The following is a 55986-nucleotide window of genomic DNA, read 5'->3' as shown; positions in this document are numbered from 1 at the left end:
GCGCCGATCATTCGTCGCCCTCATCGTCAAAATCTTCGTCGTCCCAGTCGATGTCATCCCAGTCGAACGCAGGCGCGTCGGCAGCAAACAGTTCGGGGAAGGAGGCTTCGGCCTTTTTCAGGTCGACGCGCAGTTCCTGATCGTAGTCGGTGGGGTCAAGTTTGCCGACCGGCAGGACCTCGCGGCCCAAGAGCCAGGACAGGCGTCCCGCGTCCAGATTGCCGCGCACGAAGGGCTCATCGCCGAAGAGGTTGATCAGCGCCGACAGGAAGCCCGCATCAGCGCGCTTGTCGGCGGGCTTGCGGTCGCGGAAGCGCTCGCGCCGGACAAGCGGGGTGGCCCCTTTCTTGTTCGCGCGGCGGATGGTGAACTGGAAATCGGTGCCGGGAAGGCGGCCCGGAAAGCCGCGATGCTTCAGCATGATGCACCTTTAACAGCAAGGTGCGGTTGGCGCGGGCCAAATGGCAGCCCGCGCGCGGCGTTCTGATCAGTTGGCGCCGAATTTGCCCTGATAGACCGGCTCGGTCGTGACCGGAGCGGGCGCGGGGTTGAATTCGGGCTCTTTTTTGGCGCAGGCAGCGGCCAGACCAACGAGAACGAGGGCGATTGCAAGCTTTTTCGACATGTTGTCATGCTCCATGATTGCGGGAGAACCTCCCGACTGCTCGGTTGAACGCGGGCCGCATATTGCGGTCGCGGCATGATGTTACTGCCGAGCAGGTGCTGCGGACAGAGACGCCAGAACGCGCCACGCCGGGGGCGGGCGGGCTGTGGCAGGCTTGCATCACTGATAAGATTGTGACCGTTCACCACGGAAGCCATTCGCAGCTATCCTTATCCGTCGGGATCTTGAAAGCCTCGAAAAGTTGAAGCACTTCAGGATCATAGGTTCCAAATTCAGACTTGCGATCGGCAAGGCTGATGATGATCTGACTGGGGCGTGGCCCCGATCCGGCGACGCGTGGCAGCGCCCATGACTGGCAGAGCCACACGACATCGTCATGGACCGGATCGCGCAGCAGCAGATCCGGGGCGGCGGGCAGGGTCGGATCGTCGGCGTTATCGTCGTCCTCGCCGCCATCCGGGGCACCGTCGGCCATGGCCTCGGGGTCCGGCTGATCGGTGCCTTCCTCTGCCACGTCCGGGGCCGCTTCGGGGGCGGTTTCGGGTGCCTCGACATAGTCCCCGCTGCCCTCGACCGGCGCATCGCCCGAAACCTCACCGGTCTCGGTATCGATGTCGATGGCGCCGCGCTCGGCCTCATCCTCGAAGTCGCTGGCCGGTCCCGAGGTGGCCGGAACGCGCTTGGCCAGGTCGGGCATGACGAAACGGAACCGATAGGTCAGCCCCATTCCGGCATTCGTGTCATGTCGCGTTTCTTCCCAATAGGCCGTTCCGCCCGAGGGCAGTTCGATCGCGACACCCGGGTCCTCGGCATGGGCCATCGTTCCGGCCAGAAGGGCCGGAAGAAGGCAGGTCATGCGGGAACCAGGGCGCAGCATCGAAACTCCGGTCGTCCGGTCAAAGCGGGATGTTGTCGTGCTTTTTCCAGGGGTTGCTCAGCTTCTTGCCGCGCAGGCTGGCAAAGGCACGTGCCACCCGACGCCGGGTCGAGCGCGGCTGGATCACCTCATCGATGAAGCCTTTTTCGGCGGCGACGAAGGGGTTCGCAAAGCGGTCCTCGTAATCCTTGGTGCGCGCCGCGATCTTTTCGGCATCGCCCAACTCGCTGCGATAGAGGATCTCGACCGCGCCCTTGGCACCCATCACCGCGATCTCGGCCGAGGGCCATGCATAGTTGAAATCGCCGCGCAAGTGCTTCGAGGCCATGACGTCATAGGCGCCGCCATAGGCCTTGCGGGTGATGACCGTGACCTTCGGCACAGTGGCCTCGCCATAGGCGAAGAGCAGCTTCGCACCGTGCTTGATGACGCCGCCATATTCCTGGCTGGTGCCCGGCAGGAAGCCCGGGACGTCGACCAGCGTCAGGATCGGAATTTCGAAGGCGTCGCAGAAGCGCACGAAGCGCGCGGCCTTGCGCGAGCTGTCGATGTCCAGGCAGCCCGCCAGCACCATCGGCTGGTTGGCGACGATGCCGACCGTCTGGCCTTCGATGCGGATGAAGCCGATGACGATATTGCCGGCGTAATCCTTCTGGATCTCGTAGAAATCCCCCTCATCCGCGATTTTCGCGATCAGCTCTTTCATGTCATAGGGCTGGTTCGGGTTGTCGGGGATCAGCGTGTCGAGGCTGGCCTCTACGCGGTTCGGATCGTCGAAGAAGGGCCGGGTCGGCGCTTTCTCGCGGTTGTTGAGCGGCAGGAAATCGAACAGGCGGCGGATCTCGGTCAGCGCCTCGACGTCGTTTTCGAACGCGCCATCGGCGACCGAGGATTTCTTCGTATGGGTCGAGGCCCCGCCCAGCTGCTCTGCCGTGACGACCTCATTGGTGACGGTCTTCACCACGTCCGGACCGGTCACAAACATGTAGGAGGTGTCCTTCACCATGAAGATGAAGTCGGTCATGGCGGGTGAATAGACCGCGCCGCCCGCACAGGGGCCCATGATGACCGAGATCTGTGGCACCACGCCCGAGGCCATGATGTTGCGCTGGAAGACCTCGGCATAGCCCGCAAGGCTGGCGACGCCTTCCTGGATGCGCGCCCCGCCCGAGTCGTTCAGCCCGATCACCGGCGCGCCGTTCTGCATCGCCATATCCATGATCTTGCAGATCTTCTGAGCATGGGTCTCCGACAGCGAGCCGCCGAAGACGGTGAAGTCCTGCGAAAAGACATAGACCATGCGGCCGTTGATCGTGCCCCAGCCGGTGACGACGCCATCGCCATAGGGGCGGTCCTGCTCCATCCCGAAATCGGTCGAGCGGTGGCTGACGAACATGTCGAATTCTTCGAACGAGCCTTCGTCCAGCAGCAGCTCCACCCGCTCGCGCGCGGTCAGTTTGCCTCGGGCATGCTGAGCGTCGATCCTGCGCTGTCCGCCGCCCAGTCGCGCGTCGCGACGACGAGATTCGAGTTCAGCCAGAATGTCTTTCATGGACCTGTCTCCCTATGGGTTTGCAGCAACCTATCGGCACCTGCGTCAACCTGAAAGCGCAAAGCGGAAAATTTGCAAAATATGCATCGTGTGATTGCTGCAAATTGCAAAATAGCTAAGGCGGCGGTGCTGCGGCGTCCTCGCGCGCGCGTGCTTTGCATTTGTGGCATTCTTGTGTATCAGGGCGCAGGATTTTCCGGGATATGCCGACCATGACGACAGCCTCTGACGGGCCGAAAAAGCTGTTCATCAAGACCTATGGGTGCCAGATGAACGTCTATGACAGCCAGCGCATGGCCGAGGCCATGGGCGCGGAAGGCTATGTCCTGACCGAGGATCAGTCGCAGGCCGATATGGTGCTGCTGAACACCTGCCACATCCGCGAGAAAGCCGCCGAGAAGCTTTATTCCGACCTTGGCCGCCTGAAGCCGCTGAAGGCCGAGCGCCCCGATCTGAAGATCGGTGTCGCGGGCTGCGTGGCGCAGGCCGAGGGGGATGAGATCATCCGCCGCATGCCCATCGTCGATCTGGTCGTCGGCCCGCAGGCCTATCACCGCCTGCCCGCGATGGTCAAAAAGGGCGGCGGCGTCGATACCGAATTCCCGGTCGAGGACAAGTTCGAGCATCTGCCGAAAGCCCCCGCGACCCGGCGCGCGCCCGCCGCGTTCCTGACGGTGCAGGAAGGCTGCGACAAGTTCTGCGCCTTCTGCGTTGTTCCATATACCCGCGGCGCTGAAGTCTCGCGCCCCGTCAGCCGGATATTGACCGAGGCCCGCGATCTGGTGGCGCGCGGCGTGCGCGAGATCACTCTGCTGGGCCAGAACGTCAACGGCTGGCATGGTGAAGGGCCGGGTGGCGGAGAATGGGGCTTTGGCCGCCTGATCCGTGCCATTGCCGAGATCGACGGGCTGGACCGCATCCGCTACACGACCAGCCACCCCAATGACATGGCCGATGATCTGATCGAGGCGCATGGAAGCGAACAGAAGCTGATGCCCTATCTGCACCTGCCGGTGCAGTCCGGCAGCGACCGCATCCTGAAGGCGATGAACCGCAAGCACACGGCGGAAGAATATCTGCGCCTGATCGACCGCATCCGCGCGGCCCGGCCCGATATCATGCTGACCTCGGATTTCATCGTGGGCTTCCCCGGCGAGACCGACGAGGATCATCGCGCCACGCTGAAACTGGTCGAGGAGGTCGGGTTCGGGACCGCCTTCAGCTTCAAATACTCGCCCCGTCCCGGCACGCCCGCCTATGATCGTCCCGAGGTCGAGAGCGTGCTGGCCGATGCGCGGCTGCAGGAGTTGCAGGCGCTGCTGAGCCGCCAGCAGAAGGCGGCGCAAGAGGGCATGGTCGGTCGGGAGCTGAGCGTGCTTTTCGAGAAGCCGGGCCGGAACGACGGGCAGATGGTCGGCAAGTCCGATTACCTGCATGCGGTCTTTGTCGAGGCGCCCGAGGCGAAGGTTGGCGATCTGGTGCGCGTGCGCATCACCCATTCGGCGGCGAATTCGCTGGCGGGAGAGTTGCTGGCGGCCTGAACCCAGAGAGGCGTCGGGCCGTTTGCGCCGGGGCGTTTTGGGGTATTTGGGCAACAGAGAAGAATGAGGCCGTCGGTGAGTGGGCGGCAGATTTGGGAAGGGCGGGTCCGAGTGGCCCGCCCCTTTTTCTGGCTTAGTGGTAGGCTGCGGCGAAGACCGGCTGGTAGATCGTCTTCAGCCGTTCGATGGCCTCCTGGGGCGAGATCGCCTCGGATTCGCCGGTGCGGCGGCTGGTCAGTTCGACCTTGTTTTCAGCGAGGCCACGCGGGCCTACGGTGATCCGCCAGGGCAGGCCGATCAGGTCCATGGTGGCGAATTTGGCGCCCGCGCGTTCGTCGCGGTCATCATAGAGCGGGTCGAGCCCTGCGGCCTTCAGTTCGCGGTAGAGCGCCTCGCAGGCCGAATCGGTCGAGCCGTCGCCCTGCTTGAGGTTGACGATGCCGACATGGAAGGGGGTGACGCCCTCGGGCCAGATGATGCCCTTGTCGTCATGGCTGGCCTCGATGATCGCGCCCAGAAGCCGCGAGACGCCGATGCCGTGGCTGCCCATGTGGACGGGCACGCGCTCTCCGGTCTCGGTCACCACGGTGGCACCCATGGCTTCGGAGTATTTCGTGCCGAAATAGAAAATCTGGCCCACCTCGATGCCGCGCGCGGTGCGGCGACGCTCTTCGGGGACCTGCGCGAAGAGGGCCTCGTCATGGGTCTCATCCGTGCGGGCGTAGCGCGAGGTGAATTCCTCGAGGATCGCCTGGCCCTGCGCCACATCGTCATAGTCGATCTGGCGGTCGCCGAACTTCAGATCGGTGATCTGGCTGTCATAGAAGACCTCGGATTCGCCAGTGTCGGCGAGGACCAGGAACTCATGCGTATAGTCGCCGCCGATGGGGCCGCCGTCGGCGCGCATCGGGATCGCCTGCAGGCCCATGCGCTCATAGGTGCGCAGGTAGCTGACGAGGTGGCGGTTATAGGCGTGCAGCGCATCTTCCTTGGTGAGGTCGAAGTTATAGCCGTCCTTCATCAGAAATTCGCGGCCCCGCATCACGCCGAAGCGCGGGCGCATCTCGTCGCGGAATTTCCACTGGATGTGATAGAGCGTCAGCGGCAGCGATTTGTAGCTGGAGACATAGCTGCGGAAGATATCCGTGACCATCTCTTCATTGGTGGGACCATAGAGCATGTCGCGCTTGTGGCGGTCCTGCAGGCGCAGCATTTCGTCGCCGTAAGCGTCATAGCGGCCCGACTCGCGCCACAGATCCGCCGATTGCAGCGTCGGCATCAGCAGCGGGATGTGACCGGCGCGCTGCTGTTCCTCATGCACGATCTGCTGGATGCGGTTCAGGACCTTGTAGCCCAGCGGCAGCCAGGAATAGATCCCCGCCGATTGTTGCTTGATCATCCCCGCGCGCAGCATCAGGCGGTGGCTGACGATCTGGGCCTCTTTCGGGTCTTCTTTCAGGACGGGCAGGAAATAGCGCGACAGACGCATGGGCGGATTCCTCGGACAAGTGTTGGCCCGAGTTAGCGCAGCCGCCCGTCCCGGGCAACCATTCACGCGTGCGTTGCTTGCATGCCGGTGCCTGACAAGCCACATAGGCGACGGAAATCGTGAAATCGGGGGCGGGCGATGCAGCAGCCAGTGCGCAAACAGATCTGGTATTGGGGCATTGCGGCCTTCCTTCTGCTGTTCAGCATGTGGGTGCTGGGCAATGCCATCCTGCCTTTCCTGATGGGGGCAGGGGTCGCCTATCTGATGGACCCCTTGGCCGACCGGCTGGAGCGGCAGGGATTCTCGCGCATCTGGGCGGTGGTGCTGCTGACCGTGGGTGCGGTGCTCCTGTTCGTCGCGGTCATGGTGCTGCTTTTGCCCGAGCTGATGCGGCAGACCGGCCAGCTGATCAATGCCGCGCCGCAGATGATAAACCAGCTGCATCAATTCGTTACCACGCATTACCCGAACCTTCTGCCCGAGGGCAGCACGATCGGCCAGAGCCTGTCCGAGATGGCCAGCAAGCTCAGCGAAAGCAGCGGCAAGCTGCTGACGACGGTGCTGGGCTCGGTTCTGGGGGTGTTTGGAACGATCGCGCTGCTGGTGATCGTGCCGGTCGTGGCCTTCTATCTGCTCCTTGACTGGGACCATATGGTCGAGCGCATCGACGAGATGCTGCCCCGCCAGCACGCCGACACGATCCGCCGCCTTGCGCGCGAGATCGATCAGGCGCTGGCGGGTTTCGTGCGTGGCCAGATCGTCGTCATCCTGATCCTTGGCACCTTCTATTCGATCTCATTGGGGTTGATCGGTCTGCCCTTCGGCTTTGCCATCGGGGCGCTCGCGGCCTCGCTGTCCTTCATCCCTTATGTCGGCGTGCTGGTGGGCGGCGCGACGGCCATCGGGGTCGCGCTTTTTTCGTTCTGGGGGCAGCCGGTCTGGATCGGCGCGGTCATCGCGGTCTTTGCCATCGGTCAGGCGGTCGAGGGGAACTATCTGCAGCCCAAGATCGTCGGCGGCCATGTCGGGCTGCATCCCGTCTGGCTGATGCTGGCCCTGAGCGTCTTCGGCACGCTGTTCGGCTTTCCGGGCCTGCTGATCGCGGTGCCGCTGGCGGCGGCGCTTGGCGTTCTCGTGCGCTTTGCGGCGGCGCGCTACAAGGAAAGCGCGCTTTACACCGGCTGCGAGCTGCCGCCCGAACCCGCCCAGCCCACGCTGATCGAGATCGTGCCCTCGGGCACCGTCGCCAAGGAATGGCGGCAGGCGCAATATTCGCATGACAGCACGGTCGCGCAGCTGCGCCGGGATGAGCATCTGGCCCAGCTTCTGAGCAAGGATCAGCAGGCACCGGAGGGCCATCAGGGCCCACCGTCGCCCGCCCAGCTTTACCGCGACGCGGCGAAGACCTCTGATCCCGGCAAGGACGGCTGAGGCGTGGCGCGGCAGCTGACGCTTGATCTGACGACGCCTCCGGCGCTGTCGCGGTCGGATTTCCTGACCACCTCGGCCAACCGGGATGCGCTGGCGCTTCTGGATGACATCTCGCTTTGGCCGCAGCGGCGGCTTTTGCTGCTGGGCGGCCCCGGCGCGGGCAAGTCGCATCTGGCGCAGTTCTGGTCGGCCGAGCAGGGCGCAATCCGCGTGCGCGCTGACGATCTGATGCCCGATGAGGCCGAGGCGCTGATCACCCCCGACGGCGCGCTGGTGGTCGAGGACGCGCATGAGATTGCCGGGAACTCGAATGCGGAAAAGGCGCTGTTCCATCTGTGGAACCTGGCCGCTGCGGAACGCGCACTGCTGTTGATCACCGCGCGCACGCCGCCCCGGACCTGGGGGCTGGTGCTGCCGGACCTGCTGTCGCGGGTCGAGATGATGACGCCTGCTGTGCTTGGTCCGCCCGATGACGCGTTGCTGCCCGCGGTGCTGGTGAAGCTTTTCGCCGATCGCCAGCTTCAGGTCATGCCGGGCGTCATTGAATGGCTGGCCCTGCGCATGGACCGTGACCTTGATCTGGCGCGCCATCTGGTCGCCGCCATCGATCGCGAGTCGCTGGCCGACCGTCGACCGATCACGCGAAAACTGGTGTCAGAGCTTCTGGACAAGCTGGCGCCAAGCGACGCATGATTGCGGAAATTTCCGTGACTGAACGACATGACCCAAGCCGATTTCCTGCGCTCTCCCATTCCTGCCCCGCGTGAGTTGCCCGAGGCGACGCCCGACAGCCCCGCCCGCTTTCACAACCGCGAACTCAGCTGGCTGAGCTTCAACTGGCGGGTGCTGGATGAGGCGCGCAACAGCCGTGTGCCGCTGCTGGAGCGGCTGCGGTTTCTGTCGATCTCGGCCACGAACCTTGATGAATTCTATACCGTTCGCGTGGCCGGTCTGCGAGAGTTGGTGCGGGAAGGGAACTCGACGCTGTCGGACGACGGGCTGACGCCTGACGAACAGCTTCGGTTGGTCAATGCCGATGCGCGGCGCCTGATGGGCGCGCAGCAATCGGTCTGGAACATCCTGCGCCGCGAGCTGGAGGTGAATGACATCACCATTCTGTCCCGCTCTCGCGTGACGCGGGCGGAACAGGAATTCCTGCATCAGTATTTCACCGAGCAGGTTTTTCCGGTGCTCTCGCCCTTGGCCATCGACCCGGCGCACCCGTTCCCCTTCATCCCGAACCTTGGCTTTTCGCTGGCGCTGGAGCTGGCACGCGAACGCGACGGCCGCCAGATGCAGGCGCTGCTGCCGATCCCGCAGCAGATCAACCGCTTCATCGCGCTGCCGGGCGGCAAGCGGTTCTTCCGGCTGGAAGACCTGCTGCTGATGCATCTGCCGAGCCTCTTCCCCGGCTATCGCGATGCCGGGCATTGCGCCTTCCGCGTGCTGCGCGACAGCGATCTGGAGGTCGAGGAGGAAGCCGAGGATCTGGTGCGCGAGTTCGAGACCGCGCTGAAGCGCCGCCGTCGGGGCAGCGTCATCCGGCTGAAGATCACCACGGGCGCGCCGGACCGGCTGCGCAACATCATCATGGATGAGCTTGAGGTGCATCCCGATGAGGTCGTCGTGGTCGAGGGCCTTCTGGGCATGGCCGATCTGGGCGAGCTGGTGCTGGACAGCCGCCGCGACCTGCAATGGCCGAGCTTCACCCCCCGGGTGCCCGAGCGTGTGCAGGACCATGACGGCGACATGTTCGCGGCGATCCGGCAAAAGGACATGCTGCTGCACCACCCCTATGAGACCTTCGATATGGTGGTGCGCTTTCTGGCGCAGGCGGCGCGCGATCCGAACGTGCTGGCGATCAAGCAGACGCTCTACCGCACCTCGCGCGACAGCCCCATCGTCGACGCGCTCTGCGAGGCGGCCGAAAGCGGCAAGTCGGTCACCGCGCTTGTCGAGTTGAAGGCCCGCTTTGACGAGGCTGCGAACATCCGCCAGTCGCGGCGGCTGGAACGCTCGGGCGCGCATGTCGTCTATGGGTTCATGCAGTACAAGACCCATGCCAAGATCAGCACGGTCGTGCGGCGCGAGGGCGACCAGCTGGTCACCTATACCCATTTCGGGACCGGCAACTATCACCCGATCACCGCGCGCGTCTATACGGACCTGTCGCTTTTCACCTGCGACCCGGCATCGGGGCGCGATGCGTCGAAGGTCTTCAACTATCTCTCGGGCTATGTGCAGCCCGAGGGGCTGGAGAATCTGGCGATCTCGCCCATCAACCTCAAGGAACGGCTGCTGGAACTGATCGCGCGTGAGACCGAGTTTGCGCGTCTGGGCCGCCGGGCCGAGATCTGGGCCAAGATGAACAGCCTGATCGAGCGTGATGTGATCGACGCGCTTTACACGGCCAGTCAGGCGGGCGTGAAGATTGATCTGGTGATCCGGGGCATCTGCGGCCTGCGGCCCGGCATCAAGGGCCTGTCGGAAAACATCCGGGTCAAGTCCATCGTCGGGCGGTTTCTGGAACATTCGCGCATCGTCTGCTTCGGCAATGGCTTCGGCCTGCCATCGAAGAAGGCGCGGGTGTTCATCAGCTCGGCTGACTGGATGGGCCGCAACCTCGTACGCCGAGTCGAAACGCTGGTCGAATGCATGAACGAGACGGTGAAGGCGCAGATCACCAGCCAGATAATGGCCGCCAATATGGCCGATGAGGCGCAAAGCTGGCTTTTGCAGCCCGAAGGACGGTATTTGCGCTATCTTCCTGCGGGGCGCGACGATCTGTTCTCGTGTCACAAGTTTTTCATGGAAAATCCGTCACTTTCAGGACGTGGTAGCGCAGGTGCGCGCGACGTTCTGGCGCTGACGCATTCGCAGGATCGTGAGACGACGGATTGACCTCGCGCGCTGATTGAACCATCCAGCGCCTGCCGCGTTTTGCGGTAACGGAACTGAGAGGTGCCCGATGAACGGCGTTTTGACCAAGAACGGCGAAACAGTTGAACCGTTCGCCAGATCGCTGTTTGAAAGCGATTCTGCACGGGCGCTGAGCCGGGTCGGCGTCATCGACGTGGGGTCGAACTCGATCCGGATGGTGGTCTTTGACGGGGCCGCGCGCTCTCCGGCGTATTTCTATAACGAAAAGGTCATGGCGGGTCTGGGGCAGGGGCTGGCCGTCACCGGCAGGCTGAACCCCGAAGGCGTCCAGCGCGCGCATTCGGCGCTGCGGCGTTTCGCGATGCTGGCGCGCAGCATGGGGATCAAGCCGCCGGTCTGCGTGGCGACGGCCGCCGTGCGCGAGGCCGAGGATGGCCCGGCCTTCCGCCGCGCCATCGAGAAAGAAACCGGGCTGAAGCTGCTGGTCATCGACGGCATCGAAGAGGCGCGGCTGTCGGCGCAGGGCGTGCTTCTGGGCTGGCCGGAAGCGAATGGCCTCGTCTGCGACATCGGGGGCAACTCGATGGAGCTGGCCGAGGTGTCGAATGGCCGCGTCGGGCGGCGCATCTCGACCCAGCTGGGGCCGTTCCGCCTGCAGCAGGTTGGCGGCGGTCAATCGGGGCTGCGCGACCACATCCGCGCCGTGATGGAGCAGGCGGCGCAGGAGCTGGGCACCGGGCATCCGCAGATCTATCTGGTTGGCGGCTCGTGGCGGGCCATCGCGCGGCTGGATATGGAGCGGCGCGACTATCCGATGACGGTGCTGCATGAATACCGCATGCACACTCAGGATGTGCTGCAGACGGTCAAATGGATCGCAGAAAACAAGCTGAGCGATCTGCGCGCCCGCACCGGCATCTCGACCAGCCGGATCGAGCTGGTGCCGCTGGCCAGTCAGGTCCTGCGCCAGCTTGTGCTGAGCTTCCAGCCGAAATCCATCGCGGTCTCTTCCTACGGGATCCGCGAGGGGCTGCTTTACGAACAGATGCCCGAAAGCCTGCGCCGCCGCGATCCGCTGATCGAGGCCGCGCGCTTCACCGAACGCCAGATGGCGCGCATGCCGGGTTTCGGCAAGAAGCTTTATCACTTCCTGTCGCCGCTTTTCTCGAAGGTCGCGCCCGAGCAGGATCGCCTGATCCGCGCCGCCTGCCTTTTGCATGACACGACCTGGCGCGCGCATCCCGACTATCGCGCCGAGGCCTGTTTCGACAATGTGACCCGCGCCAATATGGCGGCGCTCTCGCATCCCGAGCGGGTGTTTCTGGGGCTGGCGCTGCTGCATCGCTATAAGAACAGCCGTGCCAATTCGCCAATGGAGCCGCTGTTCGGCCTGCTGAACGAACGCCAGACGCAGGATGCCGAGGTGCTGGGCAAGGCCATGCGCTTTGGCGCCATGTTCTCGATCCGCGACCCGTCCGAGGCGGGCTCGCTGAAGTTCTATCCCAAGAAGAAGGTGCTGGAGCTGACCCTGACGCCCACGGGTGAGACGCTGATGGGCGAGGTGGCTGAAGCGCGGTTCCGTTCGCTGGCCGCCGCCCTTGGGGCCGAGCCGGTGGTGATCTCGTCAACCAGCAGGGCGCAATCCTGATGCTGCGGTGGGGCGCTGTCCTTGCCCTGCTGGCGGGCCCGGCGCTGGCCGAGACCTGCGAAGTCGTTCCGATGGCCGCTGCTGTGGCGCAGATCTATGACCGTCTGGCCGACAGCCCCGACCGTGAGGAACTGCTGGATCTGCGGATCTCCGATCTCAGCGGCGATGGTGTTCCCGATCTTCTTTACGTGACCCGCTATGTGACCGAAGGCGGCGCGGGGGATGCAGCATCGGTCTTTTACGGCTGTGGTCAGCCACAGGGCGTTTGCGCCCGCGCGCTGGACGTGAACCTTGATGCGGCGGCAGGCCCGATCAAGATTAGCGCCGCGCCGACGGCGAGCTGCTATCCGGACCTCACGATCCGCTATGATCGCAATGAACGGCAGGAGGATGCAGAGGGCATCACAGACCGCGCCGTCCCCACCAGCGCGCGATTCGGCTATGCGCCCGAGCAGTTCGGCTATGTCGAGCTGGAAACGAGCGACGCGACCATCACTCCGGACGACTGATCGCCGGGCGATGCTGTCGCCAAAGTTGTATTTGTCTGATTGGCCTTGCATTCCTAAGTCGTGGAAACATAATTGTTTTGCCGGTCAGTTGTGGAGTCGTGACGAGTGCAGATGTCAGCTTCCGTTTGCGCGTCCCAGACTGCGCCTTGGCTGACTGTCGCCGAAGGCGCGCCGACCGGGCGCGCGCTGACCGACTTCCTGCAGCGGCTGTGTTTTCAGCCTGCGCCTACGCTCTGGCCCGATCAATCCGAGGACGGCTGCTTCGCCCTTCTGGAGGCCGCGCGCTACCCCGATCTGCCGGAAGTGCTTGAGGCCTCGGGGCTTGAGCATGCCTGCCTCTTCAAGCGTCAGGCCTATGAGGAGCTGCGCGACGTCGCGCCCTTTCTGGTCCGGCTTGAGCCCGAGCATCTCTTTACCCGCAGGCTGCTGACGCCCGCCAGCGAGGATGCGCCGCATTGGCAACGCTGGGGCAGGGGCGTGGCGCTGATCCGCTCGGATCAGGGGCTGGAGGAGCTGCTGCGGCATTTCCGCAAATACACGCGCATCTTCGATCCGTCGCAGAAGCGCTGGACCTATTTCCGCTTCTATGCGCCCGAAACCCTGCGCAGCCTGATCGCCCATATGCAGCCGCCCGCGTTCGAGACCTTCTCGCGCCCGTTTCGTTTCCTTCTGACTGAGGGACGCGGGGCCGAGCCGGTGCTGCTGGGCGCCGACCGCGCCCGGCTTTGCGCCTTCATCGACCAGTGTCGCCCGCCATGCTGACGACCTGGGATCTGTTTTCGCAAGAGGCCGTCAGCGCCGCCCGGCAAGAGGCGGTTCACGCGCATGCACATCGCGGGATGGATTTCCTGCGGCAGGTCTATGCGCCCGTGGTCAGCGGCCTTGACGCCTCGGACCTGCAAGAGGCGGTCGAGCTGGCCTATCGGCACGCCGCCCATGCCGGCGCGACCAGCACCCGACTGCAGGTCCAGTATCTGGTGCCCGTCGCCAGTTGGGGCAGCTATTTCGACAGCGACCCGCAATATCATCAGGTGCTGGCGGGGGCGGGCTGGCCTTCGCATTACCCGGCCTCGCAGCAGCAGATGGCGGCGGTGCTGAACGCGATTGCGGCGGGCATTGACGAATTCGAAACCCATGTCGCCGATGATTACCGCGATGTGGCGCGCATCCTCTGGGCGTTCGAGGATGTGGGCAACCACGACTGGACGCAGTCCGATACCGTCGTCCTGCGACGTGCGGTTGGGCATGTCTGGCCGGTCCGGTCGCGCTGGCTGGGGGCGCGGGGCGTCGACTATTGCTGCCAGGCGATGATTTCGCAGATGCAGCACTATGACCTGTCGCGCGCCGAGATTGCGCTGCTGACCTGCATGTCGTTCCAGCTGGGTCATGGGCTGTGCCGCGACCCTTTGTATCCCTGGATCAGGTCCAGTCTTGAACAGCCCCCGTCCGAGACGCGACGCCATGCCCTGACCCAGGGGCTGAAAGACAGTTACCGGCGCCGGATCGCCGCTGTGAGTACCGAGGGCTTTGTATGAGTGCCGATGATCTGGGCTTCCGCGACTATTCACCCTCGGAACCAGCGGGGGCGCTGCCGCAGGCCTCGACGCTGGGCAGCGCGCAGGCGGCCATGGCCGCAGCCGCCCAGCAGGGCAGCAACAACGCGCCGGGCGACTATTGCGCGACCTGCCCCGAGCGCAGCCTGCGCTTCCGTCTGGGCTGGACCTTTGCCCCGACGCAGGTGCCGCGCGGCACCTATCAGCTGCGCCCGGGGATGACCGCGCCCGCTGCGATCCCGGCCAGCGGCAGCATCGTCCTTGACCGCGCCAGCGGCGTGCAGGTTCCGGCGCAGGTCACCCGGGCCGAGCTGATCGTGACCCTGACCGACGGGCCAACCTACTCCTTCGATGTCCTCTTCGACCTGCCGCCCATTCACGAGCCGACCGGGCTGAAGCGCCGCCTGACGAACCTTGGCCTTTATGCCGGGACGGATGACAAGCTGGGCGGGCGGGCGCTTTGGGCGCTGCGGGCCTTCAAGCGGATCCATATGAACCGCTTTGCCCGCAACGCCACCGCGCCCGAAGATGACATGCTGCGCGACGGCCAGCCCTATACTGTCTCGGCCGCGACGATGGCGGCGGTGCAGGCGGCGCATGGCGCGCATCCCGGCGACAATACCGCCGCCCTGAGCGTGCCCGCGAACCTTCTGCAGCGCGAGGCCGCGACCGCCCCCGATGCGGGCATGTTCGGCAGCGCGGTCCTGCGTCGCGGCTCATTCGAGACGGCAGGCGCTGCAGATGACCGAGACCCGCGTCACGGTCAGCAGGGCGCGACCTGGGCAGGCGATGCCAACCCCACTTTCAACGCGTCGCGTCAGGGTTATGAGCTTTGCCTTGGCACCTATGATGAGGCTGTAGGGCAGGCCCCGGTCGAGAACCGGGTGAACCTGCCGCAGCCCGTCCATATGCTGCAATTCGCGCTGCATGAGGCCGGGTTCTGGGCGGTCGCCGGGGGGCGTGCGAACGGGCAGACGATCACCGCCTTCGGGCCGACAGGCGTCGTTGCGACCAATACGGCGGGCGGCACCTTCGGCACGATGGACGGCGTGTTCGGGCGCAGCCCGCAATGGGCGCTGCGCGAGTTTCAGTGCCACGCCAAGCTGCCCCATGCGGCGGTCGAGGATGTCACATTCGGCGCAGGCCTCTACATTCAACGCCTGATCCGGCTGCCCTCTGCCGAGTTGACCGGCCTTGGCCGCTATCCCGACGAAAGCCCGACCAGCGGCGCGCTGAACGATCAGACCGCGCGGGCACTGCAGATCTGGCTCGACAATCGCTATCGCTGCCCGGTCTTGCTTTACGCCGTGAACCCCGATCAGCCGCTGGATATCGCGCGGATCACGCAGGAAAACATCTGGCGCTACAATGATTGCACGACTGCCACCGCGCGGGTCTATGCACTCGATTTCAGCCGCAACTATACGCTCCCGCCCGAGAAGGCGGTCACCGGCCAGATGGACGGGCAAGAGATCCCGATGCCCATTATCGTCGGGCGCTGGACCGGCTATTCCCAGCCGGGCCGCACGAAGACGGTGACCTATGGCGGCCCGCTCACCGGCGGGGCGCAGCTTTGGAACCTCGAGACGACCGAGGTCACGCCCCAGACGATCTATGGCACAGGCGGCTTTACCGGCACGGGCCTGTCGGCGGCGCAGCTTTCCACCTTCAAGGTGCTGCGGGCGGCGGCGCATTTCGAATGCCTTGGCCATTTCGATTCTCTGAATGCCTATGACCGGGTGACGCTGTCCTTCGGGCTTTGTCACTGGACGCTGGCGGTGCTGGACCACGATTCGAACAACCCGATCCCGGTCGAGGAAGGGCGCGAGATGGGCGCGCTCTTCTCTTACATGGCCAGCACGGATGCCGCGATGTGGCAGCGGATGGCGGGCCGTTTCGGCTGGTCGGCGGTCAGCGCCTGGCCGATCACCGCCTCGGGCGGGGCCTATACCTCGCAGGTCAATCTGGCCTCGGAAACCGGGGGGACGCTTCTGGCCGGGGCGAATTATCGCAACGACCGGGCTCAGGGCGTCGAGGACAACCGCTATGGCCACACCTGGCCGGTCTATTACCGGATGCTGATGGCCAACCGCACCAGCCCCGAATTCCAACGCGCCTCGGGCCGCTTCGCGCGGCAGAGGATCCAGAACATCCTGGATCGCAGCGTGGGCACCGGCAGGATCGGAGACTATCTGACCAGCGAGAAAGGCGTTGCGATGGCCTATCGCGCGCATATCTATACGACCTCGACGCTGGGGCGGCTGGTCACGCGGCTGGAGGCGATTGGCCGTGCCCATCCGGCGCACAATCAGGCGCGTGAAAATCTGGCCATGGACGCGGTCGAGGCCGCTGCCTCGGGCCCTGCGCGCGAGCATGCCGCCACCATTCGCGGCTGGACGAACCTGCCGCAGCGGGCGGGCATCATGCAGGGCGTGACCTATCGGCTGAATCTGGACGATGCGACGATCTCGGGCGCCATCAACAGTTTCACGTTCGACCCGCCATAAGCCGGGTTCCTGCGTGACCTTTCAGGCGTCCCGCGCTAAGGCGTGGCGACGACGTCATTTGACCAGCACGAGGGCCATCATGCCGCAAGACCACGCCTCCCGCGTCACGATTGCCCCTGGCGATCCGACCGATCCGACCCTGTCGCTGCTGTTTGAGCGTCACACCGCCGACATGCATGCCGACACGCCGCCCGAATCGATCCATATGATGCCCGCCAGCGCCCTGCGCGCGCCCGGGATCGCGTTCTTCGTGATGCACTTGGACGACGAGCCTGTCGGCATGGGGGCGATCAAGCAGATCGCGCCGGATCACGGAGAGATCAAATCGATGCATGTCCTGCATGAGACGCGGGGCAGGGGCCTGTCGCGCCGCATGCTGGAGGCACTGGTCGAGCACGCCCGGGCCGCCGGGCTCTCGCGCCTGAGCCTCGAAACCGGGATCCAGCCCACCTTCATCGCGGCGCGCGGCCTTTACGCCCGGGCCGGTTTCTCGGAATGCGCACCCTTCGGCGACTATCACGATGACCCCAACAGCGTCTTCATGACGATCGATCTGACCTTGGCGGATTGAACAGTTGCCAATCGCGCGGCGCTGGTTCAAGACTGCGCGCATGCGGCCCCGTAGCTCAACTGGATAGAGCACGGACCTTCTAAGTCTGGGGTTGGGGGTTCAAGTCCTCCCGGGGTCGCCAAAATCAATAGCTTACGCCTGAAATGCGCCTGTTGAGAGCGCCTGAATCACTCCTTTGGAGCTTGAATGTCCGATTTTGCGCTGGTCGCGGCTGGCATGGTTGCTTTCCCGAACGCGCTAAAACTGCATGTCCGGTCGATGAGGCGTTGGTCCCGTAGCACGATCGCTTCAGACGGGAGCGGAGCGCCCATCTTCGGACCCATAAGATCGTAAATTTACTGTTTTCAAACCATTGCCAGTGCGCATCGCGCGCGACATTCTGGGGTATCAGGGTGGCCAGTTCCAGCAAGACTTGACTTGCAGAAGCCCGTGCGACCTGACGTCTGTAAGAATGAGCCAAGCCTTGAAACTTCGTATTCTTCCCACTGCTCAGAGCGCCGCCAGAGCGACCGCAGACCATATCTCGGACAAGATCAGGACGAGCTCCATCCGCGTTCTTGGTCTGGCGACTGGGCGCTCGCCCATTGCGGTCTATCGCAGCATTGCAGATCAGGTGGCTGGGCAGGAGCTTGACCTTCGCGCAATCGAAAGCTTCAACCTTGACGAATATGTCGGTCTGAATGCGGCGGATCCGTCCTCGTTCCACGCCTATATGCAGCGGCACCTGTTTTCGCACGTCAGTTTCAGGCGCAGCCATCTTCTCGACGGTGATGCCCCAGACCCTCTCGCCGAATGCCGTCGCTATGAACGTGACATCATCGCGGCTGGAGGCATCGATCTGCAGCTTCTTGGGATTGGGCGAAACGGGCATATTGGTTTCAATGAGCCTGGATCGGCCCATGACTGCCGCACCCGCCCCGTCACGCTGAGTGACTCGACCCGGGCGGCGAACCAATCGGACTTTCCTGCAGGACAAGCCGTTCCCGAGCAGGCGCTGACGATGGGAATAGGCACTATCCTTGAGGCCAGAGCCATTGTTCTCTTGGCGACAGGGGCCGCGAAATCTGCTGCCCTGCGTGACGCTTTGGAGGGACCTGTAACCACCGATTGTCCCGCATCGGCCTTGCAAGCCCATCCCGATCTGACGGTTTTCGCCGATGTCGACGCGGCCAGTCAATTGGATCCCGCTTTAGCGGACAGGCAGGGCCAATGGGACTAGGACCAAGAGACCACATGACCCCGCCGTTCTTCGCCTGATAACCTTTCGGCGCGGCCCAAAGGCCGCCATCGTTGAATGTTGGCCATTTCGGCCTGAGGGAATTTACATGGCTATCTTGAAATTTGGCACCTACAAGGCTCCTACCGTTGAGCCGATCACCACCGATCTTGATTGGTGGACGCCGGTTGAAGGCAACCCGACCATGAAAACCTGGCTCGAGCATCAGACCGACGACGGCAAGTTTCTGACCGGCTTCTGGGAGGCCACGCCCGGCAGCTATCGCGTGACCTACAGCGGCGACGAATATATCTATATGTTCGAGGGAAAGGCGACGCTGACCCAGGACGGTGAAGAGCCGAAAACCTTCAAGGCGGGCGACACCTTCTACATTGAAGCCGGGTTCGAGGGTATCTGGAAAACGGAAGAAACCGTCCGTAAGATGTTCGCCATTCGGGTGAAATAATTCTATGAGATCACGGCCGGAGCTGTCCCGGCCGTGACTTTCTAGTGGTCAGAGAGGTCATCATTTGCGAAGGCCTGAGATCTGCTCCACCAAGGAACGCCCACCGCCGGATAGCAGCAGAACTGGTGTGCCGTTTTCAAGCTCGGCTCCGGTTACAGTTGTATAGGCAGGAACATTGTCAGTTCCGATGACTTTACCCTGCCGCATTGATTCGATTCTGAACTGGTACAGTCCCGAAGGCAGATCGGTTCCGTCCGCACGCTTGCCGACCCAGTCGATTTCCCCGGTTCCTGGACCGATGTTCTCACGTCCAATTTCGCGCCCATTCTGGTCCAGCGTGATCAGCGCAACCTGATCGGCGTCCGCTTTTGGGGCGATGTTGAGGGTCAGAGCCGATCCGTCGAACGAAACCGGAGCAGTTGTTCGTACCTTTTGGCCGATCCAGGATGAGAGCCCGACCAGACCGGATCCCGTCGCACCCTCGACCATTGCCGTCAAAAGATCATTCGTTTTGACCTGCTGCTCAACATTCGAGAAGGTTGCGAGTTGAACAGCGAAATCGGTGCTTTCCATGGGGCTCATCGGATCCTGATTCTTGATCTGAGCGGTCAGCATTGTGAGAAAGGTCTGAAAATCCCCGCCAGCGAAGCTTTGCTTTTCAGTGGTCGTTGGTTTCGGGTTCGATGTGTAGGTGGTGCGATGAGCGATGTCGTATGACATGTTCTGTCCTTGCTATAGCCGGATGTTGATTGATGTTCCCAATGGGTTTGGCCGTGAAAGAGTACTGGTGACGGGCAGGGCTGGAGACGGATTCTCATCGGCCCCAATCTGAGCCGCCTCGCCATCTTTTTGGTCGCGCTTGTGCCGTTCATCGCTATGGGCGGAAAAGGAAAATGAAACTTCCGCGCCCCCAAATCCATCGCCTTGCAACTTCTGCTCCAGCAGATCGGAATTTCGGCGCATCAGATCTATTGTCTCTGCGCGATCTGCAATGAAATGAACCTGCAACCGTTCGCTTCCTGAAATATTTATCCTGATTGTGCCAAGCTCTTCTGGGGATAGTACGATCACTACCTCACCCAGTTCATTTCGAACGATTCGATTGATCGCCAAGTCAACGGCGCGGGACAAAGAGATCGGGGTTCTATGCGGTCGAGCCGTACTCATCTCCGGCGCAACGGAAGCCTCCCCATCCAAGTGGTTATCGCTCTCTGGTGTCACAATCCTCATTTCATTGTGCGGTGTGGTGGGCGGTTGCAGCTTGGAGATTGTCTGAACTAACTTGTCAGTTCCTTTGGTGTGGTCTGCGGTAGCCTCAATTTGACTTTGTATCGACCTATCAAAAATAGGAGCGGTGTGCGTAGAAGTTTCAGTTTCCGAACCTCCGGTGTCACTTCGGTCCGTGTCCATAGATCTCGCTGCCATTTTACTGCCCGCGACAACCCGAGAGTTGGAAGTCAGTGGTGGGTTAAAGTCAGATGATCCAGATGTTTTTTCAACTGAAAATGACGATGATGATTTAATATCAGGAGGTTGATCCTGATGTTCCGATATAGACATTCTATAAATTTTATCCGACTCGTTGCACTCTGGTGGCGGGGGGGGGCGTGCCGTCTCTAATGTTCTGGATTTGTAAATGATTTCGAATTTTTACATCGCTAGCGCGTAGCAGATTGATTCGGTCTGCGGGAGAAGAAATCGGGTCGCGCGCATTGCCGATCTCGGCTATTTCTGGGTTCTCATGTATTTCAACGGGAGGCGCAAGTTGGGGTCCGAGATCGAGGCTTGACTCAGTATGGTGATCTATTTTTTGAAAAAATAAAGATGCAGATGGTTTGCGTTCACGTGCAGTGACGGTTTCCGAAGCGAAGATATTGTCCGGTGGGTTGAGTTTTTTGCCGTCTTCGATAAGTGAATAAGTTGCAACTGACGGAAGGTGTGCGTTGATTTGGACGAAAAGAGAGTTCTCTCCATAGGATATTTCGCGTTCTTTCTCTGACGCAAGTGCTTGTGTCGGAATTGGGCTTTGCTCTGATGTTGGGTGGGGCGTGTGGGCGAGTGGCTCGCTTGTATTTTCAACGGCACTCGGAAAGACTAAAGGTGTTTTGGTGAAAACACTTTGTTCTGCGTTTGATTTGTCTGGCTGGATGTCCGAAGTGCACTCTGCCTCTTGTTTATTTCCGGCATCCATTTCCGCGCGGGTTGAATTTATTTTGAGGTAAATTTGAGTGGTGATGCTTTCAGGCTGAACTTCAGACTGCACTAAGGGACTAATGTCTTGTTGATCAGCCTCATCGAAGCTTTGGCGGATATCTTCTTCGTTGGCGGGCATATCAGGCCTAAGTGCGGAAGATTCTGTGAAATACTCGATCTCAAATATATGGCTGATCTGTTGACCCTCTAGTTCGCGCGATGGTGCGACGAGGAAGCCATCAGTGCAGGGTAAAGCGTTGGCGATGTTCATGACGACCCTCCTGTGGGCCTCTGTTAGCATCTTGAGGTTACTAAATATTTACGAGGTGATGATAGATCGTGCAGTCAAGCATGCATTTTTGGAGGTTCATTTGTACTCTCACAAGATAGCTCACATTGGTTCCGGCCGAGGCCCCGCTGAGGGAAGGCAAGAGGTGCTCGGGGGGCTGGAGCAGGCGTTTCTAAATGAAATGCTGAAGTATGCTGGTCCACAACCCCGGGCCGCTCAGATATCTGGCGGGATCGGAGAGGATGCATTCCATAGTCTTTACGTTGAACAGCTGTCGCAAGCTCTCTCGCAGAGAATTTCCCTAAAAATTTAGCATATTTGGGTGGGTATGGAAATTTTTGATACTCTAGTCGAGGTGAGGCATGCGCTACTTCGAGCTGAGGTTGAAAAAGCCTCTGATCTCATGGCTTTTGCTGAGTCGTTGATGGCCAAAGAAGGAGTGCCTTCCGAGGAGCGAGAGCCGATAGGAACGAAGTTAAAGGAAATATGCGATCTGTCGTCCTCTGCCATGGAGGGACTCTTGGAGGCTCAAGCAGTGATCCGTGAGATGAGAAAAATTCTTGGATACATGCAGTCGTACTCTGATGATGGACATCAGGAGCTATCGGATATCACTATCAGTGCTCGCCGTGCATTTTGAATAAAAGTATTCAATTCTATTTCTTGAGTTTGGTGTTCAGTTTTGATTTTGTTAATTTCAACCGGATAAGCCGGTAATGCGCAGAAGCTGGGGGTGAACCCATTTGGTCAGAAGGCCTAGTCTAGTATTCGGCAAAATGCCAAAAATAGGAAAGCAATATGTCTAGCATTCTGACTAACAATGGCGCGATGGTCGCGCTGCAGACGCTCAAGGGTGTGAACGCGAGCCTTGCCAAAACCCAGGATGAGATCTCGACGGGTAAGTCGGTTGCGACCGCAAAGGATAACGCAGCCGTCTGGGCAATTTCGAAGGTGATGGAGGCCGAGGTAAGTGGCTTCAAGGCGATTTCCAGTGGAATTTCACTGGCTTCTGCTGCGGTGGCGACCGCGCGGGAGGGCGCAGAGGCCATCACCTCGCTGTTGACCCAGATGCGCGATAAGATCGTGACAGCACAAGGCGCGACTGCTGACAGGGGCAAACTTCAGGCCGATGTCGACGGACTGCGCAAGCAGATCGAAACTGTGGTAAAGGGCGCACAGCTCAATGGGCTCAACTTGCTCGATGGGTCGACGGCTTCATTTGATGTGCTTTCTTCGCTTGATCGCACTGCAAGCGGGGTTACGGCGTCTACGATTTCAGTCGCAGGACAAAACCTCTCGACCGGCGGATATGCCGCGAAAGCCGCCTTCACCGGTACGACCGGGGCTTCGGCTGCAGCAGATACAGTTGCTTTCGCGCTTGATGGTGCCGGTGGTACCGGCGAAGTGATCATTGATGGCGCTGCAGGCTTCGCGGAAGGTGATCGGCTTTCGATTTCGATCGGGGGAAAGACGGCCAGCTATACGTTCACCGCATCTGATATTGCTTCTACTACGCCAGCTGATCTGGCGGCTGTCGGTTTGAAAAATGCCATTGAAGGCCTTGGAATCGCGGGTCTGACTGTCGATTACGACAGCGCGACGCCTGGTCAGTTGACCTTCACTAACAACGGGACGGCCGATCTTTCAGCTACCTCTCAATTCAAGAATGCTGGAGCTGGTGACCTTGGGTTGTTGGCGAACCTGGACGTTTCGACGGTCGGAGGTGCAGCATCAGCCCTGACGCAGATCGAAGGAATGATGCATACGACGATCAGTGCTGCTGCAGACTTTGGTTCCGCAGGGGGCCGTCTTGAAACTCAGTCAAACTTTCTGTCCAAACTGACGGACTCGCTGAAATCCGGTATTGGTACAATGGTCGACGCCAATATGGAAGAAGCGTCGGCGCGCCTGCAGGCGCTGCAAACCCAGCAGCAGCTGGCGATCCAGTCGCTCTCCATTGCGAACCAGGCGCCTCAATCTATCCTGTCGCTCTTCCGCGGATAACCATTGAGCCGGGGGCGTCTTGGGATGCTCCCGGCTTATCGCTATCAATTTTTGCATGAGTAGGACAGCTCTTGAATCAGACCGCCTTCAGAACGAAGCGAGCAGATTTCGGTTCAGCGGACATCCGCACCGATCGTGACATTGAGTACGCCGTGTTCACCAAAGCAACATTTTCACTTCGCCGGGCCGAGATGACTTCAAAATCCTCGGATCGGGTCGAGGGGCTGACGTTGAACAACGCGTTATGGACGACGATTACCGCCGATCTTGCTCATGAAGGGAATAAACTTCCACAGGAGTTGCGAGCTACACTTTTGTCTCTGGGGCTGTATTCTATTCGATATAGTCAAAAGAGCATGCAAAATAGCGATTCTTTGCAGCCGCTGATCGATATCAACCAGCGAATGATGAAGGGTTTGCGCGGGGACGTGTCGCCGTGAGTGGACTCATTTTGAAACTTGGGCCAAATGAACGGGTGCTGATAAACGGCGCGGTTATTCAGAACGGCCTTAGGCGTGCAAGCATTTCCATAAAAACGCAGAACGCCAATATACTGCGTCTCAAAGATGCGATACATCCCGACTCGGCGACCACGCCCGTGGGGCGTCTCTGCTACCTTGCTCAGTTGGTTTTGACTGGGGATGCCCAAGAGCGAGATGCTCAAAGTTCGTTGCTCGAAGGTATTGAAGGCCTGGTTTCGATATTTTTCGAATGTGATACGCGAAACACGCTTGAGCAGGCTAGGGAAGCCGTCGTCGAGAGAAATTTTTATCTTGCGTTGAAGAAATTTCGTCTTCTCCTGCCAGATGAGGCTCGACTTCTCGCAGGTTTGACCTGATGGGTTACTCGGTACAGATTGGCGGTGGAGGATATGCCGGCTGGAAAATGCTCGAGCGCACTGCGGCGGTGCAGCAGCAGCTTGTTGCGAAAGACCCGGAAGTGGTGCGGGCAAGGAGTTACTTCGTTTCGGAGGCTTCGAGGATATCCAGCGCCGATGAACTTGTGTCAGACTTTCGCCTTCTGAGAGTTGCGCTTGGTGCGTTTGGATTGGAAGGTGATATTAACAACAAGTTCTTTCTCCGTAAGATTATTGAGGCCGATCCGGACGACAGTGGTAGCCTGGTCAACCGGCTGGCTGACAAGCGATATCTTCAACTTAATCGTGCGCTGAGCTTTTCCGGAGATACTGCGCTCGATCTGGAGAAGGCATCGAATATCACTGACATGTACGAAAGGTTGGAGTTCGAGAGGCGGGTTGGTGAAAAAGATCAGAATTTCAGGATAGCACTTTATGCAAGCCGTGAGCTTGCAGATCTGGCGAAGCGAGACAGCACCGAGAATACAAAATGGTATGAGATTCTAGGATCGAAGCCTTTGCGCACTTTGTTTGAGGGCGCTTTCGGGTTTAGTGCCAACTATGCCAAGCTGCCTCTGGATCGGCAAGTTATTGAGTTTAAAAGAGGGTTTGCTCGAACTGTTGGGGGCGATAGCCTGGCGGCGCTGACCGATCCGAAGAATATTGAATCTCTTGTGCAGAGGTTTTTGCTGAGGAGCAACTCTGCTTCGATTCAAATTTCTGGTTTTTCTGCTGCGCTAGCGCTTTTGCGGAAATGAGGATTAATCCTTTCATTTCTGTAGTGGAATGATGTTTTTTTTTACAGATGAAGGTTCTGTGATCACTCTCTGATAGTGATTCCGATTTCTTGCATGCAGTTGAGTCTTTGGCCAATAGGTTTGATTTCATCAGGTCCCGGATGCGAGGTCGACGCTCACGAAACACTCATTTTTACTGCGCGCGTGCTACCCCGACATCGCGCCGCAAAAAAGGCGACGCAAACGCGCCGCCTTTCCGATTTCATTTTCATCTGCCCTCACAACAGAAAATCACCCGCAGAATAAGCCGCTGCCAGTGTCGCGCCATCCGTGATGCGCACCGACATTTCGGCTGCGGCGTCGCCGTCGACGTTGATGCGCAACCAGGTGTCGGCACCGGCGTTCTCCAGCCAAAGCGTGCCTGCGCCACCAGCCGTCGTACCGTGGAAGGTGAACGCCTGGTTGCCTGCGACCAAGGTGTTCGCGTCAATGGCCTGCAGGTCGATCCGGTCCTCGATGAAGGCGGGAGCGTGGTTACCCGCGCCGTCGAAGCCCAGGATCTGATCGGGCAGGGCAGTGGGCGAGTCGAGAAGGTTCGTGAAGCGGAACACATCTTCGCCCGCACCGCCGTTCAGCACGTCCGCGCCACTGCCGCCGATCAGCACGTCGTTGCCCGTCCCGCCAAACAGCCTGTCCGCACCGGCCATGCCCATCAACAGGTCGTTGCCACTCTGGCCTTCAAGCACGTTCGCGACGGCCGTGCCGGAGAGGGTGTCGTTGCCCGAGCCCGTGCGAAGGTTCTCGAACCCGGTGAAGAACTCGCCTGCGAAGTTAGTGCCACCGGTGGCCAGGTTGATGCTGTAGGCCCCGGAATAGCTTGAGGTCACCAGCAGATCGACATCCGCCCCGCCGTTCAGAGTCTCGGCCACGCCCAGCCCGGCATAGATCGTGTCGTTCCCCGTGCCGCCAGAGTAGACGCCCGCACCGCTGGAGAACATGACGTCATTGCCGATGTAGCCGTTGATGGTGTCGGTACCGGAGTCCGCGTAAAGCACGTCGTCGCCTGCGGCACCGCCGATGAAGTCATTGCCCGCGCCGCCGTGGACCGTGTCATTGCCCATGGCGGTGACAATATAGTCGTTGCCGTCGTTGCCGTTGATGACGTCGTTCCCGCTGCTCGAGAAGATCCTGTTGTCGCCCGACGTGCCCTGGACGGTGTTGTTCCCGTTCCCAAGGATGATGTTCTCGAACTGGATCATGACCTTGTTGGCGACGTTGGTCTGGCCGGTCGTCATATCGACCGTCAGATCGCCCGTATATGCACGCGTGTCGACCCAGTCGTTGCCGTCACCACCGCTGAGGCTTTCATTCCCGGTCGAACCTGCGACCACCGAGTCGTCACCGGTTCCGCCCTCGCAGCGACCGCTGCCGCCCGAGACCAGCGTGTCATTGCCAGCACCCCCTTGCGAGTGGTGAAAATAGCCGTCGCCATTGTACATCAGGTCGTCGCCGTCATCGCCCCAGGCATAGATGTCGCCCGCGCCGCTGTAGATCGTGTCGCTGCCCGTGCCTCCATGCAGCGAGTCGACGCCATTGGTCCCGTAGATGATGTCATTGCCTGCGCCCCCGTCGATGTAGTTACCGACCGAGGAGCCAGTCAGCGTGTCATCACCGCTGCCCGAGATGAGGTTCTCGAAATTGACGAAGGACTCTCCGCTGTAGTTGGTCGCCCCGGTCGACAGGTTGACAGCGTAGTCACCCGACCAGAGCGCTGTGTTCAGCGTGTCATTGCCCGCGCCGCCATCCAGCGTTTCCCCGCCGCCGACGCCTGCGTACATATAGTCGTCCTCGAAATCGCCCGAGTAGAAACCATAGCCGGATGAGACGATCGTATCGCGCCCGTAACCGCCATAGGCGGTGTCGGTGCCCGTGCCCCCGGCGATGTAGTCATTGCCGTCGCCGCCGGACATGTAGTCGTTGCCGCTGTCCCCATAAAGCGTGTCCGCGCCGCTTGAGGCGTAGAGGGTGTCATCTCCGTCATAGCCGTGCAGATAGTCGTTGCCTGCGCCGCTGCTAAGATAGTTTGCGGCCGCACTGCCCAGCAGCGTGTCATTCCCGTCGCCGGTGATCAGCCCCTCGAACTCGACGAAGGATTCCCCCGCGAAATTCGTGACGCCCGTCGCAAGGTTGATGCTGTAATCGAAGTTATAGGTGGTGGTGTAGAGATAGTCGAAATCTCCGGTGCCGCCGTTCAGGGTCTCAAGAACGCCCAGACCTGCGAAGATATAGTCGCTGCCGGAATCGCCGGAGTAGTATCCTGCACCGCTTGAATAGATGATGTCGGTGCCGCCGCCGCCATAGACGGTATCCGTCCCGCTGTTGGCCGAGATCGTGTCATTCCCGTCGCCGCCGCTCATGAAGTCGTTGCCGGCACCACCCGTCAGGGCATCGTTGCCGTCCGACGCATAGAGGGAGTCATTTCCATCGAGCCCCTGCAGGTTATCGTTTCCTGCGCCCGAGCTCATGTAGTTGCCAGCCACCGTGCCCAGCAGGGTATCATTCCCCCCGGCGGTGATCACATGCTCGAAGTTGATGAAATATTCACCGGCGAAATTCGTGGCGCCTGTCGCCAGGTTCACGCTGTAGTCGCCCGAGAAGGTGGTGGTGTAGAGGTAGTCGTTGTCGGCGCCGCCATCCAGCGTTTCATAGACGCCAAGCCCGGCGTAGATGATGTCGACACCGGAATCGCCATAATAGCGGCCGGAACCGCTTGAATAGATATAGTCGCTGTCGGTGCCGCCATAGACCGTGTCCGTGCCACTGTCGGCATAGATCGTGTCGCTTCCGGAGCCGCCGACCAGATAGTCATTGCCCGAGCCACCGGACAGGAAGTCGTTTCCGTCATCGCCCCAGGCGGTGTCGTTTCCGTCCATCCCGTAAAGGCGATCGTTTCCTTCATGGCCATCGATCCAATCGTTGCCTGCATAGGCATAGATGGTGTCCGTGCCAGCTGTCCCGTGTTGGGTGTCATTCCCGTTCGTCAAATAAAATACCGGCATTTCCTCCTCCCGAGGTTGATGCTTGATCGTTCACACGGCGGGCCACTTTTCCGCCGCGGTCATCCTGCGCCTTGGGGCGTGAATGGGCCGTGAAATGGGCGATCTGCGGGGCTGAAGTCGGGGCGGGTGGACTGACGGCCAGGGGCTGCGTCGCAGTGCCCGGAACCCCCGTCACATCCTTGCCGGGACGCGAAACGACGCGGTTCACTTAGTCCAGCCAATACCGCAACTTCCGATGCGGTATCCGCAACACAGGTGCCGCTTCAGCATCGCCATCATATCGGCAGGGCATCTTCTCGCGGTGCGATCTGCGTAAACGCAGACAAGTCAAACCGCGTGAATTTTACCGGTGACGTCGCGCGAAACGTGAATTCACGTCTCTGTGATGCTTTCAAATTCCGGGCATTGACGTTACCCCTCATATGTCCAGAGCGAGGAGCGGCCAGATGGCGATAATCGACGGAACGTCCGGAAACGACACCCTGCAGGGAACGCCCGAGGATGACTACATCAGCGGCATGGGGGGCGATGATGTCATGTACGGTCAGGGCGGAAACGACTCGTTCAATGACGCGCCCGGCGGGTTTCTGGATACGGGACGTTCGACCATCTGGGCTGGCGCGGGTGACGACCACATTGATGCTGATGGCGGGAATGACGTCTACGACGGTGGCGCTGGCAACGACACCCTGCGCTTCGCGGACAGTCTGGGACGTCCAAGCCGAACCGTTGTGGACCTGCGGATCACCGATGCCCAGAACACAGGCTGGGGCATGGACAAGATCACCGGGATTGAAAACCTGATCGCTGACATCGACAACCTCAATGTCTGGCTGGGTGGAAACGCCGCTGCGAACAGGCTGACCAGCCACGGGAACGGGTCGGACAGCCTTTATGGGTTCGGCGGCGATGACAGGCTGCAAGGCAGTTACGGCAATGATCACCTCTATGGCGGCGCAGGCAGCGACCGATTGGAAGCTGAGGGCTCGGGCAATCGCCTCTACGGCGAAGCCGGCAATGATTTCATCGTCGTCAATGGTGCTTCAGGCGGTAACCTGATCGACGGCGGCACAGGCACGGATAAGTTGTATTACGACGGTTTCAGCGGCCTGTTTGACCTCAATCAGGCCATGCCGGGCGGAGATACCGTCAGAGGGATCGAGCTCTTTGAGTTCAGAAATGGCACTGTGACCCTTCGTGGCACAGCGGGCGCAGATTGGTTCGAAACGTCCCGTTCTCATGCGATGATCGAGGCTGGTGCCGGCAATGATTCCATTCGTGGCACCATTGAAACCACTGGTCGTATCGACGCGGGATCGGGGGATGATTTCCTTTTTCTGCTAAGTAGTAGCATGAGCGCCTATGGGGGCGAGGGGAACGATACGCTCGATATCTCGTCAATGCCAACCACGGGACAAATCGCCGATGGCGGTGCTGGAGACGACTATCTGGAACTCGACGGGGTCGGAGGCTCTGGCGTGACCGGCCTGCGCATTCTGGGGGGCACGGGCAATGACACGATCGATTCGGCTTTGGGTCGTTCGAGCGTTTCCGTTTCCGGGGGGGAGGGCAACGACTTCATCGCTGTCTCCGATTCGCGGGATTGGGTGCAAGTCTACGGTGACGCCGGAGATGACATCATCGAAGTCCATGTCGCCGCTTCCAGCCGGTCCAGCGCGGCCCTGATCGACGGTGGAGCGGGCAATGACAGGATCTCGGCTGGCTTTGGAAATGCCGGAGCAACCTCGGGCCTCGGCATCGACATGCGTGGCGGGCAGGGGAATGATCTTCTCAGCAGTTCGAATTATCGCGATACGCTGAACGGCGGCGACGGCAATGATACGCTGACCGGCTGGGGCGGGGGCGACGTTCTGAACGGCGGGGCAGGCTTTGACTTTGCGAGCTATGGCGGCTTGGATGGCGCGGCTGTCACGGTGAACATGTCGAACCCTGCGCTTTCAACCGGAACAGCCTTGGGCGATCAGTTCATCGACATCGAAGGACTCATTGGCTCGGACGGCAGCGACGTGCTTACCGCGAACTCCCAGAACAATGTCCTGCTTGGTATGCGCGGCGCTGATCAGCTGTTCGGCGGTGCCGGCAATGACACGCTGGATGGCGGCTGGGGATGGGATACGCTGGATGGCGGCGCAGGTTTCGATGCCGTCACCTATATGTCCTCGACAATCGGGCTGACGGTGAATTTGGGGAACACCAATTCCTCGACAGGCGATGCGAATGGCGACCAATACATCGGTATCGAGACGATCCTCGCCACGCGCTTCGCGGATAGGCTTTATGGCGATACGTCGGACAACCGGCTGAACGGCATGGGAGGCAATGACGTCATTGCGGGCGGGGCCGGTCAGGACGTGCTGATCGGCGAGGCCGGGAACGACCAGCTGGACGGCGGGCTGGGCAACGACCAGCTGCAGGGCGGGGCAGGCAATGACACGCTGACCGGCGGTGTCGGGGCTGACATCCTGAACGGTGGCGAGGGGCAAGACTTTGCCAGCTATACGGCCGCAGCCACCGGGTTGACGATCCATATGACCATGCCTGCGCAATCGACCTTCATGGCCAATGGCGACCGTTTCGTGGATGTCGAGGGCATTCTGGGCACGAATTTCGGCGACAAGGTCTATGGCGATGTGGCGAACAACCAGCTTTACGGCATGGGCGGGAATGACCTGCTGTCGGGCGCTGCGGGAGCCGACTGGCTGATTGGCGGCATTGGCAATGACACGCTTCAGGGCGGTCTCGGTGGCGACCACTTCGTGTTCGGGCGGGGCTTTGCCCGCGATCTCGTGGTCGATTTCCAGGACAATCTGGACACGATCCGCCTGCAGGGCTTTGCCGGGGTTACTAATTTCGCGCAGGCCCGCAGCCATGCCACGCAACAGGGGCAGGACGTGGTCTTCGACTTCGGAGGCGGTGACGTGCTGACGGTGCGCAACACCACCATCGGAGCGCTGGCGGACGATCTGGCCTTTGCCTGAGGGGCTGCTCCCTGCATCTCGCTTTGCCCGGCAACAGCCGGGCAGAACGAAGCAGACTAGGCGTTGGCAGGCATCATTGCATCATGCAGAAGCTGTACCATTCGTGGCAACCGTTCGCGTTGCAGCCTGACAGGCCCAGCGTCAGCAGGAGAAGAATCAGAAATGGTTTCATTCCCATAGAGTGGCAAGTTAATCGAAGTGCTGTCTACGGGGAGTTCACGAAAAGGGTTCGTAGCCAAGTGCACAAGAGGCAAACGGATCGCCGCCAAGCGCTTGCGTTCAATGGCATGTGGATGGATTGGTGGCGGAGACGAAGGGATTCGAACCCTCGAGACAGTTTCCCGTCTGCACCCTTAGCAGGGGTGTGCCTTCGACCACTCGGCCACATCTCCGCCGAGCGGTATATGGGGAGGCGGAAGCAGAGACAAGCGCTTTCTGAGGCTTGTGGGACCGACGATCGCCTGGTGTCCAAGGCCTTGCCTCATCCTAGCAACTGCCTGCGGAAAATGAGCAAGCGGCAGGTCAGGCCCGCCGCTTGCTGGTGGATGGACGTCGGTGACGCTAGCGATAATAGCAGCGGCGGACGTTGGGATTGTCGCGCAGGTTATCGTCCAGTTCATCCTCGGACTCGCTGCGCCACTGAGTGGATCGTGTGCGGCGATAATGCGCTGGTCGGGGATGGGCCGCAGCGTGGCGCTGCACCTCGATTTCGGTTGTGGTCTCACTAGACATGACCCAAACCTCCGTACGCGAGCTGGAAGTAGCGGCTTGAGGCCACGATATGGGGCACCTCGCGCTCATGCGGGCGAGGCGTGCAATTCGCATCATGCGCAGGATCGCTTGCCAGCCATGACACCGCCTGTTTCAGGCTGGTGCGTTCAAGCTGGGCCGTTTCCTTGACGTCGACTTTCATGGATTTGCTGGTCATCTTCACTCCTCCATTTCGGGGGCACAAGGATGTGCGAACGTCTTCACTATAGCCGGATTTACTAAGAAAATCGCCTCTAAAATAACGACCAAAACGATAGATATTTACTTCCGGCTGGGCGACCGATCGTGATGTTTTTTCGCGGGAATTGTGATCAGCAGCTGTGGAGATGATGTAACGATGCGAAAAAAATTCAACCCTAGAGACAAATTGACCTTTCAATCGAAGAGCGCTAGCGCGGGGTGATTCGCGCGCTTGAGCAAGCTCAGCGACCCGGGGCGCAGGCCAGCCCGGCATCACCGTCCTCGATCTCATTCTACGCGGTCCAGCGCAGATGGATCGACTCGCAATGGCGGCATTCGTGAAACAACAGATCCATCGCCCGCATGAAGGCCGTTCGGCAGGCCGAGGGCCGCTGCCGATAGACGCGCGAGCACAAAGGCTCCGATCGGTTGCCACACAAGATCCGGTTGATCCGGACCGACGCCACCCACCATCCGTTCATGACCTGCCTCCGAATGTTTCGCGCGATGTTTCGCGGCTCAGGTCTAGGCGGCGAATGTGACGCGACCGCGAAATCTGGGGCAGGGGCAATTCGGCACCGCAACCTGTGGCAAATAGGTCGATATCCTGCCGAAAATGCGGGATTCTTGCCGATCGGCGGTCTGCGTGCTAAACATCTATCGCTTCGTTGATTCCATCTGCTATCTGTTTCCATCATGTGGCTTCAGTCTGCGTTTAGAACTGGCCAGCCGAGCCGTCGCATGTTGCGGACGGTATATGATAGGAGAATACACGATGGCCAATGGCACCGTGAAATGGTTCAATTCCGAAAAAGGCTTCGGCTTCATCGCCCCTGAGGCCGGTGGTCAGGACGTTTTCGTCCACATCTCGGCAGTCGAGCGTGCAGGCATCAACCGCCTGAACGACGGTCAGGCCGTGACCTACGACCTGGAAAAAGGTCGTGACGGCCGTTCGTCGGCGACGAACCTGCAGCTCGCCTGAGCTTGATACGGACGGGTGCATCCCATCGGGATGCCCCTGACGTCCGAACCGAAAATCGTCAGATTTTCCAGCAGCGCGGTGGCCGAAAGGTTACCGCGCTGCCAGTTTATTGGCCGTCAGCCGTGGCATGCTGGGCAGCGTGCTCAGATTGTCGGGGCGGCCCATGACGGCCAGCGCGCCTTTCGCCATCTGCTCCGAGATGCGGCCCTTCTGTCCCAATGAGACGATGTTCTGCAGATCGGACAGGATATCCTCGATCGAGGCGGTCTTGCCCTGGTTCAGACGGTCGAGGACGATTCGTCCGATGGTCATGGCAACCATGTCCGGGTTTTGGGTGTAAGGCATACAGGGGTTCGCTTCTCTTGAATGGCAATCGCCTGTGGCCGTGGCTGGCGATTCATCTTGACTGGAATGGAGCCCGTACGGTTTATCTCAGCCGGGGCGAGTCATTGTCGGAATTTCTACTTTTGGTAGAAATTTTTCCTACACAAGATACGGACAAGTCTATTGGATGGCGATGCAGAAAGCGCGCGCAAGCGATTGATTTTGATTTCAGGCGGCAGGCTTGACGTCTTGTCGGCCGACTCGCAGCGCCTGTTGTTGGATGCGGGGCAGACCCGCTCCTACCAGACCGGAGAGTTCACCCATCACATCGGCGACCCGCTTGGCGGCGTCCACGGCGTCCTGACGGGCAGCTTCGGCGTTCATGGCCAGAACCTGACCGAGGGCATCGTCATGGGCCATATCTTCCGCAGCGGAGACTGGTTCGGTGAAGGGCCGATCGTGCGTCAGCGGCGGCGCATGCTGACCTTCCGCGCCATGGAGCATTCGACGACCCTCTATATTCCCTTGCCCGCGCTTGAGCGGCTGATGCAGGGCCCGGGCAATCTGATGGCCTTTCTGATGGATCTGGTTGCCCATAACTCTGAGCTGGCGACGCATGCCATTTCGGATCTGCTGATCCGGCGCGCCGACAAGCGTATTGCCGCCGTGCTTTTGCGGGTGACCGGACATCATGACGACAGCCGCGTGGCCACTCCCGTCGAATGCGCCGTGACCCAGCTTGATCTGGCCGAGATGGCCAATGCCTCGCGCCATACGATCAACACGGTACTGAAGAGGTTCGAGCAATCGGGATGGATCCGCGTGGGCTATGGTCATATCGCGGTCCTTGATGCGGCCGCGCTGCGTCGCTTCCTGATCGCGGAGAACTGAACCTTCGGTTGGCCGGGGCAGGGCGGCCAAGATTGACATTCGACCCCGATGATCTGATGACGGGACCAACCTGCAGGCGCCTTGAGGAAAGCTGGCTATATGGGACTTGTCATTGATCTTGGGGCCATTCAGGCAAACTGGAAGGCGCTGTCGGCTTTGGCGCCCACGGCGCGGGCCGGGGCGGTCGTCAAGGCCGACGCCTACGGGCTGGGCGCCGAGAAAGTTGCGCCCGCGCTTTACGAGGCAGGCGCGCGCGATTTCTTCGTGGCTTTGGCCAGTGAGGGGCGGTGCATCCGCCCGCTTCTGCCCGAGGATGCCACCATTTTCGTGCTGTCCGGCGCGATGGAGGGCGAGGACCTGACCGGCCTTGTCCCCCTGCTGAACAGCCCCGCCCAATTCTTCCGCTATCGCACGCTCAGCCCGCGCGCGCCCTTTGGCATCCAGCTTGACAGCGGCATGAACCGTCTGGGGATCGAGCCCGGTGAGTGGAACGCGATCCGCGCCGAGGCGCTGGCCGCAGGCCCGCTTCTGGTGATGTCGCATCTGGCTTGCGCCGATGAGCCGCAGCACCCGGCGAATGCCCAGCAGCTGGCCGCCTTCCGCGCGATGACGGACGGGATCGGCGTGTCACGCTCGCTTGCGGCGACGGGGGGCATCCTGCTGGGGCCCGACTATCATTTCGACCTGGTGCGCCCGGGTGTCGGCCAGTATGGCGGCGCGCCCTTTGCCGACGGCAAGCCGGTGGTGACGCTGTCGCTGCCCGTGATCCAGACGCGCGAGGTCAAGCCCGGCGAGTCGGTGGGCTACAGCTTCACCTGGACGGCCAAGCGGCCCTCGCGCGTGGCGACGGTCGCGGCGGGCTATGCTGACGGGCTGGCGCGCGCGCTGATGGGCAAGGCGGATCTGCAGCTTTGGGCGGGCGATGTGCCTTGCCCGGTGATCGGACGCATCTCGATGGATCTGATCACCGTCGATGTCACTGACCTGCCCATGGTCCCGGCCGAGCTTGAGGTGCTGAACGCGCGTCAGGGCGTCGACGCGCTGGCCGAGCATGGCGGCACCATCGGATATGAGATCCTGACCTCGCTGGGTCACCGGTACACCCGGACCTACCTGTGAACCCAGTACGGCTGACCGGACGGCTGGCGCTGGCAGCGACTGGCGGCACGGGGCGCATCGCGATCTTCGCGGGGCGCGGGCTGGCGGGGATCCTGCCACTGCAGGCGGGCCTTTTGTTTCGTCAGATCATCCAGATCGGCTGGCTGTCCTTGCCGGTCGTCGGGCTGACCGCGCTTTTCACTGGCGCGGCACTGGCCTTGCAGATCCATTCGGGCGGAGAGCGCTTTCAGGCCTCTGACGTCGTCCCCGCCATAGTCGCCATCGGCATGGTCCGGGAACTCGGCCCGGTTCTGGGCGGATTGATGGTCGCGGCGCGCGTCGCCAGTGCAATCGCCGCCGAGCTTGGCACCATGCGCGTGACCGAGCAGATCGACGCGCTTGTCACGCTCTCGACCGATCCGCTGAAATGGCTGGTCGCGCCGCGCCTCTGGGCGGCGGTGCTGACTGTGCCCATTCTGGTGGGCGTCGGTGATCTGGTCGGGATCATGGGTGGCTGGCTGGTCGGGGTGAACGCGCTTGGCTTCAACTCGGCCACCTATATCGCGAATTCTTGGGCCTATCTGGAAAGCTGGGACGTGATCTCGGGCCTGATCAAGGGCGCGGCCTTCGGCTTTCTGGTGGCCCTGTCGGGCTGCTGGTTCGGTATGAATGCGGGGCTGGGCGCGGCAGGCGTGGGGCGCGCGACCACGAATGCCGTGGTGGTCGCCTCGGTCGCGATTCTGGCCGCGAATTTCATCCTCACCGGGCTTTTCTTCCGATGAGCGCGCTGATTTCCGTTCGCGGGGCCCGCAAGTCCTTTGGCAGCAAGCAGGTGCTGGCCGGGCTGGACCTTGACCTGGCCGAGGGAGAAAGCCTGGTCGTCATCGGCGGTTCGGGCAGTGGAAAATCCGTCCTTCTGCGCGCGATTCTGGGGCTGGAGACGCTGGACAGCGGTCAGGTCCTTTGCCGCGCCAAGCCCATGCAGGGCAGGGTGCGCGATGATTTCATGGACAGTTTCGGCATGCTCTTCCAGAACGCCGCGCTGTTTGACAGCCTGCCCATCTGGCGCAACGTGGCCTTCCGCCTGCTGGGCCGGATGCCCGCCGCCAAAGCGCGCGCACTGGCCATCGAGAAGCTCGACCGCGTGGGCCTTGGCCCCGAGGTTGCGGACCTGTTTCCGGCCGAGCTTTCAGGCGGGATGCGCAAGCGCGCAGGCCTTGCGCGCGCCATCGCCGCCTCGCCGAAGGTGATCTTCTTTGATGAGCCGACGACCGGCCTCGACCCGATCCGCGCCGCCACCATCAATGAACTGATCCGCAGCATTCTGGACGAAAGCGGCGTCAGCGCGATCACCATCACCCATGACATGACCTCCGTCCGCACGATTGCCGACCGCGTGGCGCTGCTGGATCACGGGCAGATTCGCTGGCAGGGGCCGGTGGCGCGCATGGACGACGCGAAGGACGACTATCTGCGCGATTTCATCGCCGGACGGGCCCGCCCGATGGCCCGGAATACCGAACCCGGATGACCGGATTGCCTGTATTTTCGGCCATCGCGCGCTTACATTCACATCAGGCAGACGCAACCTCTTGTGCAATTGCCACCATCTTGCAACCATGGGTGCACCTCGCCCGCCCTGACCGGAGAAGAACTTGGGTCTGAACCCGACGCCCCCCGCGACCGCTGCTCCCGGCGAAACGCTGCTGGAATTCCCTGACAACAGGCTGTTGATCGATCTCTGCGGCCCGCATGACCGCCACCTCGCCCGAATCGAGGAGGCGCTGTCGGTGCATATCCTGCGCCGCGGCAACCTTCTGTCGGTCGTCGGCGCCCCCGACGCGCAGGCTGAGGCCGCGCAGATCCTGCGCGGGCTTTACGCCCGGCTGGAGCAGGGCCGTCCGGTTGAGATGGCCGAGGTCGAGGCCGGTCTGCGCATGGGGACCGAGGTTGCCAATGACGCGCCAAGCCCTGCCGAACAGCTTGAGATGTTCCAGCAGGGCCCGATCGAGCTGCGCACCCGGAAGAAAACCGTCGAGCCGCGCACCGAGGCGCAGAAAGACTACGTCCGCAGCCTTTTCGCCAATGAGCTTGCCTTCGGCATCGGCCCGGCCGGCACCGGCAAGACCTATCTGGCGGTCGCGACCGGCGTCACCATGCTGATCGGCGGCCATGTCGACAAGATCATCCTGTCGCGCCCCGCCGTCGAGGCGGGCGAGCGTTTGGGCTTCCTGCCCGGCGACATGAAGGAAAAAGTCGACCCCTATATGCAGCCGCTTTACGATGCGCTGAACGATTTCCTGCCCTCGAAGCAGATGCAGAAGCTGATGGAGGAAAAGCGCATCGAAATCGCGCCGCTGGCCTTCATGCGCGGGCGCACGCTGACCAACGCCTTCGTCGTTCTGGACGAGGCGCAGAACGCCACCACCATGCAGATGAAGATGTTCCTGACCCGTCTGGGCGAGGGCTCGCGCATGGTCATCACCGGCGACCGCACCCAGATCGACCTGCCGCGCGGCGTGCATTCCGGTCTGGTCGATGCCGAGCGGATCCTGAAGGATATCAAGGGGATCAGCTTCAGCTATTTCACTGCCAAGGACGTCGTGCGTCACACGCTGGTGGCCCGCATCATCGAGGCCTATGACGCCGAGGATGCCGCCGCGCTGGCGCGGGGCGAGGCTCCGGACGACCGGGGCCAGCGCGTCCCACGCCGCACGCCCCGGGAAAACGGCGAGGGGCGCAACAATGACTGAGGTGATCAGCCCCGCCGAAATCGTCGATATCGTCATCGAGGATGATCGCTGGCTGGATGCCGGACTTGTCACGCTGGCCGAGCGTGCCGCCCGCGCCGTGGGCGAATGGCTGGACCTTCACGACTTCCAGATCGTCGTCATGGGCTGCGATGACGCCCGGATCTCGGAGTTGAATGAGGAATTCCGGGGCAAGCCCCGCCCGACCAACGTCCTTTCCTGGCCTGCGATCGAGTTCGACGCCCGCGCGCCCGGCGTTCCTCCGTCACTGCCGGATGTGGACGAGCTGGGCGATATTGCGATATCCTATGACACCAGCAAGCGCGAAGCGGATGCCCAGAAAAAGCCTTTCGCCGATCACGTGACCCATCTTCTGGTGCATGCGACCCTGCATCTTGCGGGCTATGATCACGTCGATGATCTGGACGCCGAAACCATGGAAGATGCCGAGCGTTCCATCCTTGGCAAGCTTGGCATTCCCGACCCCTATCTGGAACATGAGCTATGAACAAAGACCGAAGTCCTGACACGTCCGTTTCCGCCGACCCCGCCAGCTGGGCCGATGGGGTGGCAGGGGATGGACGCGACCTTCCGCAATCGCGGGGCCTGCTGGAGCGCATTTTCGGCGCATTCGGCGGGGGCGATTCGGATGAGGCGGGCAATTCCGCTCAGGACGACGACATAGCCCCACAGCATAAGCTGGGGATGATCAACCTCAGCCGTTTGCGCGTCGATGACGTGGCGGTTCCCAAGGCCGAGATCGTCGCCACCTCGGTCGAGACCGAGCTGTCGGAACTGGTCGAACTTTTCAACGAACACGGGTTTTCCCGCATTCCCGTCTATCGCGGCAGCCTCGACACCCCTCTGGGCCTGATCCTTCTGAAGGACCTCGCGCTGAAATACGGCTTCGGGGTCGACACGCCCACCGAGTTTGCGCTGCGCCCGATGCTGCGCCCCTTGCTTTACGTGCCGCCCTCGATGCCGATTGGCGTGCTGCTGCAGCAGATGCAGCAAAAGCGCATCCATATGGCCATGGTCATCGACGAATATGGCGGGGTCGACGGGTTGGTGACCATCGAGGACCTGATCGAACAGGTCATCGGCCAGATCGAAGACGAGCATGACGAGGTCGGCAACGACATGTGGGTCAGCGAAGCGCCGGGCCAATGGCTGGTGCAGGCGCGCGCCCCTCTGGTCGAGGTCGAGGCCGCGACCGGCCAACGCCTTGCCACCGATGAGGAAGAGGATGAGATCGACACTCTGGGCGGTCTTCTCTTCATGCTAACCGGTCGCGTGCCGGTGTTGGGCGAGGTCATCACCCATCAGAGCGGCGTCAAGTTCGAGGTCGTCGACGCGGACTCGCGCCGGATCAATCTGGTCCGGATGCGTTTCCCCGAAGCGCAGGGCAAAGGGGCCGAATAGGGCCCCTTCATCTTCCTCCGAATATGGCGTGTAGCGGGCCTAAAGCGCCGCGAAGGCCTTCGCATGCGCGATGTGGCTTCCCGCCGCCAGACCCGGACCAAGCGCCATCAGATGCGGCCCGGCATAGGGCGAGGCCAGATCCGCCGGGGCAAAACCGAAGCGGTTGTAATAGCTGGGGTCGCCCAAAACGACGATGGTATGGTCCGGGATCGCCTCCAGCGCTGCCCTGACCAGCGCCGCGCCAATGCCCAACCCATGCAGGGCCGGATGCACCGCCACGGGGGCCAGTGCCAGCGCAGGCCCCTCGGCCTTTAGCGGCGACAGTGCCACATGCCCGACGACGGTGCCCGCTGCATCTGCGACCAGTGACAGCGCCAGATCGCCATCTTCACGCAGCAGATCGACCAGCTTCGCCTCATCCTGACCGCCGAAGGCCGCCGTCAGAAGTGCGGCAATCCCGGCACGATCCTGCTTCACCTCGGGCCGGATCCGGGGCACGACGCTTTCGCGGTGCAGATCACGGGCGATCCCGGCGCTTTCCTTCCCCCAGCGGCTGGCGGCATTGCGCGCCTGATGGGCCGCGAAGGCGTCCTCATCGGTGAATAACTCGTCCAGCTGCCAGACCAGCGGATCGTCCTCCTGCCGCAGATCGAAGCGCACGCAGCCCGGCTCGGCACGCGACAGCGCGACATGCTCGGGCAGAAGCTCCATCGCCAGCAGCATCTGGCCCATGTCCTGACAGATCAGCTGACCGCTGACATGGATCAGGGGCCGGGGCAGCTCGACCGGTTTGCCGCCGGTGATGATCGGGGCGGCGTGATGATCGTGGTGATGTCCGCAGGCGCAGCTCATGATGTCTTCCGTTCGTGCTAGGCGGGTCCAGCCTTTCACAGCTTGGCCGCCGCTGAAAGAGCCCCAAAATGCTGACCCCGGAAAAAGGAAACGGGGACGCGCCCAATGGCCGCATCCCCGCTTGTATCGTGTCCAGCCTATGTGGGGCAGGTCATTCCCACTCGATCGTGCCCGGCGGCTTCGAGGTGATATCATAGGTCACCCGGTTGATGCCTTTGACTTCATTGATGATCCGCGTGGCGGTTTCGCCCAGGAACTCGTGCGAATAGGGATAGTAATCTGCCGTCATGCCATCGACCGAGGTCACCGCCCGCAGCGCGCAGGCATAGTCGTAGGTCCGGCCATCGCCCATGACGCCCACGGTCTTCACCGGCAGAATGGCGACAAAGGCCTGCCAGATCTCGTCATAAAGCCCGTGCTTGCGGATCTGGTCGATATAGACCGCATCAGCCTTGCGCAGGATGTCCAGCTTTTCGCGGGTGATCTCGCCCGGGCAGCGGATCGCCAGACCCGGTCCGGGGAAGGGATGGCGACCGATGAACTGCTCGGGCAGGCCAAGCTCGCGGCCCAGAGCGCGAACCTCATCCTTGAAAAGCTCACGCAGCGGCTCGACCAGCTTCAGCCCCATTTTTTCGGGCAGGCCGCCGACATTGTGGTGCGACTTGATCGTGACCGAAGGCCCGCCGCTGAACGAGACCGACTCGATCACGTCAGGATAAAGCGTGCCTTGGGCGAGGAATTCAGCGCCCTCGATTTCGTTGGCGTATTTCTGGAAGACGTCGATGAACAGCTTGCCGATGGTCTTGCGCTTGACCTCGGGGTCCGAGACGCCTTCAAGCGCGTTCAGGAACAGGTCCGATTCATTGGCATGGATCAGCGGGATGTTGAAGTTGTCGCGGAACATGCTGACGACTTCATCGGCCTCATTCAGGCGCATCAGGCCGTGATCGACGAAGACGCAGGTCAGCTGGTCGCCGATCGCCTCATGGATCAGCACGGCTGCAACCGAGCTGTCGACGCCGCCCGAAAGACCGCAGATCACGCGCTTGTTGCCGACCTGCTCGCGGATCTTGCGGATCGCCTCATCCTTGTAGCTGGCCATGGTCCAGTCGCCGGTGAAGCCTGCCATGCGAACGAAGTTCTCCAGCAGGCGGCGGCCGTTCGGCGTGTGATGCACCTCGGGGTGGAATTGCACGCCGTAAAAGCCCCGCGCCTCATCGGCGATCATCGCAAAAGGCGCGTTGGGGCTGGTGCCGATGACAGTAAAGCCGGGTGCGAGCGCGGTGACGCGGTCGCCATGGCTCATCCAGACTTCCTCGCGCCCATCGGTGAAGATGCCCGCAAAAATACCGTCGTCCTGATGCCCGTCTGCTGGCGTGACAAATGCGCGCCCATATTCCGCATGGTGACCGGCTTCGACCTTGCCGCCCAGCTGCTCCATCATGAGCTGCTGGCCATAGCAGATCCCGAAGACGGGCAGGTTCATCTGGAACAGAAGCTGCGGCACACGGGGAGAGCTCTCCTCGGTCACCGATGCAGGGCTGCCCGACAGGATGATCGCCTGCGGCGCAAAATCCTTGAGGAATGCGTCATCCACCACATTGAACGGATGGATTTCGCAATAGACGTTCAACTCACGAAGGCGGCGCGCGATGAGCTGCGTCACCTGAGAACCGAAATCGACGATAAGAAGGCGCTGGTGCTGTGTCATGGCAAGGCTTTAAGCTGGCTCAGATGGCTCTGCAAGGGGTGAGGGTTGTTCCGGATGCGCTGTCGAATGGGTATTTGAACAACAGAGAAGATCATCAGCCTGTCAGTCGAGGGCGAGGTCCGGAACTCTTCTTCGTTGCCTAAATACCCATTCTTCTTTTTGCAGTCAGCGCCAGAGTTGCGCCAAGGTTTCTGTAGGATCGTCGGCCGCCCAGATCTCTGGACCCAAAGCGATGAAATCAGTGACCGGGGTCACCGAGGCGATCAGCGCCGGCGTCAGCGCGCCTTCGGCAATGACCGGGACCTCGATCATTTCGGACCACCATGAGAACAACTCAAGCTCGGCAACCTCGCCATGGCCCAGCGTCGACTGGCCGCAGGGACCGAAACTGACGTAATCCGCACCGGCCTCAGCGGCATTGATGCCCTCGTGGCGCGAGTTGCCGCAATAGGCGCCGATGATTGCATCCGCACCCAGATCCTTGCGCAGGTCGCGGACCTTGCGCGAGCCTTTGGTCAGATGGACGCCGTCAAGGCCATGGCGCAGTGCCAGCTGGACGTGATCCTCGATCACCACAGCGACGTCGCGGGCATGGGCGATGTCGCGGATCTGATCCGCCTGCCGACCCAGGGCGTCCTCGTCGCCAGCGCCCGGCAGTCTCAGGCAGGCCACGGGAAACCTGTCCAGGATATCGGCCAGAAGCGGCGCGAAGGTCACGGTGGAGGCTCCGACGGGGGTGATCAGATAGAGTTGCGGGGCGTTCTGCTGATCCGACATGACATTTTTCCTTCGCTTTGCCCGCTGATAGCGCAGCGCGCGGAACCTTGCCAGTGGCAGTTGCAAGGGGTAAGGCCGCGCGGATGGAACCCGCGATCATCCTTGTCCGCCCCCAGATGGGCCAGAACATCGGCGCGGCCGCCCGCGCCATGCTGAATTTCGGCCTGACGGATATGCGGCTTGTCGCACCTCGCGATGGCTGGCCCAACCCCAATGCGGTTGCCATGGCCTCGGGTGCGGCCGGGCAGGTCCTGGATCGTGCGCGCGTCTTTCCCACGCTGGCCGAGGCGATGGCCGACATCGACTACGCATATGCCACGACCGCGCGCGGGCGCGAGTTGACGAAACCCGTGCTGACGCCGGCAACCGCCATGTCAGACGCGCGGGCGCGCGTCGCAGACGGCGGCCGGGTCGCCATCATCTTCGGGCCCGAGCGGGCGGGGCTTGAGAACGATGACGTCGCCCGGGCGAATGCGATCATCACCGTTCCCGTGAACCCCGATTTCCCTTCACTGAACCTCGCGCAGGCCGTGCTGCTCTCAGGCTATGAATGGGCACGCGAGACTCTGCCGCTCGAACCCGCCCCGCATGGCCGCCGCCCGGATGGCGAGGCGCCCGCCACCCGTATCGAGATCGAGAAGCTGGCCGATCACTGGGAGGAGCGGCTGACTGACGCCGGTTTCTTCTTCCCGGCCGAGAAGGCCTCATCGATGAAGCTGACGCTGCGCAATCTCTGGGCGCGCCTACCGTTGACCCGGGCCGACACGCGCATCTTCCACGGCATGTTGCGCCAGCTGATTCGCCGCGATTGATATTTGTACCGGTCCGCGCGAAGGTCGCGGCCGATCGGAAAGGAAGCCAGATGGCCAAGCGACCTGTCTTTCAGGATGTCACCGAAAACTCTCCTGCACCTGCGGCGCCGACCGGCGGCATGATCGATGCGGGGCATCGCGGTGCCCGTGGGGCGATCCGCGTCTGGCTGGTCGTGCTGTTTGTGCTGGTGGCGGCAATGATCGCGCTTGGCGGGGCGACGCGGCTAACGGGCTCGGGCCTGTCGATCACCGAGTGGAAGCCCGTGACCGGCGCCATCCCCCCGATGAACGCCGCCGCATGGCAGGCCGAATTCGACAAGTACCAGCAGATCCCGCAGTTCCGTCTGGTCAATCCCGAGATGGCGCTTTCCGAGTTCAAGACGATCTATCTTTGGGAGTGGTCGCACCGCCTGTTGGGCCGCCTGATCGGCATGGTCTGGGCGCTTGGCTTCCTGTTTTTCTGGCTGACCCGTCGCCTGCCCACAGGCTGGGTGCCGAGGCTGCTGCTGCTGGGCGGCTTGGGCGGTGCGCAGGGCGCCATCGGTTGGTGGATGGTGCATTCGGGCCTGTCGGGAGAGATGGTTCGCGTGGCCTCCTACCGGCTGGCAACTCATCTGGGCCTGGCCTTTGCCATTCTGGGCCTGATCGCCTGGTATGTGATGTCGCTCGCGCGGACCGAGGCACAGATGATGCGCGCCCGCCGCGCCGGAGAGCCGAAGCTTTTTTCGATGACCACCGGGCTTATGCATCTGACCTTCCTGCAGATCCTGCTGGGCGCGCTGGTCGCCGGGATCGATGCGGGACGCCAGTTTCCTGGCTGGCCGACGATGGGCGGCTACTGGATCCCCGACACGATCTGGGATCCGGCGCTCGGCTGGCGCAATTTCTTCGAAAACCCCGCGCTTGTGCAGTTCATCCACCGCATGTGCGGCTATCTGGTGGCGATCTTCGCCGTGGTGGTCTGGCGTCGTTCGCGCCGTTCGCCGCATCCGGTGACGCGCGGAGCCTATACCGTGATGCTGGCAGCGGTCGCCGTTCAGGTTCTTCTGGGCGTTATGAACGTCCTGCATCTCTCGCCCCTGCCGCTGGCCCTTGCGCATCAGGTCGGTGCTGTCGCACTCTTTACCCTGATCCTGCGCGCGCGCCACAACGCCCGCTATCCTTATGAAACCTCGGTCAGGGGGACTGTCAGATGACGGCATTTGAATCGCTTCTCGCGTTCCAGCGTCAGACCGAGGCGTTGTCCTCGATCGCCGAGCGGCTGGGCTGGGATCAGGAAACCGTCATGCCGCGCGGCGCGACCGAGCAGCGCGCCGAAGAGATGGCCGCGATCGAGGGCGTGCTGCACGAGCGACGGACCGACCCCCGCATCTCTGAATGGTTGGACCGGGCCGAGGCGCGGGACGAAAAAGAGCAGCGTATTCTTGAGTTGATCGGGCGTGAGCATCGCCGCGCGGCGCGTGTGCCTGCCCGCCTTGCCACCGAACTTGCGCGCCAGACCTCGCTCTCGCAGGGGATCTGGGCCGAGGCGCGGGCGAATGACGCGCCGGACGATTTCATGCCGGTGCTGAACGACGTCCTCATGCTCAAGCGTGAAGAGGCGGCCGCGCTGGCCGACGGCGGCGATCTCTATGACGCGCTTCTGGAAGATTATGAGCCGGGCGCTACGCAGGCCGAGATCGCGGCGCTTTTCGATGCCATGCGGCCACGGCTTGTCGCCCTGCGTGAAGATGTGCTGGGCGCGGACCACCAGCCGCAGGCGCTGAGCGGCCATTTCGCGCAGGAGACTCAGCTTCGCCTCGCCCGGACCTGTGCCACCGCCTTTGGCTATGACTGGTCGCGGGGGCGGATGGATCTGGCGGTTCATCCGTTCAGCTCGGGCCGCTGGCAGGACAGCCGGATCACCACGCGTGTGGTCGAGACCGACCCGTTCAACTGCCTCTATTCGACGATCCATGAGGTCGGTCATTCCAGTTATGAGCTGGGGATCGATGACGACTATGCCTTTACGCCGCTGGGACGCGGTGTCTCGATGGGCGTGCACGAAAGCCAGAGCCGGATCTATGAGAACCAGATCGGCCGGGGTCGCGCGCTGACGTCCTGGCTCTATCAGCGCATGAACGACGCGTTCGGGGGCCTCTCGATTGCCGATGCCGATGCTTTCTACGGGACGGTCAACAAGGTCACGCCGGGCTTCATCCGGACCGAAGCCGATGAGGTGCAGTACAATCTGCATATCATGCTGCGCTTTGATCTGGAACGTCAGCTGATCTCCGGCCGTCTCGATACAGAGGATCTGGTCGAGGCCTGGAATGCCCGCTTCCTCAATGATTTCGGCGTCGCGGTCGATCGTCCGGCGAATGGCGTCTTGCAGGACGTGCATTGGGCGGTGGGACTTTTCGGCTATTTTCCGACCTATGCGCTTGGCAATGTCTACGCTGGCTGCCTGAACGCGGCGATGCGTGGCGACTTGCCGGACCTCGATGCCTCGCTGACCAAAGGCGCAGCTGACCCGGCCGTCGAATGGCTGCGCGAGAACGTCCAGCGGCATGGCGGCCTTTACGCCCCACGCCAGCTGATCGAACTCGCGATTGGCGGAGAGGTCAGCGAGGAGCCGCTTCTGAACTACCTTGAGACGAAGTTTGGTGAGATCTATCGTCTCTGATCGGGATTTGGGTATTTAGACAACGAAGAAGCCTTCTCTGTTGTTCAAATACCCATCTTTCGCGGCCTCAGACGCAAGCGGATGCCGCTCCGGCTACGCAGGGTCAGGCGCATGATGGGTTCGGGCGGTTTGATACCCGGTTCGATCTGATAGGCGCTGATGATGGTGGCGAGGATCAACGGCCCTTCGATCATCGCAAAACCGGCGCCCGGGCAGGCGCGCGAACCGGCCGAGAATGGAATATAGGCCGTGCTGGCGCAGGCTTTGCCATTTTCGGTTTCCCAGCGGCCAGGGTCGAAGATGTCGGGATTGTCCCAAAGACGCTCATGCCGGTGAATGTGCCAGGGAGAGAGGACAAGCTGGGTGCCCTTTGGGGCGCGGCGGTCTCGCAGCGTTTCGTTCTTGCCGCATTGACGGACCGTCATCGCGACGGGAGGATAAAGCCGCATGGCTTCGCGAAAGACGGCGCGTGCTGTTTCCAGTCGACGGACGCAGGCGAATTCGGGGCGGAGTTCGCTTTGGGCTTCGCGCGCGACGCGCTCTTGCCACTCGGGGCACGTTGAGAGGAGATAGAGCGCCCAGGCGAGGGCCGAGGCGCTAGTTTCATGACCGGCCAAGAAGAAGGTCGCCACCTCGTCGATCAGTTCGGCATCCGAGAAGGTCTGGCCGGTTTGCGGGTCCGGGGTGCGCATGATCTTGGAGGCAAGGTCATCTGGAGCCGTGCCCTCGGCGAGCGCCTTGCGCCTTTCGGTCAGGAGCGTGCGGATCAGGCCGCGGATGCGGGTGGCCGTGCGGCGCGTCTTGCGCGAGTGCAGGCGCAGCCAGCGGGGCAGGGGCAGGAGCGCCCCCAGATTGACCATCGGCTGGGCGTCCTGATGTTCGCCGAAGGCTGCGAAGACGCGGGCGGCGGTGTCATCCTCGATGGGCAGAGAGAAGAGCGTGCGGAAAATCACATCGGCGGCGATATGGCTGGTCTGGGGCTCGACATCGATCTCGGAGCCATCCGCCAGAGGGGCGAGGCGCGCAACGCCTGCCATGGCGGCCTCCCAGATGGCGGGGAAGCTTTCGCGCAGACGGCCGCCCTCGAACGCGGGGTCGATGATGCGGCGCTGGCGTCGCCAGGTCTCTCCGTTCGAGATGAAGACGGAATTGCCCAGCAGCGGTTCAAGCCCTGCCGCCATGCGGGGGGATTTCGGGAAATCCATCGGCCGCTTGCGCAGGATCAGGTCGACCAACTCGGGATCGTTGCAGACGAAGGAATGGATGAAGGGGCCGCGGAACTCGGCCATCCACGCGCGGTAGAGCCGGTCGGATTGCGCCGACAGGATGTCACGGCGGAAGTCGCGCAGAAAGCGCCAGACAGAGCCCTTGCCCTGCCGCGATGGTGGTTTCGGCGGGATCACGTCGCGACCCAGCGGTTGACCGGGTGGGCGATGCGCCCGGGCGAGTGGTGTCGTCCGGCGAAGCGCTGTCCAAGCGTTTGCGGGCCTGCGGTGATGGCGAAATAGTCGTAGTCCTCGGGCAGATCGAAGGCGCAAAGATATTGGAAATGCAGCCGGAACCAGCGGAAGCGCAGCTTTTTCTGCCGGGCGGCAGAGAGCGTCCGGCTGAAGGCAGCGGAGAGGACCAGCGGACCCTGACGGTCGGGCGGCTCGATTCCGGTCACGGCCACCGGATCGCAAAGCCCGAAGGAGCAGGCGTCGCCGGGGGCCGACACATCGATCCAGGTGACCTCGGGCGAGGCCGAGAGGTCGCGCAGATCGGCGCGCAGGCGGTTCGCTCGGGGCAGGAAGGAGGCCATCGGCACCACATGGCCCAGCGTCAGCAGGGAGAGGTGCGGGCCATTTTGTGGGGCCTCTTCCGCCCGGATCAGATCGGCCAGCACCGAGACCGCAAGATAGGCCCCCGAGGAGTGGCCGACGACCAGCACCTCATCCAGATCGGTGCTCAGCACCTGCGCGATGCGCTGGCGGAACTGGGCAAGCCGCTCCTCCAGCGCCGCCGGATAGGCACCGCCAAGCTGGGCGGTGAAGGCGTAATCATGCATCAGGTAATAGGCGAAGATATGGCCGTCGAGGCGCTGCCATAGCAGCAGCCCCCGCCAGCAGATCAGAAGCGTCAGCGGCAGGCCCAGCCACCAGCCAAAGCCCGTCAGCTCGCCAGCCGCGCAGCCGAGCAGAAGCCCAAGCGCCAGCGAGATCGCCAGTTCTGCCAGCAGCACGACCACCGGGTAAAGCGCGGCAATGACAGGCCCTCGCCGCAGCTGTGCCAGCCGAAACAGCGCACCCGAGCCGATATAGGTCCATGCGGTGCGGATCAGCTGCCCATAGGTCGCGGCAATCGACTGGCCCATTGAGCGCTGCACAATGTCGGCCCAGGTTAGCACCTCATATTCGGTCTGGGTCGCCTGGCCATCGAAGTCGCCATTGACCGCCCAGCCAAAGCCCGAGCGGTCGGCGCGAGCCCCGAAGCTTAGCCGATAGCCCGCGATCTCCGCCTGCTCGGCCCCTTCGCGGCGATACAGCTCGCGGTAGCGGCGGGGTGGGATCGGATCATACCCCGGGATGTAGAGAACGCGACGACGAAAAGGGCGGGGCATTGGTTACCGGCGTTGTTTCGGCGTAGCATAGGCAATCGCGGCCCCTCGGCAAGTCAGGCCAGCCCCCATTTCCGCTCAAGCGCTTCGATAGCCGCGATCCTTGCCTTGGTGGGCGGATGCGACAGAAGCCAGGCGGGGGCGTTGGCGCGGCCGCCGGTCAGCGCCTCCAGCTTGCGAAACAGGCTCTTCTGCGGCTCGGTGCCAAGGCCCGCCTTGACCATCAGGGCGCTGGCGAAGGCGTCGGCCTCAAATTCGTCCTGACGTGAGAGGCGGGCAGCCACGGCGCTTGCCACCAGATTGGCGATCCACGCGCCGATGCCGGGGATGAAGCGGCCCAGAACGCCTGCCAGAACCATGCGCACCACATTCTGACCGGCGAAATCGACCAGCCGCCGTCGGGTATGGCCGCTGGCGACATGCCCCAGTTCATGCGCGATGACAGAGGCCAGCTCGGCCTCGGTGACCTCGCCCTTGTCCAGCCGGTCCAGAAACCCGCGCGTCAGGAAGATGCGCCCATCCGGTGCCGCCAGCCCGTTCACCGGCGCGATCTCATAGACATGGGCGCGCACGGGCGGCAGGTCCATGGCCTTGCCCAGCCGTTCCAGCATTGGAACCAGCCTTGGATGTGTCAGGGGGGAGGATTTCGCGTTCAGCTCGGCCTTGAGCCGCCAATAGGAGAAGAACCACATGGCGGTGGCGTAAAGGATGATCAGCAGGATCGGCGTGAACTTCAGCATCTGATCTATATGGCGGTTTCAGGCCGCCCATACCAGATCAGCCAAGCAGCCGCATCGCTTCTGTCAGGCCTTCCAGCGTCAGGGGCGCCATGCGGTCGTCGAAGATCTCGCGGATCATCGAGATCGAGCGGGTGTATTGCCAATGATCCTGAGGCACCGGGTTCAGCCAGACGTTGTCGGGCCAAGTCTCGCGCAGGCGGCGCAGCCACAGCTCGCCCGGCTCGGGGTTCCAGTGCTCATTGGCGCCGCCCGGAACGGCGATCTCATAGGGTGACATCGAGGCATCGCCCACGAAGATCGCCTTATAGTCGCGACCGAAGCGGTTCATCACCTCCCATGTCGGGATGGTCTCGGTCCAGCGGCGGTTATTGTCTTTCCACAACGCCTCATAGACGCAGTTGTGGAAATAGAAATGCTCGAAATGCTTGAATTCGGCGCGCGCGGCCGAGAAGAGTTCATCCACCCGCCGGGTGTGATCGTCCATCGAGCCGCCGACGTCCAGAAACAGCAGCACCTTCACCGCATTGCGCCGCTCGGGCCGGGTCTGCACGTCGATATAGCCATGCTCGGCGCTGGCGCGGATGGTGCCGGGCAGGTCCAGCTCATCGGCCGCGCCATGGCGCGCCCATTCGCGCAGCCGCTTCAGCGCGACCTTGATGTTGCGCGTGCCGAGTTCGACGGAATCGTCGAAATCGCGGAATTCGCGCTTGTCCCAGACCTTCACCGCGCGGCGGTGGCGGCTTTCGTGCTGGCCGATGCGCACGCCTTCGGGGTTGTAACCATAAGCGCCGAAGGGCGAGGTTCCGGCGGTGCCGATCCATTTGTTGCCGCCCTGATGGCGGCCCTGCTGTTCGGCCAGACGCTCGCGAAGGCGCTTCATCAGCTCTTCAAAGCTGCCGGGGCCTTCGATGGCCGCGCGCTCTTCCGGGGTCAGCAGCTTCTCGGCCAGCTTCTCCAGCCATTCGCGCGGGATCGAGACCTCATTGATCAGCGCCTCGACCGGGATCTCATCGAGGCCCGAGAAGCTTTCGGCGAAGGCCCGGTCGAACCGGTCGATATGCGCCTCATCCTTGACCAGCGTGATGCGCGCCAGATGATAGAACCCCTCGGGCGTCCAGTCGGACAGCCCGGCCTTCAGGCCCGCCAGCAGGTCAAGATATTCCCGCAGGCTGGCCGGAACTCCGTGGCGGCGCAGGCTGTCAAGGAAAGGGCGGAACATCAGGGCACCCTAATCACATCGAGCGCGCCAGAATGACGGTCACGATAAGCCCCACCACGGTGAAGGCCAGCGCGTGGGCCAGGGCATATTGCAGCTTGTCGGCACGGTTCCCGCCCAGCTTTGAGGCGCGGAACCAGCCAATCGCTGCACCAAGAATGAATGCGGCAAGAATGATCATGCTCAGGCAATTACCCCCAAGCATCGCCCCTGTCGAGAGGGCCGGGCATTCGCACGCCCGCGAAGGGACGTCGGGGCGTTCCTGACGTCCCGCCCCTTGAACGGCGGGTTTCCGCGCGTTAACTTGATTGCAACTTGTAATCGGAGGGCGTGCATCATGGCGCCCAAGCGTCCCGCGGGTGCGGACGCGTTCCCGAGAAGAACGGTCGAGCCTTTCGTCACCCGCCCGGCCGAGGAAGGGCAGCTTTACGCCGCTCTTGACCTTGGAACCAACAGCTGCCGGATGCTGATCGCCCGTCCTGTGGGCAATCAGTTTCAGGTGGTCGACAGCTTCTCGAAGCCCGTCCAACTGGGGCACGGGCTCGAGGCTTCTGGCAGGCTTTCGCGCTCATCCATGGCGCGGACGGTCCATGCCCTGCAGGTGTGCCGGCGCAAGCTGGAAACGCACGCGGTCTCGCATATGCGTCTGGTCGCGACGGAAGCTTGCAGGCGCGCGCATAACAGCCGCGATTTCATGCGGATGATCCGGCGCGAAACCGGCTTGCCCATCGAGATCATCGACGCCGAGGAAGAGGCGCGGCTGGCCGTGATCTCTTGCGCGCCGCTGGTCAGTCACCGGACCGAACAGCTGCTGATCGTCGACATCGGCGGCGGCTCGACCGAGCTTGTCTGGGTCGATCTGGAAGATGTCGAACCGACTGAGCGGCCGCGCGCGATCATGCGGCTGGGCGACGGTTTCGCGAATGCGCTGCCCGGCAGCGCCCGCGTCGTCGACTGGATCAGCGTGCCGCTGGGTGTGGCGACGCTGCGCGACCTTTTCGAGGATGTCGAGGATGATCAGGGCCGTTTCGCCCTGATGTCCTGGCATTTCGAAGAGATGCTGTCGGGCTTCACGCCTTACGTCCACGCCTCCAGCATGGCCGAGGGCTTCCAGATCATCGGCACCTCGGGGACGGTGACGACGGTGGCGGCCAGCCATCTGGGGCTGCGGCGCTATGACCGCAACAAGGTCGACGGGCTGACGATGACGACGGCGCAGATCGACCGGGTGATCCGCGACTATCTGGCGCTTGGCCCCGAGGGGCGGCGCACCGACCCGCGCATCGGGCGCGAGCGGCATGCGCTGATCATGTCGGGCGCGGCAATTCTTCAGACGCTCATGCGTGTCTGGCCCACGACGCGACTTTCCGTTGCGGATCGTGGCCTGCGCGAGGGGCTTTTGTATTCACAGATGGTCAAGGACGGCGTACTGGCTCCGGACGGGCTGAACGGAGTGGCATGAGATGACGGACGACAAGAAGCCGGGGCGCACCCGCAAAAGCTCGGGGCGGGGGCAGCGCGATCTGCGCGTGCGCGTCAAGACGGCCAAGGGGCGCAAGCTCTCCAGCACGCTATGGCTGGAGAGGCAACTGAACGACCCCTATGTCGCCCGGGCGCGGCGCGAGGGTTATCGCGGGCGTGCCGCCTTCAAGATCCTCGAACTCGACGACAAGTACCGCTTTCTGGTGCCGGGGGCGCGGGTGGTCGATCTTGGCTGCGCGCCGGGCGGCTGGTGTCAGGTCGCGGTCGAGCGCGTGAATGCTCTGGGCGAGAAATCCGGCAAGCGCGTCGGTCGCGTGCTGGGGGTCGACCTGCAAGAGGTCGAGCCGATCGCCGGGGCCGAGATCCATCAGCTGGATTTTCTGGCCGATGGCGCGGATGATCAGGTCAAGACCTGGCTGGGCGGTCGCGCCGATGTGGTGATGTCGGACATGGCGGCGGCCTCCTCGGGGCATAAAGGCACGGACCATTTGCGCATCGTCGCGCTGGTCGAGGCGGCGGCGCAGTTCGCCTTCGACGTGCTGGAGCCGGGCGGCACCTTCGTCGCCAAGGTACTGGCAGGCGGGGCCGAGACCGAGATGCAGGCCATGCTGAAGCGCAACTTCACCAAGGTCGCGAACGTTAAGCCGCCCGCCAGCCGCTCGGATTCCTCCGAAAAATTCGTGGTGGCGCAGGGTTTCCGGGGTGAGGCTGTTGACGAGGCGGATGACGAAGATCAGAACGACTGATCGCCGATCTTGCGCTGATCTGTTCTAGATCAGTGGCTTAAGCTGAAGTTCTTATTTCAATTCTAGATCCATTCGCGCCACGTCCCGCTGACCGCGCGAAAGGCCTCGGGCGTGCGGCCGGTCGCATCAGCGAAGGCGCGCATGAAATGTCCGACGCTGGTATAGCCCAGCTCCTGCGCGATCTGGGTGATGGGGGTGCGGGTGGCGCGGAGCGCGGTGACGGCCCGCTCCATCCGTAGCTCATAGGTCAGCTGCAGCGCTGAACGCCCCCTTGTCTGGCGGCAGGCGTTGTCGAGCGTCGCCAGCGAGCAGCCTAGCATCGCCGCCAGTTCCGACATGGTGCGCCCGCTTGCCAGATTCTGCGCGGCAAGGGTCAGGAAACGCTCGGTCAGCGGGCGTGAGTGGATCAGGCTGCCGACGGTATCCGCCACTCCGGGCAGGTGGCGGGTCAGGCGGCCTAGCGCGAAGGAAATCAGCTCGAACTGGCAAAGCATTGCGATGCGGGCGGGCTTGTCCTTGGGCGTGCCACCCGCCAGCGCGCGGAAGGCCGGGCCCAGCATCTGCCGGTCGGCGTCCTGCGGGATGCCGCTGCGGAACTCCTGCGGCAGGGGCATCTGCATGCCAGCGGTCAGCCGATGCGGGATCAGCAGGACCTGCCCGCGCAGTTGCGCATCCGGACGCATTGAGAAGGCGGTGCCGGAGGGCACGAAAGCCAGCGTTTCGCCGATGTGCCGCGACTGCTGGCGCGGAAAGTCGATCTGCAGCACGCCCTCTTGCAGATGCAGCAGCACATGATCGCCGCGCAGGCGCGGCTGGGGCAGGGCGCCGATGCCCCGCTCTCGTCCGCCCCAGTGAAATGCGGCCAGCGGCATGACCCGCAGCCCGTCGCCGGGCGGCGGAACGGGCACGAAATCATGGCGAAGGGGGCGCAGCGAGGTGATGGCGGGCGGCGTCAGGCGCAGGCTCTCTGGCAGGTCGGCTGCCTCGCGTGGGTCGCGCTCTGACGGCTCCAGAATCGCGCCGAGGTTCACGCCTGCATCGCGCAAACGCGCCTGCTGCCCGTCACCTGCGTCCGAAGGTGGCGGGGCCTTACCGTGCAGGTTTCGAACAGCCTCGTTCATCAGGGCTCTTTCGGCGAATCTTCGCCTAAAGATTAGCCCGGACTCCCGCCCCTAGGGAATGGTCGATTCCATTTTTTTGCTTACAAACAGTGAATTACTTAAGGTAATGCCACCGGCGACCATTCGCGCATGCGGCCTCGGAACCAGATCCGCTGCGATTTCGCATATTGCCGCGTGGCGATGATCGAGCGTTCGATTGCATCCTCGCGCGACATCTCTCCCTTAAGATGTGCGATCAGTTCGGCGGCGCCGATGGCGCGCGCCCATTGGCGGCGCGGGTCCCAGTCGGAAAGCCGCGCGCGGGCCTCTTCCAGCGCCGAGGCCGCCATCATCGCATGGAAGCGGGTGGCGATTCTATCGGCCAGCCAGTCGCGGTCGGCGTTCAGCACAAGACATTCCGCATTTTCGGGCGCGATCAGGGGCGGCGGGGTTTCGGCCTGCCACTCGGCCAGTCCTCGTCCGGTGGCGCGCAGGACCTCCCATGCGCGCTGGACCCTCGCCGGGTTCAGAAGGTCGATCCCCGAGGCCGTGCGCGGGTCCAGCCCGGCGATCATCCGCGCCAGCCCGTCAGGCTGGGCGGCCAGCAGATCGGCCTCGGTCCGGATTTCGGGCGCGACGGGGGGGATGACGGCCAGCCCGCGCGTCAGTGACGTCAGGTAAAGTCCGGTGCCGCCGGTGATGATCAGCCGACCGGGCAGGGCTGCGACCTCGGCCAGCCAGTCGCCCACCGAATAGCTGCGCTCGGGCCCGACATGACCGTAAAGCGCATGCGGGGCCAGCGCCTCATCCTCAACCGAGGGGCGCGCGGTCAGCACGCGCCAGCAAGACCAGACCTGCAGGGCATCGGCATTGACGATGGTGCCGCCCTGCTCCTGCGAAATTGCCAGCGCCAGGGCCGATTTTCCGCTGGCCGTCGGGCCGGCGATCAGCACATGCCGGTCGGGGTCTAGGCGCGCGATCAGCTTTTGGGTGGCGGACATGTCACGGTATCGGCATCATGGTTGAACAAGCGCCCTGTTTGCGACATTTTGCGCGCCAATGTAACCGCCCGCGAAAGGTAAGCCATGACGGACCAACCCAACTCTTCCTCCAGTTATTCGCGGGTGATGCTGAAAATCTCGGGTGAGGCGCTTATGGGCGATCAGGGCTACGGCCTGCACCCGCCGACCGTGGCGCGCATCGCCCAAGAGGTGAAGTCCGTCCATGACATGGGCGTCGAGATCTGCATGGTCATCGGCGGCGGCAATATCTTCCGGGGGTTGCAGGGCAGCGCGCAGGGGATGGAGCGGGCGACCGCCGACTATATGGGCATGCTGGCAACCGTGATGAACGCGCTTGGCATGCAGGCCGCGCTGGAGGCCCTTGGCATCCATTGCCGCGTGATCAGCGCGATCCGCATGGATGAGGTGGCCGAGCCCTATATCCGCCGCCGCGCCGTGCGCCACCTTGAGAAAAAGCGCGTCATCATCTTTGCCGCAGGCACCGGCAACCCGTATTTCACCACCGATACCGCCGCGACCCTGCGTGCGAACGAGATGAACTGCGAGGCGATCTTCAAGGGCACCAAGGTCGACGGCGTCTATGACAAGGACCCGAAGAAATTCCCCGATGCGAAGCGCTATGAGGATGTGACTTATGACGAGGTGCTGCAGAAGCATCTGGGCGTCATGGATGCCTCGGCCATTGCGCTGGCACGCGACAATGACCTGCCGATCATCGTCTTCTCGCTGGATGAGCCGGGCGGTTTCCGGGGGATTCTCTCGGGCCGGGGCACATATACGCGAGTGCATGGCTAAAACCCCGCATATCCTTTGCCTTGAGAGCAGGGCTCGGGTAGAAACGCTTCAA

54 protein-coding genes and 2 tRNA genes are annotated in these 55986 nt (G+C 62.3%); 33 read left to right on the top strand and 23 right to left on the bottom strand.

The window, feature by feature from the left end; all coding sequences use genetic code 11:
• Positions 1–7: 7 nt before the first annotated feature.
• The 4 genes from IQ24_RS13590 to IQ24_RS13580 form a co-directional block, all read right to left on the bottom strand.
• Entirely contained in the window at positions 8–421 is a 414-nt protein-coding gene (locus tag IQ24_RS13590) for a hypothetical protein (protein WP_145398701.1), read from the bottom strand.
• Positions 422–487: 66 nt separating this feature from the next.
• Positions 488–625 (bottom strand): hypothetical protein, encoded by a 138-nt coding sequence (locus tag IQ24_RS20275; protein ID WP_199756579.1) that lies wholly within the window; start codon positions 623–625, stop codon positions 488–490.
• A gap of 181 nt (positions 626–806) precedes the next feature.
• Positions 807–1481 carry a DUF6497 family protein gene (locus IQ24_RS13585; protein WP_242008169.1) on the bottom strand — a complete coding sequence of 225 codons (675 nt, stop codon included), beginning with the start codon at positions 1479–1481 and terminating at the stop codon, positions 807–809.
• A 40-nt stretch (positions 1482–1521) separates the two neighbouring features.
• On the bottom strand, positions 1522–3054 hold the full coding sequence (locus IQ24_RS13580) for an acyl-CoA carboxylase subunit beta (RefSeq protein WP_145398697.1): 1533 nt from the start codon (positions 3052–3054) through the stop codon (positions 1522–1524).
• Between the two features lie 212 nt (positions 3055–3266).
• On the opposite strand from IQ24_RS13580, the gene miaB reads away from it, so the two are divergent.
• Complete coding sequence (gene miaB, locus IQ24_RS13575) at positions 3267–4595, top strand: tRNA (N6-isopentenyl adenosine(37)-C2)-methylthiotransferase MiaB (protein WP_145398695.1); 1329 nt, start codon at positions 3267–3269, stop codon at positions 4593–4595.
• A gap of 133 nt (positions 4596–4728) precedes the next feature.
• Here the strand turns inward: miaB and proS are convergent, their stop codons facing one another.
• The gene (gene proS / locus IQ24_RS13570; RefSeq protein WP_145398694.1) at positions 4729–6084 is read right to left on the bottom strand and encodes a proline--tRNA ligase; all 1356 of its coding nucleotides are present in this window, start codon (positions 6082–6084) and stop codon (positions 4729–4731) included.
• 138 nt (positions 6085–6222) lie between these two features.
• Between proS and IQ24_RS13565 the strand changes: the two genes are divergently transcribed.
• The 12 genes from IQ24_RS13565 (at position 6223) to IQ24_RS13510 (ending at position 18865) form a co-directional block, all read left to right on the top strand.
• On the top strand, positions 6223–7515 hold the full coding sequence (locus IQ24_RS13565; RefSeq protein WP_145398692.1) for an AI-2E family transporter: 1293 nt from the start codon (positions 6223–6225) through the stop codon (positions 7513–7515).
• Between the two features lie 3 nt (positions 7516–7518).
• Positions 7519–8208 (top strand): P-loop NTPase family protein, encoded by a 690-nt coding sequence (locus IQ24_RS13560; RefSeq protein ID WP_145398690.1) that lies wholly within the window; start codon positions 7519–7521, stop codon positions 8206–8208.
• Positions 8209–8235: 27 nt separating this feature from the next.
• On the top strand, positions 8236–10416 hold the full coding sequence (locus tag IQ24_RS13555) for an RNA degradosome polyphosphate kinase (protein ID WP_145398688.1): 2181 nt from the start codon (positions 8236–8238) through the stop codon (positions 10414–10416).
• 67 nt (positions 10417–10483) lie between these two features.
• Complete coding sequence (locus tag IQ24_RS13550; protein ID WP_145398686.1) at positions 10484–12043, top strand: Ppx/GppA family phosphatase; 1560 nt, start codon at positions 10484–10486, stop codon at positions 12041–12043.
• The gene (locus tag IQ24_RS13545) at positions 12043–12552 is read left to right on the top strand and encodes a hypothetical protein (RefSeq protein ID WP_145398684.1); all 510 of its coding nucleotides are present in this window, start codon (positions 12043–12045) and stop codon (positions 12550–12552) included. The genes IQ24_RS13550 and IQ24_RS13545 overlap by 1 nt, the downstream gene beginning before the upstream one ends.
• Before the next feature lie 111 nt (positions 12553–12663).
• Positions 12664–13314 (top strand): DUF4123 domain-containing protein, encoded by a 651-nt coding sequence (locus IQ24_RS13540; RefSeq protein ID WP_145398682.1) that lies wholly within the window; start codon positions 12664–12666, stop codon positions 13312–13314.
• Positions 13308–14087 (top strand): hypothetical protein, encoded by a 780-nt coding sequence (locus tag IQ24_RS13535; protein WP_145398680.1) that lies wholly within the window; start codon positions 13308–13310, stop codon positions 14085–14087. Before IQ24_RS13540 ends, IQ24_RS13535 begins: the two co-directional genes overlap by 7 nt.
• Positions 14084–16612, top strand: coding sequence for a hypothetical protein (locus IQ24_RS13530; RefSeq protein WP_145398678.1), 2529 nt, complete (start codon positions 14084–14086; stop codon positions 16610–16612). The genes IQ24_RS13535 and IQ24_RS13530 overlap by 4 nt, the downstream gene beginning before the upstream one ends.
• 79 nt (positions 16613–16691) lie before the next feature.
• The gene (locus tag IQ24_RS13525) at positions 16692–17183 is read left to right on the top strand and encodes a GNAT family N-acetyltransferase (RefSeq protein WP_145398676.1); all 492 of its coding nucleotides are present in this window, start codon (positions 16692–16694) and stop codon (positions 17181–17183) included.
• A 44-nt stretch (positions 17184–17227) separates the two neighbouring features.
• Positions 17228–17304: transfer RNA gene (locus tag IQ24_RS13520), tRNA-Arg, on the top strand.
• 342 nt (positions 17305–17646) lie between these two features.
• On the top strand, positions 17647–18402 hold the full coding sequence (nagB, locus tag IQ24_RS13515) for a glucosamine-6-phosphate deaminase (RefSeq protein ID WP_145398675.1): 756 nt from the start codon (positions 17647–17649) through the stop codon (positions 18400–18402).
• A 106-nt stretch (positions 18403–18508) separates the two neighbouring features.
• Positions 18509–18865 carry a cupin domain-containing protein gene (locus IQ24_RS13510; RefSeq protein ID WP_145398673.1) on the top strand — a complete coding sequence of 119 codons (357 nt, stop codon included), beginning with the start codon at positions 18509–18511 and terminating at the stop codon, positions 18863–18865.
• A 60-nt stretch (positions 18866–18925) separates the two neighbouring features.
• On the opposite strand, the gene IQ24_RS13505 is transcribed toward IQ24_RS13510, so the two are convergent.
• From IQ24_RS13505 to IQ24_RS13495, 3 genes are read right to left on the bottom strand one after another with little or no spacing between them, the layout of a single operon-like run.
• Complete coding sequence (locus IQ24_RS13505; RefSeq protein WP_145398671.1) at positions 18926–19585, bottom strand: flagellar hook capping FlgD N-terminal domain-containing protein; 660 nt, start codon at positions 19583–19585, stop codon at positions 18926–18928.
• A 12-nt stretch (positions 19586–19597) separates the two neighbouring features.
• Positions 19598–20425, bottom strand: a complete 828-nt coding sequence (gene fliK / locus IQ24_RS13500; RefSeq protein WP_145398669.1) for a flagellar hook-length control protein FliK — start codon at positions 20423–20425, stop codon at positions 19598–19600.
• A gap of 10 nt (positions 20426–20435) precedes the next feature.
• Complete coding sequence (locus tag IQ24_RS13495) at positions 20436–21329, bottom strand: hypothetical protein (protein ID WP_145398667.1); 894 nt, start codon at positions 21327–21329, stop codon at positions 20436–20438.
• Positions 21330–21675: 346 nt separating this feature from the next.
• On the opposite strand from IQ24_RS13495, the gene IQ24_RS13485 reads away from it, so the two are divergent.
• The 5 genes from IQ24_RS13485 (at position 21676) to IQ24_RS13465 (ending at position 24965) form a co-directional block, all read left to right on the top strand.
• Positions 21676–21987 (top strand): hypothetical protein, encoded by a 312-nt coding sequence (locus tag IQ24_RS13485; protein WP_145398663.1) that lies wholly within the window; start codon positions 21676–21678, stop codon positions 21985–21987.
• Between the two features lie 158 nt (positions 21988–22145).
• On the top strand, positions 22146–23351 hold the full coding sequence (locus tag IQ24_RS13480) for a flagellin (RefSeq protein WP_145398661.1): 1206 nt from the start codon (positions 22146–22148) through the stop codon (positions 23349–23351).
• A 71-nt stretch (positions 23352–23422) separates the two neighbouring features.
• Entirely contained in the window at positions 23423–23791 is a 369-nt protein-coding gene (gene flaF, locus IQ24_RS13475) for a flagellar biosynthesis regulator FlaF (RefSeq protein WP_145398659.1), read from the top strand.
• Positions 23788–24189 carry a flagellar biosynthesis repressor FlbT gene (locus IQ24_RS13470; RefSeq protein WP_145398657.1) on the top strand — a complete coding sequence of 134 codons (402 nt, stop codon included), beginning with the start codon at positions 23788–23790 and terminating at the stop codon, positions 24187–24189. Before flaF ends, IQ24_RS13470 begins: the two co-directional genes overlap by 4 nt.
• Entirely contained in the window at positions 24189–24965 is a 777-nt protein-coding gene (locus IQ24_RS13465; RefSeq protein ID WP_145398655.1) for a DUF1217 domain-containing protein, read from the top strand. Before IQ24_RS13470 ends, IQ24_RS13465 begins: the two co-directional genes overlap by 1 nt.
• 257 nt (positions 24966–25222) lie before the next feature.
• Here the strand turns inward: IQ24_RS13465 and IQ24_RS13460 are convergent, their stop codons facing one another.
• On the bottom strand, positions 25223–28003 hold the full coding sequence (locus IQ24_RS13460; RefSeq protein ID WP_145398653.1) for a beta strand repeat-containing protein: 2781 nt from the start codon (positions 28001–28003) through the stop codon (positions 25223–25225).
• 446 nt (positions 28004–28449) lie between these two features.
• On the opposite strand from IQ24_RS13460, the gene IQ24_RS13455 reads away from it, so the two are divergent.
• A complete protein-coding gene (locus tag IQ24_RS13455) occupies positions 28450–31002 on the top strand; it encodes a calcium-binding protein (protein WP_158637528.1) in 2553 nt (850 codons plus the stop codon).
• A gap of 302 nt (positions 31003–31304) precedes the next feature.
• Here the strand turns inward: IQ24_RS13455 and IQ24_RS13450 are convergent.
• The 3 genes from IQ24_RS13450 to IQ24_RS13445 form a co-directional block, all read right to left on the bottom strand.
• Positions 31305–31394 (bottom strand) — tRNA-Ser (locus IQ24_RS13450).
• A 169-nt stretch (positions 31395–31563) separates the two neighbouring features.
• Positions 31564–31734 (bottom strand): hypothetical protein, encoded by a 171-nt coding sequence (locus IQ24_RS20140; RefSeq protein ID WP_158637527.1) that lies wholly within the window; start codon positions 31732–31734, stop codon positions 31564–31566.
• Positions 31727–31930: a hypothetical protein gene (locus IQ24_RS13445; RefSeq protein ID WP_145398650.1), complete on the bottom strand. Its 204-nt coding sequence runs from the start codon at positions 31928–31930 to the stop codon at positions 31727–31729. The genes IQ24_RS20140 and IQ24_RS13445 overlap by 8 nt, the downstream gene beginning before the upstream one ends.
• Positions 31931–32728: 798 nt before the next feature.
• Between IQ24_RS13445 and IQ24_RS13440 the strand changes: the two genes are divergently transcribed.
• Complete coding sequence (locus tag IQ24_RS13440) at positions 32729–32935, top strand: cold-shock protein (RefSeq protein WP_145398648.1); 207 nt, start codon at positions 32729–32731, stop codon at positions 32933–32935.
• A 90-nt stretch (positions 32936–33025) separates the two neighbouring features.
• Here the strand turns inward: IQ24_RS13440 and IQ24_RS13435 are convergent, their stop codons facing one another.
• Positions 33026–33247: a hypothetical protein gene (locus IQ24_RS13435; RefSeq protein ID WP_145398647.1), complete on the bottom strand. Its 222-nt coding sequence runs from the start codon at positions 33245–33247 to the stop codon at positions 33026–33028.
• Between the two features lie 261 nt (positions 33248–33508).
• Between IQ24_RS13435 and IQ24_RS13430 the strand changes: the two genes are divergently transcribed.
• The 7 genes from IQ24_RS13430 to IQ24_RS13400 all read left to right on the top strand — a co-directional run bounded on the left by IQ24_RS13430 (position 33509) and on the right by IQ24_RS13400 (position 39420).
• Entirely contained in the window at positions 33509–34150 is a 642-nt protein-coding gene (locus IQ24_RS13430) for a Crp/Fnr family transcriptional regulator (RefSeq protein ID WP_145398645.1), read from the top strand.
• Positions 34151–34249: 99 nt separating this feature from the next.
• Positions 34250–35269 (top strand): alanine racemase, encoded by a 1020-nt coding sequence (alr, locus tag IQ24_RS13425; protein WP_145398643.1) that lies wholly within the window; start codon positions 34250–34252, stop codon positions 35267–35269.
• Complete coding sequence (locus tag IQ24_RS13420) at positions 35266–36030, top strand: MlaE family ABC transporter permease (RefSeq protein ID WP_145398641.1); 765 nt, start codon at positions 35266–35268, stop codon at positions 36028–36030. The genes alr and IQ24_RS13420 overlap by 4 nt, the downstream gene beginning before the upstream one ends.
• 5 nt (positions 36031–36035) lie before the next feature.
• On the top strand, positions 36036–36779 hold the full coding sequence (locus IQ24_RS13415) for an ABC transporter ATP-binding protein (protein ID WP_145398952.1): 744 nt from the start codon (positions 36036–36038) through the stop codon (positions 36777–36779).
• A 124-nt stretch (positions 36780–36903) separates the two neighbouring features.
• Positions 36904–38001 (top strand): PhoH family protein, encoded by a 1098-nt coding sequence (locus tag IQ24_RS13410; protein ID WP_145398639.1) that lies wholly within the window; start codon positions 36904–36906, stop codon positions 37999–38001.
• Complete coding sequence (gene ybeY, locus IQ24_RS13405; protein ID WP_145398637.1) at positions 37994–38506, top strand: rRNA maturation RNase YbeY; 513 nt, start codon at positions 37994–37996, stop codon at positions 38504–38506. The genes IQ24_RS13410 and ybeY overlap by 8 nt, the downstream gene beginning before the upstream one ends.
• Positions 38503–39420: a hemolysin family protein gene (locus IQ24_RS13400; RefSeq protein WP_145398635.1), complete on the top strand. Its 918-nt coding sequence runs from the start codon at positions 38503–38505 to the stop codon at positions 39418–39420. The genes ybeY and IQ24_RS13400 overlap by 4 nt, the downstream gene beginning before the upstream one ends.
• A 39-nt stretch (positions 39421–39459) precedes the next feature.
• Here the strand turns inward: IQ24_RS13400 and IQ24_RS13395 are convergent, their stop codons facing one another.
• The 3 genes from IQ24_RS13395 to IQ24_RS13385 form a co-directional block, all read right to left on the bottom strand.
• Entirely contained in the window at positions 39460–40272 is an 813-nt protein-coding gene (locus IQ24_RS13395) for a GNAT family N-acetyltransferase (protein WP_145398633.1), read from the bottom strand.
• Positions 40273–40423: 151 nt separating this feature from the next.
• Positions 40424–41983 carry a glutamine-hydrolyzing GMP synthase gene (gene guaA, locus IQ24_RS13390; protein WP_145398632.1) on the bottom strand — a complete coding sequence of 520 codons (1560 nt, stop codon included), beginning with the start codon at positions 41981–41983 and terminating at the stop codon, positions 40424–40426.
• 165 nt (positions 41984–42148) lie between these two features.
• The gene (locus tag IQ24_RS13385; protein ID WP_145398630.1) at positions 42149–42760 is read right to left on the bottom strand and encodes a thiamine phosphate synthase; all 612 of its coding nucleotides are present in this window, start codon (positions 42758–42760) and stop codon (positions 42149–42151) included.
• A gap of 83 nt (positions 42761–42843) precedes the next feature.
• On the opposite strand from IQ24_RS13385, the gene IQ24_RS13380 reads away from it, so the two are divergent.
• From IQ24_RS13380 to IQ24_RS13370, 3 genes are read left to right on the top strand one after another with little or no spacing between them, the layout of a single operon-like run.
• Positions 42844–43572 carry an RNA methyltransferase gene (locus IQ24_RS13380; protein WP_145398628.1) on the top strand — a complete coding sequence of 243 codons (729 nt, stop codon included), beginning with the start codon at positions 42844–42846 and terminating at the stop codon, positions 43570–43572.
• A 50-nt stretch (positions 43573–43622) separates the two neighbouring features.
• Complete coding sequence (ctaA, locus tag IQ24_RS13375; protein ID WP_145398626.1) at positions 43623–44768, top strand: heme A synthase; 1146 nt, start codon at positions 43623–43625, stop codon at positions 44766–44768.
• The gene (locus IQ24_RS13370) at positions 44765–46237 is read left to right on the top strand and encodes a carboxypeptidase M32 (RefSeq protein ID WP_145398625.1); all 1473 of its coding nucleotides are present in this window, start codon (positions 44765–44767) and stop codon (positions 46235–46237) included. The genes ctaA and IQ24_RS13370 overlap by 4 nt, the downstream gene beginning before the upstream one ends.
• 44 nt (positions 46238–46281) lie before the next feature.
• On the opposite strand, the gene IQ24_RS13365 is transcribed toward IQ24_RS13370, so the two are convergent.
• The 5 genes from IQ24_RS13365 to IQ24_RS20270 are packed head-to-tail and all read right to left on the bottom strand — an operon-like array spanning position 46282 to position 50970.
• Complete coding sequence (locus IQ24_RS13365) at positions 46282–47640, bottom strand: cytochrome P450 (protein ID WP_145398623.1); 1359 nt, start codon at positions 47638–47640, stop codon at positions 46282–46284.
• Entirely contained in the window at positions 47637–48836 is a 1200-nt protein-coding gene (locus IQ24_RS13360; RefSeq protein WP_145398621.1) for a hypothetical protein, read from the bottom strand. The genes IQ24_RS13365 and IQ24_RS13360 overlap by 4 nt, the downstream gene beginning before the upstream one ends.
• Before the next feature lie 53 nt (positions 48837–48889).
• Positions 48890–49573 carry a M48 family metallopeptidase gene (locus IQ24_RS13355; RefSeq protein WP_145398619.1) on the bottom strand — a complete coding sequence of 228 codons (684 nt, stop codon included), beginning with the start codon at positions 49571–49573 and terminating at the stop codon, positions 48890–48892.
• 37 nt (positions 49574–49610) lie between these two features.
• Positions 49611–50792 (bottom strand): vWA domain-containing protein, encoded by a 1182-nt coding sequence (locus IQ24_RS13350; RefSeq protein WP_145398617.1) that lies wholly within the window; start codon positions 50790–50792, stop codon positions 49611–49613.
• 13 nt (positions 50793–50805) lie between these two features.
• Entirely contained in the window at positions 50806–50970 is a 165-nt protein-coding gene (locus tag IQ24_RS20270) for a hypothetical protein (RefSeq protein ID WP_199756577.1), read from the bottom strand.
• Positions 50971–51126: 156 nt separating this feature from the next.
• Here IQ24_RS20270 and IQ24_RS13345 point away from each other — a divergent pair, with 156 nt between their 5' ends.
• Both IQ24_RS13345 and IQ24_RS13340 read left to right on the top strand, forming a co-directional pair.
• On the top strand, positions 51127–52251 hold the full coding sequence (locus tag IQ24_RS13345; protein ID WP_145398616.1) for a Ppx/GppA phosphatase family protein: 1125 nt from the start codon (positions 51127–51129) through the stop codon (positions 52249–52251).
• Position 52252: 1 nt separating this feature from the next.
• Positions 52253–53017, top strand: a complete 765-nt coding sequence (locus tag IQ24_RS13340; protein ID WP_145398614.1) for an RlmE family RNA methyltransferase — start codon at positions 52253–52255, stop codon at positions 53015–53017.
• A 62-nt stretch (positions 53018–53079) separates the two neighbouring features.
• Here IQ24_RS13340 and IQ24_RS13335 read toward each other — a convergent pair whose 3' ends face one another.
• Positions 53080–54138, bottom strand: coding sequence for a helix-turn-helix domain-containing protein (locus tag IQ24_RS13335; RefSeq protein WP_145398613.1), 1059 nt, complete (start codon positions 54136–54138; stop codon positions 53080–53082).
• A 98-nt stretch (positions 54139–54236) separates the two neighbouring features.
• Positions 54237–55118 (bottom strand): tRNA (adenosine(37)-N6)-dimethylallyltransferase MiaA, encoded by an 882-nt coding sequence (gene miaA, locus IQ24_RS13330; RefSeq protein ID WP_145398611.1) that lies wholly within the window; start codon positions 55116–55118, stop codon positions 54237–54239.
• Positions 55119–55202: 84 nt separating this feature from the next.
• Here miaA and pyrH point away from each other — a divergent pair, with 84 nt between their 5' ends.
• Entirely contained in the window at positions 55203–55934 is a 732-nt protein-coding gene (pyrH, locus tag IQ24_RS13325; RefSeq protein WP_145398609.1) for a UMP kinase, read from the top strand.
• Positions 55935–55986 lie beyond the last annotated feature (52 nt).

Source organism: Paracoccus sulfuroxidans (genome assembly GCF_007830335.1).
Taxonomy (GTDB): Bacteria; Pseudomonadota; Alphaproteobacteria; order Rhodobacterales; family Rhodobacteraceae; genus Paracoccus; species Paracoccus sulfuroxidans.
This window is presented reverse-complemented; position numbering and strand designations above follow the sequence as displayed.

What these genes read in the sequence shown, in the direction of transcription:
- guaA (WP_145398632.1), bottom strand. Translation starts at nt 41,983, where the DNA reads ATGACACAGCACCAGCGCCTTCTTATCGTCGATTTCGGTTCTCAGGTG.
- miaB (WP_145398695.1), top strand. Translation starts at nt 3,267, where the DNA reads ATGACGACAGCCTCTGACGGGCCGAAAAAGCTGTTCATCAAGACCTAT.
- IQ24_RS13440 (WP_145398648.1), top strand. Translation starts at nt 32,729, where the DNA reads ATGGCCAATGGCACCGTGAAATGGTTCAATTCCGAAAAAGGCTTCGGC.
- IQ24_RS13385 (WP_145398630.1), bottom strand. Translation starts at nt 42,760, where the DNA reads ATGTCGGATCAGCAGAACGCCCCGCAACTCTATCTGATCACCCCCGTC.
- IQ24_RS13565 (WP_145398692.1), top strand. Translation starts at nt 6,223, where the DNA reads ATGCAGCAGCCAGTGCGCAAACAGATCTGGTATTGGGGCATTGCGGCC.
- IQ24_RS13525 (WP_145398676.1), top strand. Translation starts at nt 16,692, where the DNA reads ATGCCGCAAGACCACGCCTCCCGCGTCACGATTGCCCCTGGCGATCCG.
- IQ24_RS13545 (WP_145398684.1), top strand. Translation starts at nt 12,043, where the DNA reads ATGCTGCGGTGGGGCGCTGTCCTTGCCCTGCTGGCGGGCCCGGCGCTG.
- IQ24_RS13535 (WP_145398680.1), top strand. Translation starts at nt 13,308, where the DNA reads ATGCTGACGACCTGGGATCTGTTTTCGCAAGAGGCCGTCAGCGCCGCC.
- IQ24_RS13445 (WP_145398650.1), bottom strand. Translation starts at nt 31,930, where the DNA reads ATGACCAGCAAATCCATGAAAGTCGACGTCAAGGAAACGGCCCAGCTT.
- IQ24_RS13360 (WP_145398621.1), bottom strand. Translation starts at nt 48,836, where the DNA reads ATGCCCCGCCCTTTTCGTCGTCGCGTTCTCTACATCCCGGGGTATGAT.
- ctaA (WP_145398626.1), top strand. Translation starts at nt 43,623, where the DNA reads ATGGCCAAGCGACCTGTCTTTCAGGATGTCACCGAAAACTCTCCTGCA.
- IQ24_RS13380 (WP_145398628.1), top strand. Translation starts at nt 42,844, where the DNA reads ATGGAACCCGCGATCATCCTTGTCCGCCCCCAGATGGGCCAGAACATC.
- IQ24_RS13505 (WP_145398671.1), bottom strand. Translation starts at nt 19,585, where the DNA reads ATGTCATACGACATCGCTCATCGCACCACCTACACATCGAACCCGAAA.
- IQ24_RS13370 (WP_145398625.1), top strand. Translation starts at nt 44,765, where the DNA reads ATGACGGCATTTGAATCGCTTCTCGCGTTCCAGCGTCAGACCGAGGCG.
- IQ24_RS20140 (WP_158637527.1), bottom strand. Translation starts at nt 31,734, where the DNA reads ATGTCTAGTGAGACCACAACCGAAATCGAGGTGCAGCGCCACGCTGCG.
- pyrH (WP_145398609.1), top strand. Translation starts at nt 55,203, where the DNA reads ATGACGGACCAACCCAACTCTTCCTCCAGTTATTCGCGGGTGATGCTG.
- IQ24_RS13590 (WP_145398701.1), bottom strand. Translation starts at nt 421, where the DNA reads ATGCTGAAGCATCGCGGCTTTCCGGGCCGCCTTCCCGGCACCGATTTC.
- IQ24_RS13540 (WP_145398682.1), top strand. Translation starts at nt 12,664, where the DNA reads ATGTCAGCTTCCGTTTGCGCGTCCCAGACTGCGCCTTGGCTGACTGTC.
- IQ24_RS13530 (WP_145398678.1), top strand. Translation starts at nt 14,084, where the DNA reads ATGAGTGCCGATGATCTGGGCTTCCGCGACTATTCACCCTCGGAACCA.
- alr (WP_145398643.1), top strand. Translation starts at nt 34,250, where the DNA reads ATGGGACTTGTCATTGATCTTGGGGCCATTCAGGCAAACTGGAAGGCG.
- IQ24_RS13580 (WP_145398697.1), bottom strand. Translation starts at nt 3,054, where the DNA reads ATGAAAGACATTCTGGCTGAACTCGAATCTCGTCGTCGCGACGCGCGA.
- IQ24_RS13460 (WP_145398653.1), bottom strand. Translation starts at nt 28,003, where the DNA reads ATGCCGGTATTTTATTTGACGAACGGGAATGACACCCAACACGGGACA.
- IQ24_RS13350 (WP_145398617.1), bottom strand. Translation starts at nt 50,792, where the DNA reads ATGTTCCGCCCTTTCCTTGACAGCCTGCGCCGCCACGGAGTTCCGGCC.
- IQ24_RS13345 (WP_145398616.1), top strand. Translation starts at nt 51,127, where the DNA reads ATGGCGCCCAAGCGTCCCGCGGGTGCGGACGCGTTCCCGAGAAGAACG.
- fliK (WP_145398669.1), bottom strand. Translation starts at nt 20,425, where the DNA reads ATGTCTATATCGGAACATCAGGATCAACCTCCTGATATTAAATCATCA.
- IQ24_RS13550 (WP_145398686.1), top strand. Translation starts at nt 10,484, where the DNA reads ATGAACGGCGTTTTGACCAAGAACGGCGAAACAGTTGAACCGTTCGCC.
- IQ24_RS13555 (WP_145398688.1), top strand. Translation starts at nt 8,236, where the DNA reads ATGACCCAAGCCGATTTCCTGCGCTCTCCCATTCCTGCCCCGCGTGAG.
- IQ24_RS13485 (WP_145398663.1), top strand. Translation starts at nt 21,676, where the DNA reads ATGGAAATTTTTGATACTCTAGTCGAGGTGAGGCATGCGCTACTTCGA.
- IQ24_RS13340 (WP_145398614.1), top strand. Translation starts at nt 52,253, where the DNA reads ATGACGGACGACAAGAAGCCGGGGCGCACCCGCAAAAGCTCGGGGCGG.
- IQ24_RS20275 (WP_199756579.1), bottom strand. Translation starts at nt 625, where the DNA reads ATGTCGAAAAAGCTTGCAATCGCCCTCGTTCTCGTTGGTCTGGCCGCT.
- IQ24_RS13400 (WP_145398635.1), top strand. Translation starts at nt 38,503, where the DNA reads ATGAACAAAGACCGAAGTCCTGACACGTCCGTTTCCGCCGACCCCGCC.
- IQ24_RS13335 (WP_145398613.1), bottom strand. Translation starts at nt 54,138, where the DNA reads ATGAACGAGGCTGTTCGAAACCTGCACGGTAAGGCCCCGCCACCTTCG.
- IQ24_RS20270 (WP_199756577.1), bottom strand. Translation starts at nt 50,970, where the DNA reads ATGATCATTCTTGCCGCATTCATTCTTGGTGCAGCGATTGGCTGGTTC.
- IQ24_RS13395 (WP_145398633.1), bottom strand. Translation starts at nt 40,272, where the DNA reads ATGAGCTGCGCCTGCGGACATCACCACGATCATCACGCCGCCCCGATC.
- IQ24_RS13455 (WP_158637528.1), top strand. Translation starts at nt 28,450, where the DNA reads ATGGCGATAATCGACGGAACGTCCGGAAACGACACCCTGCAGGGAACG.
- IQ24_RS13465 (WP_145398655.1), top strand. Translation starts at nt 24,189, where the DNA reads ATGGGTTACTCGGTACAGATTGGCGGTGGAGGATATGCCGGCTGGAAA.
- IQ24_RS13495 (WP_145398667.1), bottom strand. Translation starts at nt 21,329, where the DNA reads ATGAACATCGCCAACGCTTTACCCTGCACTGATGGCTTCCTCGTCGCA.
- ybeY (WP_145398637.1), top strand. Translation starts at nt 37,994, where the DNA reads ATGACTGAGGTGATCAGCCCCGCCGAAATCGTCGATATCGTCATCGAG.
- IQ24_RS13585 (WP_242008169.1), bottom strand. Translation starts at nt 1,481, where the DNA reads ATGACCTGCCTTCTTCCGGCCCTTCTGGCCGGAACGATGGCCCATGCC.
- IQ24_RS13510 (WP_145398673.1), top strand. Translation starts at nt 18,509, where the DNA reads ATGGCTATCTTGAAATTTGGCACCTACAAGGCTCCTACCGTTGAGCCG.
- IQ24_RS13435 (WP_145398647.1), bottom strand. Translation starts at nt 33,247, where the DNA reads ATGACCATCGGACGAATCGTCCTCGACCGTCTGAACCAGGGCAAGACC.
- IQ24_RS13480 (WP_145398661.1), top strand. Translation starts at nt 22,146, where the DNA reads ATGTCTAGCATTCTGACTAACAATGGCGCGATGGTCGCGCTGCAGACG.
- proS (WP_145398694.1), bottom strand. Translation starts at nt 6,084, where the DNA reads ATGCGTCTGTCGCGCTATTTCCTGCCCGTCCTGAAAGAAGACCCGAAA.
- IQ24_RS13355 (WP_145398619.1), bottom strand. Translation starts at nt 49,573, where the DNA reads ATGCTGAAGTTCACGCCGATCCTGCTGATCATCCTTTACGCCACCGCC.
- miaA (WP_145398611.1), bottom strand. Translation starts at nt 55,118, where the DNA reads ATGTCCGCCACCCAAAAGCTGATCGCGCGCCTAGACCCCGACCGGCAT.